This is a genomic window from Mesorhizobium sp. WSM4935 (assembly GCF_029625735.1).
GTDB lineage: Bacteria > Pseudomonadota > Alphaproteobacteria > Rhizobiales > Rhizobiaceae > Mesorhizobium.
Map to the genome: position 1 here is coordinate 1 of NZ_JARTVR010000005.1, position 56,828 is coordinate 56,828.

The window sequence follows — 56,828 nt, forward strand, 5'->3', positions numbered from 1 at the left end:
CGCGCAATGCGCGCGACACACTGCCCGCCATTTCGCTCGACCGGCACATCCTGGCCTGGGCGATCGCTCTCTACGGCGGCGACCAGGTGCCGAGCGGCGAGATCGCCGATGCCGCCAAGATGCTTCCCGGATGGCCAGGTACGGTCGCGCTGCGCAAGAACAGCGAGCGCGCGCTCTATCGCGAGAACCCCCCGCCGCAAGTGGTGGTGCAGGCCTTCGGCCGCAGCCAGCCGCTGACGCCGGAGGGCGTCATCATCCTTGCCCGCTCGCAGGTGGCGCTTGGCAACCAGGCGGCGGCGCGCGCGGTGCTGGTGCCGTTCTGGCGCAGCGAAAAGCTGGAAGCCAAGGATGAGAACGCCATTATCAAAGAGTTCGGCACGCTGATTCCGGCGGCCGACCATCGCTACCGCATGGAGCGCATGTTCTATGCCGACCGGCCGTCCTCGGCGCTGCGGGTCGCCGGCCTCGCCGGTGCACAGCCGCTGGCGGATGCCTGGGCGGCCGCCGGCAAGGGCGACAAGAACGCCGCCAAGCTGTTGAAGGCGGTGCCCGCGGCGCAGCGCTCGGCGGGCTATTTCTTCGCCGAGGCGGAATATCTGCGCAAGCAGCAGAAATTCGCCGATGCTGCTGCTGTCGTGATGAAGGCGCCGACGAACCGCGATTCGCTGGTCGACCCCGATGCCTGGTGGGTCGAGCGCCGCGTGCTGTCGCGCGAGCTGGTCGACCAAGGCGATATGAAGACCGCCTACAAAATCGTCTCCATGCATGCGGCCGAAAGCCCGGCCAATGCCGCCGAGGCCGAGTTCCACGCTGGCTGGTATGCGCTGCGCGGCCTCAACGACCCGGCGACGGCGGCCAAACATTTTTCGCGCATCGCCGAGCTCGCGCAGGGACCGGTGTCGCTGTCGCGCGCCTATTATTGGCTCGGCCGCGCGGCGGAAGTCGGCGGCCCAGGCAGCGCCAAGGACTATTTCACACGCGCGGCCAGCTACGGCACGACCTTCTACGGCCAGCTCGCGGGCGAGCGCGTGGGCTTGAGGACGCTCAACATCGCCTATCCGAAACCGAGTGCGGCCGACCGCCAGAGCTTCGACGGCCGCGAGGCGGTGAACGCGATCAAGCGGCTGCAGGAGGCGGGCTATGACCGCTACGCCGAAACGCTCTACCGCGACCTTGCCGGGCAACTGACCAGCCCGGGCGAACTGGCGCTGCTTGCGCTGCTGGCCGAAAAGCAGGGGAACCATTTCATGGCGCTGAAGGTCGGCAAGATCGCCGCGCAGCGCGGCATCGATGTCGGCGCGCTGTCGCACCCGCTGGGTGTCATTCCCGATTCGGCCAATGTTTCGGGGTCCGGCAAGGCGCTTGCCTATGCCATCGCCCGCCAGGAAAGCGAGTTCAACGTCAGCGCCGTCTCCAGCGCCGGCGCGCGCGGCCTGCTGCAACTGATGCCGGGCACCGCCAAGCAGTTGGCGAAGAAGGCCGGCATGACCTTCTCGCAGGCGCGGCTGACCACCGACGCCGGCTACAACGCGACGCTGGGCTCGGCCTTTCTCGGCGAGCAGCTCGACCGCTTCAGCGGCTCCTATGTGCTGACCTTCGCCGGCTACAATGCCGGCCCGAACCGCGCCGCCCAATGGGTGGCAAAATACGGCGACCCGCGCGGTAAGGACGTGGACGCGGTCGTCGATTGGATCGAGCGGATTCCCTACACGGAAACAAGAAGTTACGTGCAACGCGTGATGGAAAATTACGAGGTCTACAAAATGCGTATTTCGGGGAAATACGACATCGTGGGGGACCTTGTGAACGGACGGAGCTGAGCGCTTTTCTTGCTCCCCTTGTGGAAGAAGGTGCCCGAGCGAAGCTCGGTCGGATGAGAGGTGTTCCAGCGGAGTGAGACGCTGGTTTTCCCTGGAGCACCCCTCATCCGTCGCCTTCGGCGACACCTTCTCCCACAAGGGGAGAAGGAAGAACTCGCCATTTGACGATCCCTGCCCTCGCCTGTAGCTGTCGGCCACCCCCAAGCGAGGAGCAGTATTCCGATGGCGAGCGACGAAGGCTTTTCCGACTTTTTCTACGCCGCACCTGACGGTCTGAAGCTCCATGCCCGGATCTATGGCGAGGGCAACAGCGGCTGGCCGGTCGTCTGCCTGCCTGGCGTCACCCGCAATGCCCGCGACTTCCATAAACTGGCCCTCTACCTTTCAAGCAAGACGAAGAGCCGGCGCAAGATCATCGCCTTCGACTATCGCGGCCGCGGACAATCCGACCACGATTCCGATATCGGCCACTATAATGTCGGGGTCGAAGCCGGCGATGTACTTGCCGGACTGTCTGCGCTCGGCATTGAGCAGGCCGCCTTCATCGGCACCTCGCGCGGCGGCCTGATCATCCATGTGCTCGGGGCATTGAAGCCGGCCGCACTGAAAGCCATCGTGCTGAACGACATCGGCCCGGTGATCGAAGCGGAGGGCCTCGCCCATATCCGCTCCTATCTCGACCGCGCGCCGAAAGCGAAGACATTCACCGAGGCGATGGATGCTCAGCGCCGTGTGCATGGCGCCGACTTTCCGGCACTCACCGACGCCGACTGGGCGCGGATGGTCCGGGCGATCTGCCGCCAGACGGAGGCCGGCTGGGTGCCGGATTTCGATCCGGCCCTGATCGACACGCTGGCCGGCATCGACTTCGGCAAGCCGCTGCCGCACCTGTGGCCGCAGTTCGACGCTCTTACCCCCATCCCGCTGCTTGCCATTCGCGGCGCAAACTCGAAACTGCTTTCCACGGCGACGCTCAAAGAGATGCAGGAGCGGCATCCTGGTATGCAATCGATCACCGCCGAAGGCCAGGGCCACGCGCCTTTCCTCGAAATCGGCGATTTGCCGGAAAAGATCGCCGCGTTTCTCGATCGAGAAGAAAATCAACTCAAACAAAAGTAAAAGCCCGAGACTATATCGGCCTCGGGCTTGGTGCTGAAGTATAGAATTTTGCCCGCCGAGGGACGGTCCGACCGGCCTATTCGCCTTTCGAGCGCTTGCGGGATGCCTTGACCGGTTCCGACCCTTTTGCTTTCCGAGACGATGGGGCGGAGGCCGGCGTGGTGAGGGGCGACGCGAACACGGAGTTCTCGACGGACCGAGGCGAGGCTTCATCGCCGCGCGGCTTCTCCAGAACGACGACACAGCCATCGAGATCGTTGGTGGCAAGATGCGCGTAACGCATGGTCATCGACAGTGTCTGGTGGCCCAGCCACATCTGGACGCGCCTGATGTCGATCCCGCCCTGGACGAGACGTGACGCGCAAGTGTGACGCAGGATATGGGGCACCACCTGCTCGTCGGCGCCGAGACCGACTTCCGTCTTCGCTTCGTTCCAGATCGCGCGGTACTGCGCCTGGGTCAACATGGCGAACGGGCCTTTCGGCCGGCGCCCTTCCGTGCTCGGCGGCAGCTTGATGACTTCCTTGACGCGTTCGGTCATCGGAATGGTGCGGCTGCGGCCGGATTTGGTGATCCAGAAGGAGACCCGGTGCTCCTGGATGTCATTCCAGATCAGGCCGAGCGCCTCGCCGAGACGGCAGCCGGTATCGACCAGGAAGACTGAAAGCCGGTAGGCATCTTCGCTGCGGCTCCTGATCGCCGCGAACAGCCTTGCCTCTTCGTCCCTTTCGAGGAAACGAATCCGTCCCGCCCGCTCCTTCTGGCGGCGGAACTCTGGCAGGCTGTGGATATCTCCCATCTTATGCGCCTTACGCAGCAATTTGCTGAGGGCAGCCATCTTGCGATTGATGGTTGCATTGCTGTTGCCGCGCTGGCGCAACGTACCGATAAGATTGTCCAGGGTGTTCTGGTCAAAGGTGCTGAAACGCTCTCCGAGCAGGATCTCGTCTATTTCACCGATGAACGAGCTGACATTGTATTTATGCCGCCCGTCGTCCCAGAGTATATCTCGATAAGCTGCGAAAAGCTCCCCGATCCTGTACGACTTTACTTCTCTGATCTTGTTGTAGGTGTATCGAAAGTTCGAATTCTGAGAAGAAAATACCGCAAAATGACCAGAGGCCTCGGCCTCTTGAACCGCTTCGTTCGACATTTCTAGCCACACCCCCTGTGGTTAAGGGGTTCAGCCCTAACCGCTCGGGAGCATCCTTTCAAGAGTTTTGATCACGCAGTTGTGATTCCATCCACCAAGAGGCGGATCCCACGAAACCATCCTACGGGATCATCAGCTTACCGTTTCACCCCCATCCTTTCGTTAGCGTTGACCCATCGCGAAACAATTCGGCCCGGGCATGGAAACGCCCGGGCCGGATTTCAACTGTATCGAACCAGCCCTTAGAAGTCGCGCTGGAAGCGGAGCATGCCGCCCCAGCTGTTTTCCTTGTCGGCACCGGTCCAGTTGGAGACGGTGTCCGAACCGACATGCAGGTAGTCGACTTCGGCCGTGACCGTGAAGCCAGGAACCAAGGTGTAGGCGACGTTAGCTGCAGCGCCGAAGTTCTTGCCCTCGTCGTAGGACAACTGAGCGTTGAAGCTGGCCTTCTCGTTGAACTTGTAAGTACCGCCGCCCCACACAGCCCAGTTGCCGCTCCACTGCTTGTAGAAGCCGCGGCCGCCACCAGGACGAACCCAGGTCGGGTCCGACAGATTGTCATCCGAGCCATAGCCGCCCATGATGAAGAGCGAAAGCGCGTCGTTGACATTCACGTCCAAACGCACCTTGCCGGCCACTTCTTCGTAGGCGCTTTCGTAGGCCACGACGCCGGTGATCGCGCCCCAACCCTGGGTCCACTTCACGCCGCCGACGACGTTCGGAACGTAGCTGTCGATCGAGTAGTAGCCCGAGCCTTCTTCCAACGAAACCACGGCCGAGAAGCCGTTGCCGGCATCGAAGTAGTACTGCACGACGTTGGTGTCGAAGCCGCCGTACGGAACCAGCGTATCCTGGATGACGTTGCCGGCGTAGCCGATGAACGTATCGAAGGCCGATTCGTCCTTACCGACGCGGAGACCACCGAGCTGGATCCAGGCGAAGTTCAGCGACACGCCTTTGCCGAAGGCACCATTGTCAACGATAGCGCCATTCGTGTTGCCGAAGTTGAAGCGGGTTTCGGTATAGGTCTTCAACGTGCCGAGCTCGGTTTCCTGGCCAGTCCAGGTCTTCAGCGTGAAGCGGGCGTTCTTGTAATAGGTATGGTTCGCATCGCCGTCCTCACGGTCAGCGGTGATCGCACCGTCGAACGAACCAATGTCACCCACGCCGATATCGTAGCGCACATAGCCGCCGATGCGCAGGCAGGTCTCGGTGCCCGGGATGTAGAAGTAGCCGGCGCCGTAGACGTCGCAGATCTTGACGTATTCGGCCGGTTCCGGCTCGGCGACGGTCACCGCGTCGGCGGCGCGAGCACCGGAAACTGCGATCAGGGCCGCAGCTGAGCCGAGAAGAAGGCTCTTGATGTTCATTTTCTGACCTCCAGTCAAAAGTTAAAAAACGGGTCTGGGTATTTTTTGCTGAAGGACAGCGTTCCCTGCCCCATCCCCACTACCGAAAAAGATGCGCACCGCGCCGCTCCTTCGAAGCTGACATTACCCATGAGCCGGCGCCGTTCAACCACGATCGTATCGGCGCAAGCGCTGTCCGGGCGCTATCCCCGGGGGTTGTTGCACAAATGACACGATTTGGCCTCACTCAGAAAGCTCTCGTTAACCATCGAGACCCTCGAGGCCCTGAATCCGGGCGAATCCGGCGCTGGGTCGACCGAATTGCGGCACGCGCGCTGAGTCGACCGCCAGCCAATTGCCGCAGAATCGCCACTTGTGGGCACGCGAGCTGCGGAGCCTGCCGATTTTTCGCCGATTATGGCGCCGGCTTGTTGATTGTGCCGGCGCTTTTCTTTATCCAGCGCGCGACGGAGAGGTGGCCGAGTGGTCGAAGGCGCTCCCCTGCTAAGGGAGTAGAGGTCAAAAGCTTCTCGTGGGTTCGAATCCCATCCTCTCCGCCACCCTACCCCCTGCGGGCTTCGGGGTGGCAGGCCACCCGAAGCCGCATTTCGGCGTAGGAGTGTCGCCCGAAGCTACGAAGTAGCGTAGGGGGACTATGTGGTATGTCTATTTCCTGCAGCTTCACAATGGCGATATTTATGTCGGATCGACAAATGATCTTCGACGTCGGTTCGAATCGCGCCAATCGGGACAGGTGACTTCGACCAAGGCCTATTTGCCTGTCGCCTTGAAGGCCTATATCGCGGTTGAAACCGAGACCAACGCTCGGCAACTCGAGCGTTATTTCAAGACCGGATCTGGCAAAGCGTTCGCCAACAAACGGTTTTGGCGGACAGAGTCTTGCTGGCCGATCTAAGGCTTAACTTTATGGAATGAAAGGGAAAGCGGCTCAACTGGCTGGCTTTTCTCCGACCTCCTCGTTCGATTCTGACTGGAGGTCAGAAAATGAACATCAAGAGCCTTCTTCTCGGCTCAGCTGCGGCCCTGATCGCAGTTTCCGGTGCTCGCGCCGCCGACGCGGTGACCGTCGCCGAGCCGGAACCGGCCGAATACGTCAAGATCTGCGACGTCTACGGCGCCGGCTACTTCTACATCCCGGGCACCGAGACCTGCCTGCGCATCGGCGGCTATGTGCGCTATGACGCCGCCGGCGGCGACCTCGGTTCGTTCGACGGTGCTCGCACGAGCGATGTTGTAACTGGTAAGGATCAGGGCACCTGGCTGAAGAACACCCGCTTCACGCTGAAGACCTGGACCGGTCAGGAAACCGAACTCGGCACGTTGAAGACCTACACCGAAATGCGCATGAATTTCGGCAACCGAAACGCTGACTTGGTGTACAACGAAGCCGGCAATAAATCCTTCGACATCCACTTCGCCTGGATTCAGCTCGGCGGTCTGCGCGTCGGTCTCGACGAATCGGCATTCGACACTTTCGTCGGCTATGCCGGCAACGTGATCCAGGATACGCTGGTTCCGTACGGCGGCTTCCAGACCAACGAGATCCAATACTACTTCGACGCCGGCAATGGCTTCTCGGCAGTGGTTTCGCTGGAAGAGGGTTCGGGCAGGTATGATGGGGCTATCGGAACGATTGACAGCTATGTCCCGCACGTCGTCGGCGGCGTAAAGTGGACGCAGGGCTGGGGCGACATCGTCGGCGTCGTTGCCTATGACAGCAACTACGAAAACGTGTCGGGCAAGGTTCGCCTTGATGTGAACGTGACCAATGAACTGTCGTTGTTCGGCATGTTCGGTTACGGCAGCGACGGTAAGCTTGGCGATGTTGGACTCGATCGCTCCTTCTACAAGCCATGGGGCGGCCACTGGGCTTTCTGGGCCGGCGGCACTTACAAGTTCAGCGACAAGGCTTCGTTCAATCTCCAGGTGTCGGGCGATCAGTTCAAGAACTACGGCCTGTCGGCTAACGTTGCATACACCGTCGTTCCCGGCCTCACGATCACGCCCGAAGTCAATTTCCTCCACGATGGCAGATTCGGTGATGCGGATAACTCCAACTGGACCGGCGCCACGAAGAAGAACAGCTGGGGTGGTATCATCCGCTTCCAGCGCGACTTCTAGGACCAGGTATTTTTGGGGCGACCAAGAAAACCCGGCGGGCAACCGCCGGGTTTTTTCGCCGGAACCGACATCTCAAACGCGTGCCGCCTCGGCTAAGTCGCCTTTCCGCAAACGGCTTGGTGATTCGTGTCTGATTGCTTTCAGGCAGCTCCGGCCGAAACCGTATCGCGGACTTACCGCATCCCGCGCATGCATTCGGATGCAACACAGTTGTGGCGCTCGGTTAGAGCGCGATTTTACGAAGATGTATCCGGGTTCAGGTTAGGCGCGGCCGATAGCTGTTTGCAGCAACCGGCGCGATGGCAGCACCCGTACAGGTTCATGAAAGACAGAGCCAGCTACCCACTTTCAAAGCGTCGGTTCCTGCCGCACTGCCATGCCAATACTGCGGCTCTGCTGAAGATCAGGTGTCGGCGAGGTCGCCCAAGGCCTCAATCAAAGGCTGGATCTCATTTTCGTAGTTCTTCCAGCGCTTCACGGACGATTTGTAGATCGGCTGACGAACCTGCCAGCGGCTGGGGGTGGTGACCGCGCCTTCCCTGTCGAAGAAACGAAGGCATGCATCATCCCATGGCAGCCTGAGATAATCTATGAGCCGGCGCGACTGTGCCTCCTGGTCCTCCACAAGCGTCTCATAGCGATTCTCGAAGATGCGGCCCGGGAAAACCTCGTTCCAGTGACGCATCAACCGATCGTATTCGCGATAGTAGAGGCCTAGCGCCTGCAGGTCCGTATTGTAGCTGTGCGCTGAGCTGAACGGCAGGACATAGCACGATACGCAGTTATCAATGGCATCGCGGCGACAGTGAATGATGCGCGCCTTGGGAAAGAGCAGGGTGAGGAGGCCGATCAATTCGAAATTATGCGGCATCTTGTCGACGATGCGCTGCGCCCTCGGGGCGCGCTCCCGCAGATAGGAAAGGTGTTCTTCGGCCAAAGTCTTCGACAAGCCCTCGGTGATCGTCATGATCGGCTTGTTGAAATCCGAGACGGAGGGTTGCAGGCCGATTGCATTCGCAACCCGTCTCAGCTTGCTAAGCTCTCCGGCGCCATGAACCTCGGGATGGCTGGCGCAGATTTGTTCGGTAAGCGTGGTGCCCGAGCGCGGCATGCCCACCACGAACACAGGCGCTTCGGAAGGATTGCCGTAACCAAACCTTGCGGCAAACAACTCCGGCGTGAAGGTTTGAATCGTCAGATCTATGAAACGACGATACTGATCGATGTTGAATTTGTAACCTTCCGCTTGCTTCGCTTTCTTGAAATGGCCGAAGGCTTCCGCATAGCGCTTGAGGTCGTTTTCCACCTTACCGGCGGCGTAGTTGAGACTCGCTCTGGCCTCCGGCTTAAGCCCCGGACTGTTCAGCTCGCGAAGGATCGCCTGAAGTTCGGCGGGCTCCTCGGTGAACTTTTGGGTTTGCACAAGGTCGTAGTAGGCGGCCGCCGCATCGATGCGACGTTCGATCGCCTCTCTGAGATAGGAAGCGGCCTCATCCATGCGCCCGAGGCCAGTGAGCGCGGCCGCTATTCCGATCCGCGCCTTGGGATGGTCGCGATTGATCTTCAGCGCCTTCTCATACAGGGGCAAAGCCAAATCAGGTTTGTCGAACTGTGTGTAGACGCGCCCCAAGGCACAAAGCGCCTCGACGAGATCCGGCTGCACTTCCAATGCATACTGAATATGGTTGATCGCCGCCGAATATTCGCTCAGCTTGCCATAGGCCTCGCCGAGGCTGAGATGGTAATAAGGATTCTTAGGCTCCTCAGCGATTGCACGTCCGAAATAGCGCAGAGCCGCCTCGTCGTCGTAGCCCAGACAAACGGTGCCCATAATGTATAGGGCCAGCGGATGGTTTGGCCTTCGAGCCAGCACTTGGAGGCATAGATCCTGCGCTTCATCCAGTCGTTTGGCTTGCTGATGCTCATAAGCTTTCATCAGCAACGCGTCGTCGGCCTGCGCGCGGGCAAGCGAATTTGCCTGCTGGAGGCTCGGCTGTGGCGGGCCTGCCTGAGGCCATCTGGTTTTCGGCATAGCGCCGGATTTGAGGTGCTTGGACCAGGCAGGCGGCAGACGATTTTTCATGGCGTCTGCTAGCAAAATGCAGCGACGGAATCCAGTCCACGCGCTCTGTGTATCGACGGCGGCTTGCAGCCATCCTCCGCCCACGCTAGCAAGAAGCCCCTTTTCTCACGCGAGCCTGTGCCATGCTTCGTCGTCCTTCCCTCACGCCGATCATCGGCGCGCTTCCAACCACGGTGCCGTTCGTCGGACCGGAGGCGCAGGAGCGCGAGCGCGGGCGGCCGTTCCGGGCCCGCATCGGCGCCAATGAAAGCAGTTTCGGGCCCTCGCCGCGCGTCATCGCCCGGATGGAAAGCGTCGCGCGCGACCAGTGGATGTATTGCGATCCCGACAATTACGAACTGAAGGTTGCAGCGGCCGCGCATCACGGCGTGGCCGTTGAAAACGTGGTCGTCGGCGAAGGCATCGACGGCCTGCTCGGCCTGGTGGCGCGCATGTATGTCAGCCCCGGCGACGCGGTGGTCACCTCGCTCGGCGCTTATCCCACCTTCAATTTCCACATTGCCGGCGTCGGTGGCCGCCTGGTGACGGTCCCCTATGCCGACGATAAGGAGGACCTGGACGGGCTTCTCGCCAAGGTCATCAGCGAAAAGGCGCCGCTGGTCTATCTCTCCAACCCCGACAATCCGATGGGAAGCTGGTGGGAAGCGCCGGATGTCGTCCGCTTCATCGAAGCGCTGCCGGAAACCACCATGCTGGTGCTCGACGAGGCCTATGGCGAGTTGGGACCGGCCTCGGCGCTGCCGGCGATCGATGTCGCGCGGCCGAACGTCATCCGCATGCGCACCTTCTCCAAGGCTTACGGACTGGCCGGCATACGCTGCGGCTATGCGGTCGCGGAAGCGGAGGTGATCCGCGATTTCGAGAAGATCCGCAACCATTACGGCGTCAGCCGCATGGCGCAGATCGCCGGTCTCGAGGCGCTTGCCGATCAGGACTATCTGCGTTCGGTGGTGGCGCGCGTGGCGGCAGGCCGCGAGCGCATCTCGGACATCGCCAGGCAGAACGATCTCAAGCCGTTGCCGTCGGCGACCAATTTCGTCACCATCGACTGCGGCCGTGACGGCGCCTTCGCGCTGAAGGTGATGCAGAACCTCTTGTCGCGCGATGTGTTCATCCGCAAGCCGATGGCGCCAAGGCTCGACCGCTGCATTAGGGTCAGCGTCGGACTTGACCATGAGCTCGACATCTTCGCCGAGGAACTGCCAGGCGCCCTTGCGGCGGCGCGGGGGAACTGACCGAACTTCGGTTGCATGCTTGCGGCTGCCAGCAGGCGCGCCAAGTCGGTTGCATTTGACCTTTCGTGCTCCAGATTGTTGGGGAAGATTTTGGAGCGGACGATGCAAGGTGAGCAAAGAGCCGTTCGGGCGCGCGTTTCCGGTACCGTGCAAGGTGTGAGCTACCGCGTCTGGACGCGCGGCGAAGCCATGCGTCTCGGGCTGACGGGTTGGGTGCGCAACGAACAGGACGGCTCGGTCACCGCGCTGATTTCCGGCCCCGATGGCGCCGTCACGGCGATGATCGAACGCCTGTGGCAAGGGCCGCGGGGCGCGATGGTCTCGAAGGTCGAGATCGAGGAAGCGGCCGACAACGCGCCCACGGATTTCCGGATCCTCTAGTCTCATCTCGCTTCCGCAAACCAGAGTGGATGATCATATAATGCACCTTGAATTAATTGAACGTTCGTTTTATTAACGCCCATCGGAGGTGAACATGGCGCGCACAACAGGTTCCGACGGGGAAAAGACCGAGGCGGCCGTCCGCGAGGCGGCGGTCAACCTGATCGCGCGGCTGGGCTACGAGGCGATGTCGATGCGGCAACTGGCGGCGGAGGTCGGCGTGCAGGCGGCAGCGCTCTATCGCTACTTCCCGACCAAAGAGGACCTCCTGTTCACGCTGATGCGTGAGCATATGGAAGGCCTGACCGAGGCCTGGAGCGCAGCGCGGCCGGCCAACCCCGATCCGGTAAGCCAGCTCGCCGCCTATGTCGAAAACCATATCGCTTTCCACATCGAACGGCGTCACGCCACCCATGTCTCCAACATGGAATTGCGCAGCCTGTCGCATGAAAGGCTGACGCAGATCCTCAAGATGCGCACGGCCTACGAAAAGGAATTGCGCAAGATCCTGCGCGACGGCGCTGAAGCCGGTGCTTTCGAGATCGACGATACAGGCCTGACCGCCATGGCACTGATCCAGATGATGACCGGCGTCATCGTCTGGTTCCGTCCGGGCGAACGGCTGTCGATCGCTGAAGTCACGGCATCATATCTTTCGATGACAATGCGCCTGGTCGGCGCGACAATCAGCCATGGCACCGCGCGTCCTTTCGGCCGCGCCGGAGACGCCGTGGCACTCTGATACGGGCATGATCCCCGCGAAGGCCGGGGCATGCGCAGGGAGGAACGGCATGTACACGAACACGCTCAGCTTCGGACTCGATCCCGACATCGAGGCGCTGCGCGATACGGTGCGGCGCTTCGCCCAGGACAGGATCGCGCCGATCGCGGCCGAGATCGACCGCTCCAACGAGTTCCCCGCGCATCTGTGGGCCGAGCTCGGCGCGCTCGGCCTGCTCGGCATCACCGCCGACCCCGATTTCGGCGGCAGCGGCATGAACTATCTCGCGCATGTCGTGGCCATGGAGGAGATTTCGCGCGCGTCGGCCTCGGTCGGCCTCTCCTACGGCGCGCATTCCAATCTCTGCGTCAACCAGATCAACCGCTGGGCAACGCCGGCGCAGAAGGAGAAGTATCTGCCCGCCCTTTGCTCGGGCGAAACCGTCGGCGCGCTGGCGATGTCGGAACCGGGCGCCGGCTCGGACGTGGTGTCTCTCAGGCTGCGCGCCGAAAAGCGCAACGACCGCTATGTGCTCAACGGCTCGAAAATGTGGATCACCAACGGCCCGGACGCCGGAACGATGGTGGTCTACGCCAAGACCGATCCGGAGCGCCATTCGCACGGCATCACCGCTTTCATCGTCGAGAAGACGATGGCCGGCTTTTCGGTCGCGCAGAAGCTCGACAAGCTCGGCATGCGCGGCTCCAACACCGGCGAGCTCGTCTTCGAAAATGTCGAGGTGCCCTTCGAAAACGTGCTGCATGAGGAAGGACGCGGCGTCGAGGTGCTGATGTCGGGGCTCGACTATGAGCGCGCGGTGCTTTCGGGCGGGCCGATCGGGCTGATGGCGGCCTGCCTCGACGTCGCCGTGCCTTACGTGCATGAGCGCAAGCAGTTCGGCCACCCGATCGGTACGTTCCAGCTGGTGCAGGGCAAGCTCGCCGACATGTATACCACGATGAACGCCGCGCGGGCTTACGTTTATGCTGTGGCGGCCGCCTGCGACCGCGGCGAGACCACACGCAAGGACGCCGCCGGCTGCGTGCTCTTCGCGGCCGAGAAGGCGACGCAGATGGCGCTCGACGCGATCCAGCTTCTCGGCGGCAACGGCTATATCAACGACTATCCGGCGGGACGGCTGTTGCGCGATGCCAAGCTCTACGAGATCGGCGCCGGCACCAGCGAGATCCGCCGCTGGCTGATCGGCCGGGAGATCATGGCGGAGGGGTTGTGATGTCCCTCTCCGCCATCTCAGCCGAATGCCTTGGGCAGCTCGTCGGTCGGCTTGGCGACGATCTGATGCGCGTCGCGCCACAGGACCTCGCGTTGACGCGCCGACGTGATCGGGCGCACCGGCAATCCGCCCTCTTCGATCAGCCAGGCGCAATAACGCGCACGACTGATCGCTTCCCTGGCGTCCGGATGGAACCAGCAGATGCCCCAGATCGAATTCCGGCGCTTGAAATGCCGGCCAACCCGGCCTGGAATGGGCAGATGCCGGTTGAACCAGTCGAACTGATCGTTCAGCTCGTTATGGATCCAGTCCGGACATCCGATCCGGTACAGGTACCAGGACGCATGAAAAAAGCCGGTCTCCACCCGGCTGTTCGGATGGATCAGCGGCGTTACAAACCGCAAATACATGATGACACCCACAGCGCCTGCGGGCGCCGTGTTCCTCTTGCTCAGATTCGGGACGTGGAAGACCGCCCTTCGGCGGCGTCAGGCCATGGCCGAAGGGAGACATCTGGTGAAACGCATGTCCATGCTTTCCATCGTCGCCTCCTGAGGGTGTCATACGTAAAAAAGATGCCGCGCCTAGCACGCAGCATCCGGGCGCGGGCTGTTACACTGGTTCCGCTACGGCATCAAGAGGCGTGAGGAACAAATTGGCCACACTGCAAACCCAGATCTCCCCCTCCTCCGACACATTCCGCGCCAATGCCGAGCGCATGCGGGCGCTGGTCGCCGACATCGCCGAGAAGGCAGCCGGCATCGAGCGCGGCGGCTCCGATGAGGCGCGCGAACGCCACGTCTCGCGTGGCAAGCTTTTGCCGCGCGAACGGCTGGCGCAGTTGCTCGACGCCGGCTCGCCCTTCCTCGAGGTCGGCCAGTTCGCGGCCTGGTCGATGTATGGCGAGGACATTCCCGCGGCCGGCATCATCACCGGCGTCGGACGGGTCGAGGGGACCGAGGTGATGGTCGTCGTCAACGACGCGACGGTGAAGGGCGGCACCTATTATCCGCTGACGGTGAAGAAGCATCTCAGGGCGCAGGAGATCGCGCTGCAGAACAATCTGCCCTGTGTTTACCTCGTCGACAGCGGCGGCGCCAATCTGCCCAACCAGGACGAGGTCTTCCCCGACCGCGAACATTTCGGCCGCATCTTCTACAACCAGGCCAACATGTCGGCGGCCGGCATCCCGCAGATCGCCTGCGTGATGGGGTCCTGCACGGCGGGCGGCGCCTATGTGCCGGCGATGTCGGACGAAACGATCATGGTCCGCAACCAGGCGACCATCTTCCTCGGCGGCCCGCCGCTGGTGAAGGCCGCAACCGGCGAGGATGTCAGCGCCGAGGAGCTCGGCGGCGCCGATGTCCACACCAGGCTTTCCGGCGTCGCCGACCACTACGCCATGGATGACGAGCATGCACTGGCCATTTGCCGGCGCATCATCCGGAACCTGAATCGGAACAAATCCCTAAGCCTGAATCTGCAGAAGCCGATTCAATCGCTTTACGATCCGAGCGAACTCTACGGCATCGTGCCGACGGATCTGCGCCAGCCTTATGATGTGCGCGAGGTGATAGCGCGTCTCGTCGACGGTTCGGAGTTCGACGAGTTCAAGCAGAATTACGGCACGACTCTGGTCACCGGCTTCGCGCATCTGCACGGCATGCCGGTCGGCATCCTCGGCAACAACGGCGTGCTCTTCTCGGAGAGCGCGCTGAAAGGCGCGCATTTCATCGAGCTTTGCTGCCAGCGCGGCATTCCGCTGGTCTTTTTGCAAAACATCACCGGCTTCATGGTCGGGCGAAAGTACGAGGCTGGCGGCATCGCCAAGGACGGTGCCAAGCTGGTGATGGCGGTTGCCACCGCAACGGTGCCGAAGCTCACGGTGATCATCGGCGGCTCCTTCGGCGCCGGCAATTACGGCATGTGTGGCCGCGCCTACTCACCCCGCTTCCTGTGGATGTGGCCGAACGCTCGCATCTCGGTGATGGGGGGCGAGCAGGCCGCGACGGTGCTCGCCATGGTCAAGCGCGAAGGCATCGAGCGCAAGGGCGGCGAATGGAGCGCCGAGGAGGAAGCCAAATTCAGGAAGCCGATCCTGATGAAATACGAGCATGAGGGTCATCCGCTCTATTCCTCGGCAAGGCTTTGGGACGACGGCATCATCGATCCGGCCAAAACGCGCGAGGTGCTGGCGCTCAGCCTCTCGGCGGCGCTCAATGCCGGCATCGAGGAGACGAAGTTCGGCGTGTTCAGGATGTAACGATGAGCACTCTCGACGACAGAATCCGCATCCACACTGGCGACATCACCAAGCTCGCGGTCGACGCGATCGTCAACGCAGCGAATTCTTCGCTGCTGGGTGGTGGCGGCGTCGACGGCGCCATCCATCGCGCGGCTGGGCCGGAGCTGGTTGCCGAATGCCGCATGCTTCGTGGCTGCAAGACCGGCGATGCCAAGCTGACCATGGGCTATCGGCTGCCGGCGCGCTATGTCATCCACACGGTCGGTCCGGTCTGGCACGGCGGCGGCAAGGGCGAGGCGGAGATGCTCGCCTCCTGCTACCGGCGCTCGCTCGAAATCGCCAACGCGCATGGCTGTCGCACGATCGCCTTTCCCGCGATCTCAACTGGCATCTACCGCTTTCCCAAGGACGAAGCGACCAGTATCGCCGTGGCAACCACAGCCGACTTCCTGAGGCATAACACGGTGCCGGAGGTGGTTACCTTCTGCTGCTTCGACGACCAGACAGCGGAGCTTTACCGGCGCACCGTTGCTGGCGCCTGGGAGCGCTGAACTTATGCGCCAAAGGATCCTTCAATACAGGCAAATGCGAATTCCCCGACGCCCGCTGGTGCAGAAAGAAAATATTCGCTATTCCTCATCTTGCACTGGGCAAATGGGGTTGGGTGAAAATGATCTTGAAACATTTCCGCAAGCTGATTATTTCGATACTTTCAGGATTTCTAATATTTGTCGCACCAGCCGCAGAGGCGGCAGAATCACTGGCGGGCAAGATCGGAGACAAACGGTTTGCTCCAAATTTGTCGCTGGATCCAAAGGAAGCCTGCTACAAAGCCTATCTTGGCTACATCGCGGCGGGCGGGCATTCGGCCTATGCGACAACTTTCTACTCGCGCGTCGTCGATCTTTACATAATCTGTGGAGCAAAACTCAATGCGCCGACCCAGAAGGCGGCGGAAGAGATCGCCTTGCGCAACTGCCAGTACGGCCTGAGAAAGTGGAAGGTCAAAACCGCGAGCGGCGGCTGCGCCATCGCCGCTTCGAAATAGGCCGGCGCCTGCAGGACTGGCGCCGCCCGACGCAAAACCGGGAGGCTCCATGTTCGGCAAGATTCTGATCGCCAATCGCGGCGAGATCGCCTGCCGCGTGATCCGAACCGCCCGCAAGCTCGGCGTGCGCAGCGTGGCCGTCTATTCCGATGCCGATGCCCGCGCCCTGCATGTCGAGATGGCCGACGAAGCGGTGCATATCGGCCCCTCGCCCGTCGGCGAAAGTTATCTGCGCGGCGACAGGATCGTGGCCGCGGCACTCGCCATCGGCGCCGAGGCCATCCATCCCGGCTACGGCTTCCTGTCGGAAAACCCCGATTTCGTCGACCAAGTGACGGCGGCAGGCCTCGTCTTCATCGGTCCGTCCGCCGCCTCCATCCGCGCCATGGGATTGAAGGACGCCGCCAAACGGCTGATGGAGAAGGCCGGCGTGCCGGTGGTGCCCGGCTATCACGGAGAAGCGCAGGAAATCGTGCTGCTCGCATCCAAGGCGCGCGAGATCGGCTATCCTGTTCTGATCAAGGCACGCGCCGGCGGCGGCGGCAAGGGCATGCGGCGCGTCGACGATCCTGACGATTTCTCCGAAGCGCTGTCAGGCGCCCGGCGCGAAGCGAAAGCGGCGTTCGGCGACGATCGTGTGCTCGTCGAAAAATATGTCGACAAGCCGCGCCATATCGAAGTGCAGGTGTTCGGCGACAATTTCGGCAATGCGGTGCATCTTTTCGAACGCGACTGCTCGGCGCAGCGTCGCCACCAGAAGGTGATCGAGGAGGCGCCAGCCCCCGGAATGACGCCTGCGCTGCGCAAGGCGATGACGGAGGCGGCCGTGAAGGCCGCCAAGGCGATCCATTATTCGGGCGCCGGCACGATCGAGTTCATCGTCGATGCTTCCGAAGGCCTGAAGGCCGACCGCTTCTGGTTCATGGAGATGAACACGCGGCTGCAGGTCGAGCACCCCGTCACAGAGATGGTCACCGGCGTCGATCTCGTCGAATGGCAGCTGCGCGTCGCGTCCGGCGAAGAACTGCCGAAAACACAAGGCGAGATCGCGCTTGCCGGCCACGCTTTCGAGGCGCGCCTCTATGCCGAGGACGCCACGAAAGGCTTCCTCCCGGCGACTGGCACGCTGCATCATCTCAAATTCCCCGACGCGGTGCCGGAAAATACCGCGATTCGCATCGAGACCGGCGTGCGCGCCGGGGATGCGATCTCGCCTTTCTACGATCCGATGATCGCCAAGCTGGTCGTGCACGGCAAGGACCGGGCAACGGCGCTCAATGGCCTGCGCGACATGCTGGCGCGGACGGAAGTGGCCGGCTCGACCGTCAACACCGCCTTCCTGGCGGCGCTTGCTGCCGACGCCGATTTCGCGGCGGGCGATGTCGACACCGGGCTGATTGGCCGTCATCAGGAGGCGCTTACCGCCATACCCGCGCCGAGCGACGAGACGATCGCCGCAGCGGCTCTGGCCGCGACGGATGCTGGCGCGCGGGGCCTAGCCGCCGATCCATGGTCTACCCTTTCGGGCTACGCGCATTTCCACACGCTCGCGCGCCGCATCCGGCTGCGCCATGGCGAGGAAAACATCCTGGCCAGGGTTTCGGCGCGGCCGGACGGCCGCTTCCAGGTGGCGCTGGAGGCGCCGCACGACGCGGTGAACACGCATGATCTGAGGACCATGCCGCACACCGCTCGCTGGCCAGGCCATGTCACCGTCTTCGAAGGCGCGGTGAGTTATACGTTTGCGGTTCCCGATCCGCTGGCCGAGGCCGACGAGGCCGGAGCCGCCTCGGGCAGCCTGCGCGCCCCGATGCCGGGGCTGGTGAAGCTGGTGCGCGCCGGGGCAGGCGATGCCGTGATCAAGGGCCAGCCGCTTCTGATCCTTGAGGCGATGAAGATGGAGCACACGATCGCCGCCCCGCATGACGGGGTGATCGCCGAGATCGCGGCCGAGGGCGCACAGGTCAGCGACGGCACGGTGCTGGTGCGGTTTGTCGAGGACCGTCAAGTCTAAAATAAAATGGCCGGGACAAGCCCGGCCATTTCGCCTGCACACAGAACCGGCTTACGGCTTGATCGGCGCGTATTTGCCGTCGTGCCACTGGTTGATGTCGTAGCTGGCGTTCTTCAGGTCGCCCTTCTCGTCGAAGATGACATCGCCAACGACGGTGCTGATCGGCTTGCCGTCCTTGAGCGCCTCGGCGACCTTGGCCGGATCGTCGGTGCCGGCGCGCTTGACGCCTTCGGCCACGGCCTGGATCACGGCATAGGAGAACAGCGTGAAGCCTTCAGGCGTGAAGCCGCCGGCCTTGATCTTGGCGACCGCGTCCTTCGCTTCGGGCTTGGCCTGCGGGTCCGATGGGAAGACGAACATGGTGCCTTCGCCGGCCGGGCCGGCGACCTGCCAGAATTCCGGCGAGGCGATCGAGTCCGGCATGATCAGCTGGAACTTGACGTTCTGCTCGGCCGACTGACGCAGGATGAGGCCCGCTTCCGGATGGTAGCCGCCGAAATAGACGACGTCGGCCTTGAGTTCCTTCAGCTTGGTGACGAGAGCCGAATAGTCCTTCTCGCCGGCATTGATGCCTTCATAGTCGACCTCCTTGAGGCCGCCCGCATTCATCGTCGCCTTCACGGCATCGGCGACGCCTTGGCCATAGGCGCTCTTGTCGTGCAGGATGACGACGTTCTTGCCGGCATATTTCTTGGCGATCCACGGGCCGATGAAGGCGCCCTGGGCGTCGTCACGCGTATAAAGGCGCATGATGGTCGGCCAGCCGGCCTTGGCGGCGGCATCGGTCAGCACCGGGTTGGACGAGGCCGGGGTCATCATCAGCGTGCCGGCTTCCGCATAGACGGCGGAGGCCGGGATGCTCGAGCCCGAGCAGGCATGACCATCGACGAACTTGACGCCATTGGCGACGATGCGGTTGGCGACCGACACCGCCTGCTTCGGATCGCACTGGTCGTCCTCGATGTCGAGCTTGATCTGCGAGCCGTTGACGCCGCCGGCGGCATTGATTGCGTCGGCGGCAGCCTGCGCGCCCTGCTTGAACTGGTCACCGATGGTGGCGAGCTGGCCGGTCATCGGGCCGACCACCGAAATGGTGATGTCGTCGGCGAAGGCGACCGGGGCGCTCATCATCAGGCCAAATGCGGCCGCGCTCAAAATACCCAATTTTTTCATGACTTTAAGAACTCCTCCACTTGCGCATGGCCGTCCGGCCGCGCTTCTTCACAGAGCCGGGACAATTTCACCCTTCGCTGAAACTGTCGAGAGGACAATTCGGAAGGTTTTGGTTCATTTCGGCCGGGATTGCTTGGGCCACGCGTCCGCGTGATTACCTCGCGTAATGGAAAAACCGCGCCGGCCTTGTTTCGGCCGGTCGCGGCTTTTGCAGTCGAGCTCCCCAGACGCCCCGGCGCCTGAAACCCGCTCGCTTCCCTGTTTCTAGTGGACCATGATCTGATCCGAAAACCGGACTCCACTTTTCACTGCGTGGACCTTCGGTTCGGGATCATGGTCGGCGCGGCTTGAGGTTCTTTGACCTGCCGCGTTCTTTGGTCTTATCAATCGGCCGTCTTATCGCGGCCTTGTCCGCTGAAGGCTTTCGGGCGCTACACCCGCAGGATCAGTGCATCGTCATCCATTCGCGCGCTTCGCGCAGCGCCTTGGCGATCTCGGGCTTCGACATCGAGGCCGACAGTTCCGAGCGCAACTCGGCGGCACGGGCCGAGCCCTTGATCGCAGCGATGTTGAACCATTTGTGGGCGGAAACGACATCGATCTCGCAGTCGCGGCCGGTCGCATACATCATGCCCAGTTCGAAAAGAATGTCGGCCTGGGCAGTTGCCCCCATGGCGCCGAAACCGTCTTCAAGCATTTCAAAGCGTGCCATTTCAATCCCCTGTCTGGCTCCCGAGAGCTGCCTCCTTTTTCCCTTAGTATCCCTCGGGGCGGGCCGCTCTTTCGATGCTTTCGAGGATGACGGCTGGCCTTGAATCCGTCGTTAAATGGCTTGCTTAATTTGAGGAAAACAAAGCTAAAACAAGAGGTAAACGCGGAAATTCGTTAAGCATGGGAATCCAGCGTTTCGGCCATTTTGCATCAAATTCGATGAAAATTGCCGCGCTGGGAATCAAGACTTCGCTAACCACGGAAACCGAAGCGTTTTTCCGTTCGCGTTTATTTTCAGCCGTCGGCGTGGCCAAAATGCTTGCAACCTTCCGTCGCGGCACCGCTTTCGTTTTGGCCGTAGCTGGATTAGCTTTACCTTTGCGTAAGGGGCAGCAAGGCGGTCCGCTGCGGCCCCTAGGGAGAGGAGGACAAGATGTTTCGAAAGATGAGCCTGGTCCTGGCGGCCACCTTGATCATGGCGGGCGCCGCCTGGGCCGACCCGATCGAGGGCAGTTGGAAGACGCAATCGGGCGAGACGGCGACGATCGACGGCGGCGGCTCGTTCTCCATCACGCTCAAGACCGGCAAATATGCCGGCAAGACGATCGGCTCGCTGAAGGCGACCGGCGACAACAAATATGCCGGCAGCATCACCGACCCGGCGAACGACAAGACCTATTCCGGCAAGGCGACCCTTACAGGCACAACGCTCAAGATGAGCGGTTGCGTGCTCGGCGGCCTGATCTGCAAGAGCCAGACCTGGCACAAGCTCTGATCGCCAATTCCAGACCATCCGAAGCGGGGCCGAACGGCCCCGTTTTCTTTTGCAGCGGCAGCGCTCCACCGGACCTGCACCGGCACAGGCCAAACCTCGTCAATCAATTTGAACCGCAGATGAATACCGGTCTCAGAACCGGTTCAGAGGCATTCCGGCACTCTCTCCCGCACTGAAGGAGAGAGAAATGCTTGCCCGTCGCTTCGCCATCGTGTGCCTGCTGATGAGCCTGTTCGGCATGTTCTTCGCCATCTTGGTGGCCGAGAGCGGTCGCTCGACCCGCTTGTGGGAGCGGCCCGTGGCTTCGTTCCCGGCTCCGTGAACCTAGTGACGCGCCGAAACGACAAAGCTGAAAATCGACCAAGTTGAAAATCGGGACACCACCAAAATGAACCGCATTGCCGCCACCGCAACGAAGATCCTCAGGCTGCTGCCGCGGGCGACGCTCATCCTGATGCTGCTTGCCGCCCCGGTGCTGGCGGTGCCGATGATGCGGGCCGACACCGGCCACACGATCGAGGCGCCGGCACACAGGAACACCAGCGTGGGCTTTGTGCTGCTGATCAGCCTGCAGCGCGGATAACGCCATCGAAGAAAAACGGCCCTTGCGTCGGCTTGACGCCGCCCTCCCCCCTCCCAACCGCTCTTCCAAATCTCTATATTGGGCCATGGAAAAGCGAATCTACCCTCAAGCCATCGAATCGGTCGTCATGCCGGAGCCTTTCGGCAGGCAGGATTTCCATGACGCCAAAAAGGCCGTCGCGGCGCTGCAGGCGCTCTACGACCGCAACACCAAATTCCTGCGCGATTCCTTCGGGGCCCTTGCCGCGGGCGGTGACGAGAGCAAGCGCTACCGGGCCTTCTATCCGCAGATCGGCGTCACCACGACCTCGTTCACGCAGATCGACTCGCGCCAGGCCTACGGCCATATGCCGACGCCCGGGCATTTCGCCACCACCATCACCCAGCCGCAACTGTTCGAGAACTATCTCATCGAGCAGCTACGGCTCATCATGCGCAATCACGGCGTACAGGTGACGGTGTCGGAGTCGACCACGCCGATCCCGCTACATTTCGCCTTCCTGGAAGGCACCTATGTCGACGGCGCGGCCGCCGAGCGCATCAAGCGGCCGATCCGCGACCTGTTCGACGTGCCGGATCTCGACGGAACCGACGACCAGATCGCCAACGGCACCTTCGAGGTGGCGTTCGGCGAGCCGAGGCCGCTGGCGCCGTTCACCGCACAGCGTATCGATTATTCGCTGCACCGCATGACGCATTACACGGCGACCAGCCCTCAGCATTTCCAGAATTTCGTGCTGTTCACCAATTACCAGTTCTACATCGACGAATTCGTCGCGCGGGCTCGCGAACTGATGGAGAGTGGCGGAGGCGGCTACAATGAATTCGTCGAGCCGGGCAATGTCGTGACCAAGGCGGGAGCCGGCTCGCCGAGCGAAGGCACGCCGCCGCAGCGCCTGCCGCAGATGCCGGCCTACCACCTGAAGAAGCCCGGCCACGGCGGCATAACCATGGTCAATATCGGCGTCGGGCCTTCCAACGCCAAGACGATCACCGACCACATCGCGGTGCTGAGGCCGCATGCCTGGGTCATGCTCGGCCATTGCGCGGGCCTGCGCAACACGCAGGCACTTGGCGACTATGTGCTGGCGCATGCCTATGTGCGCGAGGACCATGTGCTGGACGACGACCTGCCCGTCTGGGTGCCGATCCCGCCGCTGGCCGAGATCCAGGTGGCGCTGCAGGAAGCCGTCGCCGAAGTCACCGGCCTTTCCGGCTACGACCTCAAGCGCATCATGCGCACGGGCACCGTCGCCACCATCGACAACCGCAACTGGGAGCTGCGCGACCAGCGCGGACCGGTGCAGAGGCTGTCGCAGTCGCGCGCCATCGCGCTCGACATGGAATCGGCCACCATCGCCGCCAACGGTTTCCGCTTCCGCGTGCCTTACGGAACACTGCTGTGCGTCTCAGACAAGCCGCTGCACGGCGAGTTGAAGCTGCCCGGCATGGCGACCGAGTTCTACAAGCGCCAGGTGGCGCAGCATCTCACCATCGGCATCAGGGCGATGGAGAAGCTCGCCGAAATGCCGATGGAGCGGCTGCATTCGCGCAAGCTCAGAAGTTTTTCGGAAACGGCGTTCCAGTAGCTGTTTGATTTGACGCAATTCCGGACGGAAAACCGCTGCGCACTTTTCCTGGAATTGCTCGAAGGCGCCGGCCAGCTACCGGCGAGGCAATCCGTCGTCTTGCTTGAGCCGCAATTTGGCCGATAAGCAATCAGAACGGATTGCCGGGGCGACAAGATGACTACGGGCGGCGCGCGCTTGAGCATGATGGCTCAGCTGACATTCCTGGCGATGATGGCATGTTCGGCCGCGCTGCTGGCCGGGTTCTTCGGCGCACTGCATCCGGCCTTCGATTCCTTCTCGCATTTCCGCATGCACCTGAGCCTGCTTGCGGTCTTGCTCGCGCTGGCGCTGCTTGCCGGTCCCTACCGGCTGCAGGCCGTCGCAGCGCTGGTCTTCGCCATCGCCTGCTTCGCCACGACGACGAGCGCGCTGCCCAGATTGTCGACGCAGCAGGCGGTCGCGAAGCCGGCCGACCGGATCGTCTACAGCCTGCTGCAGATGAACCTGCGCTTCAGCAATCCAACGCCGAAGAAGGTGCTGTCGCTGATCGGCCGGACCAATCCGGACGTCGTCACGCTCGACGAAGTGTCGGGGATGTGGGCGAAGGAGCTCGGTTACATTGCCGGCGCCTATCCCTATCGCATCCTGTGCGACTATCCCAACGGCATATTCGGCGTCGCGCTGCTGTCGCGCCGTCCCTTCGCCGCCGGCACCGCGCCGCGTTGCGAGCCGCGCGGCGCGATGGCGACTGCCACGATCGATTTCAACAGCATTCCGGTCGACGTCGCCGCGATCCATCTGAGCTGGCCCTGGCCGAAGGAGCAGAACTGGCAGATCGGCGAACTGGCGGAACCGCTGGCCGGGCTTGGCGAGACCGCCATCATGGCCGGCGATTGCAATGCCGTGCCGTGGAGCGCCGCGGTGCGACGGGTGGCGCGACTCAGCGGCATGACGCTGATGCCGTCGGCCGGCCCGACCTGGATTCACCGCACGCTGCCCGATTTCCTGCGCCGCTATGCGGGCCTGCCGATCGATCAGGTGTTCAGCAAGGGCGGGGTGACGATCCTGTCGTCGGCCCGGTTGGAGGATGCCGGCTCCGACCATCTGCCAGTGCTGGTCGAATTCACGTTGCCGCCCGCCAGCAACGCGCCCGAGGACGAGCATAGGTCGGCGCTGGCGGCGAATGAGGTGCCCGACAAGCGCCGAGGCTGATCGCCCCATTGGCTTGAGCGACCGGGCTGGAGCTTCAGTTCTTCCCCACCAGAGCATTGACGAGGTGCTCGACATGGCCGCCGTCGCGATGCTCACGCGCGTCGAAAGCGTTCTGCCTAGCCTCGTAGTCGGCATAGATCGTGTTAATGCGACGCCTGGCTTCCCAGCGAAGACCGGTGCAGAACCAGTTGTCCTGCCGCTCAAGCCCGGCAAGCGCGGTGTCCGTCGCGCGCATCATCTGCTTGGCGATGCGGCCATGGGTGTGCTCATGCTGGCGCACGCCGGCCATGAAACGGTCCCAGCGCTTGCGCAAGGCCGGGCCGGACGCCGAAATGCGGCGCGGAAAGGTGTAAGTGAGGTCGATCCTGCCGTTGGCCCCGCGCAGCCGGCAAATGCCGTTGTCGCGCGTCACGTCGAGGTCCCAATGCACGGTGTAGCCGGTTTCGGCGATGGCGCGCGTCGCATGCCCGTGCCGCGGTCCCAGGCCATCCATCGCCTCGACCAGTTCCGCGCCGGTCCTGCCGGCAACGTCATAGGTGCGCACATGAACCGTCAGCCTAGTGCCGGCGGAGGCAGTCCCGCAAAAAAGCACGCCGGCAGCAGCTAAAATCGCCAGGCTGGTCCGCTGCATATGCGCCTCCTTGTTCAGAGGCGAAGCAGACCATACTCGACGCCGCGGTTCAACGGCCTTGACGGCCCAGATGCGCTGGTGGACCGGGCCTTCGCCGGCTTTGTTGGAGCGGCGGTCGAGACGGCCCGGTCGGAGCGGATCACATGCCCTGGTAGACCGGGCCTTCGCCGCCTTGGGGCGGCACCCAGTTGATGTTCTGGTTCGGATCCTTGATGTCGCAAGTCTTGCAGTGCACGCAGTTCTGCGCGTTGATGACGAAGCGCACGTCCTTGGCCGACGGATCGGCGGCGGCGTTGCCGTCCTTGTCCACCCATTCATAGACGCCCGCCGGGCAATAGCGGGTCGAAGGACCGGCGAAGACGTCGTGCTCCGAACGCTGCTGCAGCGCCATGTCGCCGACGATCAGATGCACCGGCTCGTTCTCCTCATGGTTGGTGTTGGAGAGGAACACCGAGGAGAGACGGTCGAAGGTCAAGACGCCGTCCGGCTTCGGATAGGCGATCTTGCTGTGCTTCGCCGCGGGCTCGAGCGCCGCATAGTCCGCCTTGCCGTGCTTCAGCGTGCCAAAAGGCGAGAAGCCGAACAGCGTGTTCAGCCACATATCCAGCCCGCCGATGCCGACGCCGACGATGGTGCCGAAGCGCGACCAAAGCGGCTTGACGTTGCGCACTTTCTTCAGGTCCTTGCCGATGTCGCTGCCGCGCCAGGCTCCTTCGTAGGATGCAAGCTCGTCATTGGCGCGGCCGCCGGCGATCGCCTTGGCCACATGCTCGGCCGCCAGCATGCCGGATAGCACCGCATTGTGCGAACCCTTGATGCGCGGCACGTTGACGAAGCCGGCCGCGCAGCCCATCAGCACGCCGCCGGGGAAGGACAGCTTCGGCACGGACTGCCAGCCGCCCTCGGTGATGGCGCGAGCGCCATAGCCGATGCGCTTGGCGCCCTCGAAGGTGCCGGCGATCGCCGGATGCGTCTTGAAGCGCTGGAACTCCTCGAAGGGCGAGAGATAAGGGTTCTTGTAGTTCAGGTGGACGACGAAGCCGACCGCCACCTGGTTGTCCTCTAGATGGTAGAGGAAGGAGCCGCCGCCGGTCTTCATGTCGAGCGGCCAGCCGAACGAATGCTGCACCAGGCCGGGCTTGTGGTTCTCGGGCTTGACCTGCCAGAGTTCCTTGAGGCCGATGCCATATTTGCCGGGTTCGCGGCCTTCGGAAAGCTTGTATTTGGCGATGAGCTGCTTCGCGAGCGAGCCGCGCGCGCCCTCACCGATCAGCACATATTTGCCCATCAGCGCCATGCCGGGCGCGTAAGCGGGGCCGTGCGTGCCGTCCTTCTCGACACCCATATCGCCAGTGATGACGCCGGTGACGGCGCCGGCATCGTTGTAGACGAGGCTGGCCGCGGCGAAACCCGGATAGATCTCGACCCCCAGCGCCTCGGCCTTGGTCGCCAGCCAGCGGCAGACATTGCCGAGCGAGACGATGTAGTTGCCGTGGTTGTTCATCAGCGGCGGCATCAGGAAGTTGGGCAGGCGGAACGAACCGGCCGGGCCAAGCACCAGGAAATGGTCCGCCGTGACCGGTGTCTTGAACGGATGATCGCCCTCCTCGCGCCAGCCGGGCAGCAGCCGGTCGATGCCGATCGGATCAACGACGGCGCCCGACAGGATATGCGCGCCGACCTCGCCGCCCTTTTCCAGCACAACCACGGAGAGGTCCGGGTTGAGCTGCTTCAGACGGATAGCCGCGGCAAGGCCGGCAGGACCCGCGCCGACGATCACCACGTCGAATTCCATGCTCTCGCGTTCGATATCGCTCATCGACCCCTCTATGGCTTGCCGCATTCTCGCATTGTGCTGGCTCATGCGCTGCATAGCGCATCAATTCGCGACGCGAAACCGGCGCGGACGTGACAACGCCGATTTCGACAAAAAGTCGCGGTTTGCTAACGAAAAGGCAGCAGCGCAGGCCATGGCCAAGCATAGGCCAGCGCCAATTGGTTGGCAGGCCAGGCGGCGCCGGGATGTTTTTAATTGTTCGACGGCTTGGTTATCGGCAATACTTCGCGGCATGCGCAGTCCAGAGCCAGCCGGCTTTCCCTCGAAGCGCTTACTCTTCACGCCAGGCGCCGCCTGGCGCGCGGTTCTTCCGCTCCTCTTTTTGACCATGCCGGCTGGGGCGGATCCGGTGAAGGTTTGGACAACCGGCGCCTATTCCTTCTCCGACGAGCTGGGCGGCTTTCGCATCACCGGTGCCTCCGGCATCGGCACCAAGGAAGACCCGCTGATCATCAAGGAGGAACTGAATTCGGCGACGCCGGTGACGCTGACCATCCGCGCGATCAAGCCGATCGAGCCGTTCGGCAAGGCCGGCGAGGTCGCCAACGGCGTGATGTATATGCGCATCGACGTGCTCAACAACAGCGCCCAGGCCTGGGTGGAGTTCCAGTTCGAGCTGCAGGAAATCCTCGACCAGCCGAGCGTGTTCGGCGACGGCCTGTCCTTCGACCAGCGCAACAAGACGCCCGACAACATCTGGTCGAGCAACTTCGCCGATTTCGACCGCCGGTTCGAACCCTATGACCGGCTGCTTTTCCGCAACGGCAAGATCGACCCGCTGAAGACGGCAACCTTCGATTTCCTGATCACCGACTACACGCCGCGCTGGACATTCTACATCGTGCAGGATCCGCGCATACCGACCGGGTGAAGCATATCGATATTCAGGTGATGCCGGCCTGCAAATGGCGGTTTCCTGCGCTTCCGGTGCTCACGTACTTTAAATACGCTCCGCTCCGGTTCTCGGAACTCGCCATTTTCTCGGCTCGGCCTGACCTGAATCTCGACATGCTTCAATGCAGGCGAGTGTGGCTTAATCTTGCAAATCGACGCCGCGCGGACGATGGTGGCGCCATGACTGCCGCTTCCCCCAGCACACCAGCCGAGATTGCCGAACTGCTCGCCTTCTACGCCAGCGCCGGCGTCGACGACGCGCTTGAGGACGCGCCGATCAACCGGTTTGCCGAAGCGGCGGCGAAGTCGGCCGAGCGCAGGCCTGCCGAGCGGGCGCCAGCCGCGCCGCGCCGCGAAGCCAGGCCCGAAGGCCGAACGGCGCCGGAGCAGGCTCCGGAACGGGTTGAGAACCCGCCGGCGCCCCTATCCGGCCTCGACGCCAGCACTATTCCGGACGCGCCCGCCCGGGTACGCGCGGCCGCGGCCGTTCCCGACGAGGCACAGGCGGCTGCGGCCCGGCAGCTCGCGGCAAGCGCTTCGACGCTCGATGAACTGCGCCAGCACATGGCCGCGTTCGACGGCTGCAATCTCAAATTCACCGCCAAGAACCTGGTCTTCGCCGACGGCAATCCCAACGCCGACCTGATGCTGGTCGGCGAAGCGCCGGGCCGCGACGAGGACCTCGAAGGCCTGCCCTTCGTCGGCCGCTCCGGCCGGCTGCTCGACCGCATGCTGGCGGCGATCGGCCTTGACCGCAACTCGGCCTATATCGCCAACGTCATTCCGTGGCGGCCGCCAGGCAACCGCACGCCGACGCCGCACGAGACCGAAATCTGCCGTCCGTTCATCGAAAGGCAGATCGAGCTCGTCAATCCCAAGGTGCTGGTCAATCTCGGCGGGCCGTCGGCCAAGACGCTGCTCAACACGACCGAGGGCATCCTGCGGCTGCGCGGCAACTGGCGTGTGCACACGACGGCATCGGGCATAGCCATTCCGGCGATGCCGACGCTGCATCCGGCTTATCTGCTCAGGACGCCGGCGCACAAGAAGCTGGCATGGCGGGATTTCCTCGAGGTGAAGGCGAAACTGAGGGCGTTGGAGTAAAGCGTCTTCCCCTTCTTCCTTGTGGGAGAAGGGGGAGCCATAACCTCCTAGGTAATTGAGATCCCTCCCTGCCCGCCCTACTCCTCCCCCATGACCACATCCGACATTTCCGCCGGCAGCCTGATCCGCGAGTGGCGCACGCGGCGGCGCATGAGCCAGCTCGATCTCGCCATGGAAGCCGATATCTCGCAGCGGCATCTCTCCTTCGTCGAGAGCGGCCGCGCGCAGCCGTCGCGCGACATGGTGCTGCATCTGGCCGAGCAGCTGTCGATCCCGCTCAGGCAGCGCAACCAGCTTCTGCTCGCGGCAGGCTTCGCGCCGAGCTTCAGCGAAAAGCCGCTGACCGACGCCACGCTCGCGCCGGCGATGGCCGCGGTCGAAACCGTTCTCAAGGGCCACGAGCCCTTCCCGGCGCTGGCGGTCGACCGGCACTGGAACCTCGTTTCCGCCAATGGGGCGATGGCCCCGTTCCTTGCCGATATTTCCGAGCCGTCCCTGCTCCAGCCGCCGGTTAATGTTCTGCGGCTCAGCCTGCATCCGGGCGGCGTGGCGCCACGGATCGTCAACCTGGCGGAGTGGCGCGCGCATCTGTTGGAGCGGCTGAAGCACCAGAACGACGCCACCGGCGACCCTGTGCTGATCGAGCTCGAACGCGAGCTGCGCACCTATCCGGCCGGCCTGAAGAGCGGCCGGCCGGCGCCGGTCGAGCCGAGCGGCATCGTCCATCCGCTCAGGCTCGCGCATGGCGATACCGTGCTATCCTTCATCAGCACCATCACCGTGTTCGGCACACCTCTCGACGTCACACTGTCGGAGCTGGCGATCGAATCCTTCTTCCCGGCCGACGAGCAGACCCGGGCGGTGCTGGTACAGCTGGCGAAGGAACGGGCGACCGCTCCGTAACCTCATCCCTGTGGCGGCGTCGCCCTTCGCGTCCGCGTGCGCTCCAGGCCGAGCTGCCGTTCGCGCCAGATGATGAAGATGCCGGCGCCCACCACGATCACGCCGCCGATCAGCGTGTTGAGCGAAGTCACGTCGCCGAAAACGAAATAGCCGACCACTACACCAAGGATCATCGAGGTGTATTCGAAGGGCGCCACGACCGATGCTTCGGCGTGGCGGTAGGCCGCCGTCATCAGGATCTGGCCGAGCCCGCCGCAGAAGCCGGCGACGACGAGCAGCGCCGCCTGCATCGGCGTCAACGCCTGCCAGCCGAAGGGTAGCGTGAAGAGCGACAATACCGAAGCCGTCGAGGAGAACCACAGCACGATAGTCGCCGTCTTCTCCGTCTGGACCAGATTGCGCACCAGAAGCATGGCGACGGCCGAGATCGCGGCGGCGATCAGCGCGGCCATGACGCCCAGCACCTCCTGGTCGTTGAGGCCTTGAGCGGAATTGAGCAGCGTGAGTTCCGGCCAGGAGATGATCAATACGCCGGCAAGGCCGACCGCGACCGCGCTCCAGCGATAGACGCGGATCGTCTCGCCGAGGAAGACCGAGGAGAACATCACGACCAGCAGCGGCTGTGCGTAGTTCAGCGTGATCGCTTCCGGCAGCGGCAGCCTGGTCAGCGCGAAGAAGCCGAGCCCCATGGCGCCGACACCGACCAGACCGCGCGCGATATGGTTGAACGGCCGCTTGGTCGTGAAGGCTGTGGCGAGCTCGCCCTTGAAGGCCAGGAAGGCGATGATCGGGAAGATGGCGAAGAAGGAGCGGAAGAAGACGATCTGCCCGGCGGGCACGTCGCCGGCCGCCTTGATGCAGGTCTGCATGCCGACGAAAACCGTCACCGAGACGATTTTCAGCGTGATGCCGCGCAGCGTGTTGTGGCCGACGGCATGATCGACGGTCATCTTGCCTCGTAAGGGTGGTCGGAAAAGGGAGCCGCAAATGGGCCTTTGCGCAGTTTTGTCGAGTGGCCATTTCGTGTAAAGAGCGCGCACCTCAAAATTCTTGGACCAGCCAAGCTGGCCTCCGCCCGAAATCGTCAGGAAAAGCCTAAGGAATGCGCACCGACACCGGCCAAGTCTTCAAGCTCGAGGACTATCGCCCCAGCGACTATCTCATCCCGAGGACCAGCCTCGACTTCCGCCTGTCGCCGGACGCCACCCGCGTCATCGCGCTGCTCACCATCGAACGCCGCGAGGGCGTCACCACCTCGGCGCCGCTGGTGCTCGACGGCGACGGGTTGACGCTGCTCGGCGTGGCGATAGACGGACAAGCGCTGCCGGCCGGTGATTACGAGGCGACGCCGGACCGGCTGACGATCCTGAAGCCGCCGGCGGCGCAGCGCTTCGAGCTTCGCCTGGAGACGGAGATCGCACCCTCGCGCAACGAGGCGCTCATGGGCCTCTACCGCTCCAACAACGTCTATTGCACGCAATGCGAGGCCGAGGGCTTTCGCCGCATCACCTATTTCCTCGACCGGCCCGATGTCCTGTCGGTCTATACCGTGCGCATCGAAGCCCCGCACAACGAGGCGCCGCTGCTGCTTTCCAACGGCAATCCCGTCGAACGCGGCGCGCTCGCCAATGGCAGGCATTACGCGGTCTGGCACGACCCCTTCCCCAAACCCTCCTACCTCTTCGCTCTGGTGGCGGGCGCGCTCGGCAAAGTGGCGGACAGCTTCACCACAATGTCCGGCCGGGAGGTCGAGCTCGGCATCTATGTGGAGCCAGGCAAGGAGCGGCTTGCCGGCTACGCGATGGACGCGCTGAAACGCTCGATGAAATGGGACGAGGACGTCTTCGGCCGCGAATACGACCTCGACGTCTTCAACATCGTCGCCGTGTCGGACTTCAACATGGGCGCTATGGAGAACAAGGGCCTCAACGTCTTCAACGACAAATATGTGCTGGCCGACGAGGAGACCGCGACGGATGCCGACTTCGCCAATATCGAGGCGATCATCGCGCATGAATATTTCCACAATTGGACAGGCAACAGAATCACTTGCCGCGACTGGTTCCAGCTCTGCCTGAAGGAAGGGCTGACGGTTTACCGCGACCATGAATTCTCCGCCGACCAGCGCTCGCGGGCAGTGAAGCGCATCGCCGAAGTGCGTACGTTGCGCGCGCACCAATTCCCGGAAGACCAAGGGCCGCTGGCGCACCCGGTCAGGCCGCGCCGCTATCGCGAGATCAACAATTTCTACACGGCGACCGTCTACGAGAAGGGTTCGGAAGTGGTGCGCATGATCCGCACCATCCTCGGGCCGGAGACCTTCCGCGCCGGCATGGACCTCTATTTCGAGAGGCATGACGGCCAGGCCGCGACGATCGAGGACTTCTTGAAAGTCTTCGAGGACGTCTCGGGCCGGGACCTCGCGCAATTCGCGCTCTGGTACCATCAGGCCGGCACGCCGAACCTGACGGTGAGTTCGACGCATAATGCGGCTGCCAAGGAATTCACGCTGGAGATCGAACAGTCGGTGCCACCGACGCCGTCGGAAAGCCGCAAGCGGCTGATGCATATTCCCCTTGCATTCGGGCTTGTCGGCGCCGGCGGCAAGCCCGTCGCTTGGGACAGCGTCGAGGGCGCGGCGGTGGATAACGGCGTCATCCATATCCGCAAGCGCCGGCACACGGTCCGCTTCTCCGGCGTTTCGGAACGGCCTTCGGTGTCGCTCAACCGCGGCTTCTCGGCGCCGATCACGCTTTCGGTGCAGCAGAAACCGGAAGACCAGTTCTTCCTCGCGGCACATGACAGCGACGCCTTCTCGCGCTGGCAGGCGTTCAACACGCTTTTGACCGACGCGCTGATCGCGGCCTTCCGCCAGGTGCTTGGCGGCAAGCAGCCGGTCTTTGCGGCGCGGCTGGCCGAGCTTGCCGGCAGGATCGCCGGCGACGAGGCCCTGGAACCGGCATACCGGGCGCTGGCGCTGGCGCTGCCCGGCGAAGCCGACATCGCCCGCGACATCGGCAAGGGCATCGATCCCGACGCCATTTTCGCTGCGCGCGAGGCGCTGGCGCGGGCGATCGCCGAAACAAACAGCGACGCCTTTTCGGCGCTCTATGACAGCCTTGCAGACAAGGGTCCGTTCAGCCCGGACGCGGCGAGCGCCGGACGCAGGGCTCTGCGCAACATCCTGCTCGATTACCTTTCGCTCCTACCGGGCGGCGCAGGCCTCGCCGCGCGGCACTTCAATGCCGCCACGAACATGACCGACCGCGCGGCGGCGCTGGCCGTGCTGGCGCATCGCCATTCAGGCACGGCCGAGGCCGAAGAGGCGCTGGCCGCCTTCGAGGCGCGCTATCGCGGTGATGCGCTGGTGCTCGACAAATGGTTCCAGATCCAGGCGGGAGTGCCCGGCGCGAAGACCGTCGACAAGGTGCGTGCGCTCATGCGGCACCCCGCCTTCTCGATCACCAATCCGAACCGGGTGCGATCGCTGATCGGCACCTTCTCCAGCGCCAACCAGACCGGCTTCCACCGCCCCGACGGTGAAGGCTATCGCCTGTTCGCCGAGACGGTGCTGGAGGTGGAGAAACGCAACCCGCAGGTGGCAGCGCGACTGGCGACGGCGCTCAGGTCCTGGCGCTCGCTAGAGCCCGGACGCCAGGCCAAAGCCAAGCAGGCGCTGCTCGAGATGGCCAAGGCCGAGAACCTGTCGGCGGATCTGCGCGATATCGTGGAGCGGACACTGGCGTAGCGCCTCTCCTTCAGCCCTTGTGGGAGGAGGGAAAGCGCAAATTTCAATCAACTTTTAATCTTTTTCGCCCGCGCCTCTGGACAAGGCGAATCGGCTTTGATTCTTTAATGGCGATTCGGGCGTGCGGCGTATCCGGGTCATCCAGTATACGGCAGATCGGGGAGTGCCATTTATGGCCAAGGCGGACGCGTGGGGCGCGCCCGGAGGGAAGGCTTTTGCGCGTCGCAAGGCAAGGGACGATGGACTTGCCGGCAATACACGCCTGATCGCCGAACCTGCCTATCAGCGGCTCTTGGCTGCCGAGCCCTTTCTTCGCCGTTCGATCCCGGCTCTGATCATCATCTTCCTGATCATCATCGCCGCGCTGCGTTTCCTGTCGCTGATGAACGAGCATGACGAGATCGAGCGCGACGCCAAGGCCGTGCTGGCACTGGGCGCGGGCCAGATGGCGCAGGCCATCACCGCCGATCCCAGCGCTGCGGGTGCCAACGCCATAAGCCTCCTCGAAAGCACCAGTCGCCAGGGCGCCATGAGCCGCGCCCATGTGCTCGCCATCACCGACGCCAACTTCAAGGTCATCGCCGTCTCGCCGCTGTCGACGGGCTGGCAGGGCCGCACGCTGGACAGTCTGGTCCTGGGCGGCCAGCCGCTGTTCATGTTCGGCGACCGCGCCGGCGTCATGGATGTCTCGATCGCCGGACAGGACTGGTTTGCCGCCGTCAGCCTCGGCCGCGATCGCAAACACGCGGCCGCCGTGCTGGTGCCGCAGGAAGCGATGTTCGAAAGCTGGCGCAAGTCGATGTCGCTCAACGTCACGCTCTTCGTGCTGACGGCGGGCGTGCTGATTGTCATCCTCTACGCCTATTTCGGCCAGGCGGCGCGCGCCCAGGCCGCGGACCGCATCTATCTGGAGGCGCATCAGCGCATCGACATGGCGCTGGTTCGCGGCCGCTGCGGGCTGTGGGACTGGGACATGGTGCGCGGCAAGATGTACTGGTCGCGCTCGATGTACGACATGCTGGGCTATGAGCCCTGCGACACGATGCTTTCCTTCGGCGAGGTCGACGAGATCATCCACCCGGACGACGGCGACCTGTTCGAGCTCGCCAACCGCATCGTCGAGCGCGAGATCGATCATATCGACCAGGTCTTCCGCATGCGCCATGCCGACGGACAGTGGGTGTGGATGCGGGCCCGCGCCCAGGTGATCGATCCGGAGGCGCCTGAAATCCAGCTGATCGGGATTGCCGTTGACGTTACCGAGCAGCGGCACCTGGCGCTGCGTTCGGAAGCGGCGGACATGCGGCTCAGGACCGCGATCGAGAACATCAATGAATCCTTCGTGCTGTGGGATGCCGCCGAGCGGCTGATCATGTGCAATTCGAAGTTCCAGAAGGACAACGGGCTGTCGGACCGCGACGTCGTGCCCGGCATTCTCCGCGACACGGTGGAGGAGCGGATGCTGGCCTTCGCCTCGGAGCGCAGGCTCGCCAACGCCAACGGGCCGCAGGGCGGCGTCAGCTTCGAACGCCAGCTCGCGGACGGCCGCTGGCTGCAGGTCAACGAGCTCAGGACCCGCGACGGCGGCATCGTCTCGGTCGGCTCCGACATCACCCAGATCAAGCTGCATCAGGAGAAGCTGGTCGACAGCGAGCGCCGGCTGATGGCGACGATTCACGACCTCAGCCTCGCCCGCCGCGCCGAGGAAGAACGCGCCAGCGAACTGGTCGAGCTCAACCGCAAATACATGAAGGAAACCGAGCGCGCCGAGGCGGCCAATCGGGCAAAATCCGAATTCCTCGCCAACATGTCGCACGAGCTGCGCACGCCGCTCAACGCCATCATCGGCTTCTCCGAATTGATGCAGCAGGGTCTGTTCGGGCCGCTCGGCTCGGAGCGCTACGAGGAATACGCGTCCGACATCAACGGCAGCGGCAAATATCTGCTCGGCGTGATCAACGACATACTCGACATGTCGAAGATCGAAGCCGGTCAGTTCTCGCTCGACCGCGAGGAGATCGACCTTTGCCCGCTGATCAAGGAGACGGTGCGGGTTATCTCGCTGCAGGCGGCGGAAAAGTCGATCAACGTCGAGACGCGCATCGCCGACGCGATGCGAGTCTACGCCGACCGCCGCGCCATCAAGCAAATCGCCATCAACCTTCTTTCCAACGCGGTGAAGTTCACCGGACAGGGCGGCAAGATCACGGTCCGGGCGCGCAACACCTCAGGCGCGCTGCTGCTCACCATCGAGGACAATGGCTGCGGCATCCCCAAGCAGGCGTTGAGCAAGCTCGGCCGACCCTTCGAGCAGGTGCAGAACCAGTTTTCCAAGAACCACACCGGCTCGGGCCTAGGGCTTGCCATCTCGCGCTCGCTGGCCGAATTGCAGGGCGGCGCGCTGAAGATCCGCTCGACCGAAGGCGTCGGCACCATCGTATCGGTGCGCATCCCACTGAAGAAGGCGCCGCCGGCGGTGAAAGCGGCAGCCTGACGGACGGCACCAACACCGGTTACTTTCGTAGGGCCGCGCCCGCGCGAAGCAGGAGCTCAAAGTCCTTCCGAACCTTCCGCGACGTCTCCTTGAGATGCGCCTCCAACACACCGAAATCCGGCAGGTCGGTGACAGCAAGAAGCAGGTCCGAAAGGCCTGGCGGAATATCGTCGCGCTGGAACTCGCCAGTGAGGCAAAGCCTGATTATCTGTGTCAGCGCCAGATAGAGCCTATACGCTTCGCTAAGCTCATCGCGGACATCGCCGCCCGCGAACCCGGGAGCTAGCCGCGCCAGAATGTCAGCGGTCGCCGTCACCCGGCGGCCGGGCTCGACATTGCCGGTGATGGCCGCGACCTGGGCGATGAATTCGAGATCGATGAGCCCTCCCGGGATCAGCTTGATGTCCCAGAGGTCGAGCGGCTGCTTCTCCTTTTCGATCAGCGCCCGCATGTCCAAGGCTTCGGCTTTCACCTTGGCGGCATCGCGCGGCTGCGCCAGCACCGCCGCCACTTCCCTATCGAGCTCGGCGCAGAGTTCGGCATCGCCGCCGATGGCGCGGGCCCGTGCCAGCGCCATATGTTCCCACGTCCAGGCGTCCTGGCGCTGATATTTCTTGAACGCGTCGATATGGGTGGCGACCGGGCCCTTGTTGCCCGACGGGCGCAGGCGCAGGTCCAGCTCGTAGAGCACGCCTTCGGCGGTCGGCGCCGAGACGGCCGCGATCAGGCGCTGCGTCATGCGGGTATAGTAGTGCGAAGGCGCCAGCGGCTTCTCGCCGTCGGAATCCTCGGCATCTGAATGATCGTAGAGCAGGATGAGATCGACATCCGAGCCAGCGGTGAGCTCCCGGCTGCCGAGCTTGCCCATGCCGAGGAGCGCCACCCTGCCGCCGGCAATACTGCCATGGCGCAGCGCGAATTCGGCGATCACGGCGTTGAGCGCCGCCTCGATTGTGAGGTCGGCCAGATCGGAGAAGGCGCGCCCCGCCCGCGCCGGATCGATAGAGCCGGCAAGCAGGCGCACGCCGATCAGGAATTTCTGCTCGGAGGCGAAGATGCGAAGGCGATCCAGCACATCCTCATAGGCGCGGTCGCCCTCGAGGAAAGCGGCAAGGCGGGCCGAAAGATAGGCGCGGTCAGGCAATTCGGTGAGCAATGCCGGGTCGAGCAGGCCGTCGAAGACATGCGGGCGGCGTGTGATGATGGCCGCGAGCCGGGGGGCCGCACCCATGATCGTCGCCATCAGCTTGAGCAGCGCCGGGTTGGATTGCAAAAGCGAGAAGAGCTGAATGCCAGCCGGCAGGCCGGCCAGGAACTCGTCGAAGCGCATCAGCGCCTCGTCTGCGCGCCGCGTCTGGCCGAAGGCTTTGAGCAGCGCCGGCGTCAATTCCGTCAGCCGCTCGCGCGCTTCGGCCGACTGCGTGACGCGATACCGGCCGAAATGCCAGCCGCGGATGACGCGGCAGATGTCGCTCGGCCGCTGGAAGCCCAGGCGACGCAGCGTCTGCAGCGTGTCGGGATCGTCGACATCTCCGGTGAAGACCAGATTGCCGACGCCGGCCGAGAGCTCGGGAGCGGTCTCGAACAGCGCCGCATAGTGGCGCTCGACCTGCTGCAGCGAAGCGCGGAAGGCCTGCGTGAATTCCGCCTCGCCGGCCAACCCCAGCATCAGCGCGATGCGTTTCAGCTCCTCGTCTTCATCAGGCAGGACATGCGTCTGTTCGTCCGCCACCATCTGGATGGCGTGCTCGACGCGGCGCAGGAACCAGTATTGGCGGGTGAGCGAATCGCGCGCGTCGGCGGTGATCCAGCCACGCGCGGCGAGCGCTGCGAGCATCGGCACCGTCTCGCGCCCGCGCAGTTCAGGGAAGCGGCCGCCGGCTATGAGCTGCTGGGTCTGGACGAAGAATTCGATCTCGCGAATGCCGCCGCGGCCGAGCTTGACGTTATGGCCCTTCACGGCGATCTCGCCATGGCCCTTGTGGGCATGGATCTGGCGCTTGATTGAATGGACGTCGGCGATCGCGGCATAGTCCATGTATTTGCGCCAGACATAGGGCTGCAATTCCTTGAGAAAGGCGGCACCGGCGGCGAGATCGCCGGCAACCGGCCGCGCCTTGATCATGGCCGCTCGCTCCCAGTTCTGGCCGCGCGCCTCGTAATAACGAAGCGCCGCCTCGACGGGGATCGCCAGCGGCGTCGAGCCGGGATCCGGCCGGAGCCTCAGATCGGTGCGGAAGACATAGCCGTGCTCGGTGCGGTCCTGCAGGACGCGCACGAGCCGACGGGTGAGCCTGGAGAACAGCTCGGTCGCATCGAGCGGGTCGGTGATGGCCGGCGCCTCCGGATCGAAGAAGACGACCAGGTCGATGTCGGAGGAAAAATTCAGCTCATGCGCGCCGAGCTTGCCCATGCCGAGCAGGACCCAGCCCGAATCCCTGGCAGGTTCCGCCGGATTCGGCAGCTTGAGCTTGCCTTGCCGGTGCGCGTCGAGCAGCAGGAAATCGACGGCGGCGCATGTGCAGGCATCCGCGAGATCGCTGAGGCGGCGCACCGTCACCGAGGTCTCAGCCTCGCCTGAAAGATCGGCGAGCGCGATCAGGAAATGCGCTTCGGTCTTCCATTGCCTGAGTGCCATCATCAGGCTCGATTCCGAGGCATCATCCGCCCTGGCCGCGCCGCCGATCGCTTCGCCGATGGCGCCGAGCCGCCCTTGGATCGTTCGGTCGAACAGCGTGTCGAGAATTGCCGGCCGGCGGCGCGCGACGTCGCGCAAGAAGGGCGAGAGGTCGAAGACGGCCGCCAGCAGGTCCTGCAGCGGCCCCTCGCCCGCCAGGAGCGCGGCGAGGCGGGAAAGGCCCTCCTCCTCGGCGACATCGGCGATTTCCGACAGTTCACGCCGGGCATGCTCCGCATCCAGAGGGCGGAGCGCCAGTGTCGGGCTAAGCCGAAACTCGGATTCGATTTTCTTGTTCGCCATTTATCCGTGCCATCAATGTGTCTCCCGCAACGGGAAACTCATGACCACGGACAATCCGGGATCGGCAGGTAAAAGATCAAGCCTTCCGTTGTGAAAAGTCATGATTGCCTTGGCTAGGCTGAGGCCGAGGCCCGAGCCTGGTTGCGAGCGGCTCTTTTCCAGGCGCACGAAGCGCTCGGTGGCGCGGGCGCGGTCGGCGTCGTCGGGGATGCCGTGGCCATTGTCGGTGACTGTGAGCTTGATCTCGCTTCCGGCGCGCTCCAGCGCCACCCGCACCTTCGGCGCTTCGACAGCGCCGGTCGAGTATTTGATGGCGTTGTCGACGACGTTGGACAGCGCCTGGCCGATCAGCTCGCGGTTGCCGTTGATCGTCAGGGCCTCGGGCGCGGTCGTTTCCAGCGCGACGCCCGCTTCCTCCGCCACCGGCTCGTAGAGCTCGACGACATCGCTCACCGTGGCGGCGAGATCGACGGGGCCGGTCTGTTCCGAGGAATAGCCGGCCTCAAGACGCGAGATCATCAGGATGGCGTTGAACGTCTTGATGAGTTGGTCGGACTCCGCGATCGTGCCTTCCAGCGCCTGACGGTAATCCTCGGTCCTGTGCCGGCCGGCGAGTGTCGCCTCGGCGCGGTTGCGCAACCTGGTCAGCGGCGTCTTCAGATCATGGGCGATGTTGTCGGAGACCTGCTTCAGCCCCTCGTTCAGCATGGCGATCCTGGCCAGCATCGAATTGAGGTTTTCCGACAGACGGTCGAATTCGTCGCCGGCGCCGGTGACCGGCAGCCGTCCGCTGAGGTCGCCGCCCATGATGCGGCGGCTTGCGTCCGAGACGCTGTCGATGCGCTTCAGTGCGGCGCGCCCGACAAAGAACCAGATCAGGATGCCGCCCAGGCCCATCATGCCGAGCGCCAGGGTCAGCGAGCGGCTGATGACGGCGCGGAAGCGCTCGGGCTCGCCGAGGTCGCGGCCGACCAGCATGATCATCTGGTTGGGCAGCCTCAGCACCAGCGCGATGGCGTTGTGGCCCTTCTCCCCTGTCGACTGGGGAGGGTTGCTGTTGTCGCCGGTCTGGGGTGTGGGCTGGTCGGTAGCACCACTGCGCAACCGGTCGAGCTCACCCTCGCCGAAGCGCTGGTAGGAAAAGGGCTCCGTCGTCCAGCCCTCGGTCTCTATCACCCCCGGCTCCAGGCTCTGCACATTGCCGGTCAGGATCTGGCCGTTGGCATCGGCGATCAGATAGAGATTGGCGCCGGGCTGGCGCGAACGGGCTTCGACCACGCGCACCAGCACCGGCAGGCCGCCGCGCTGATAGGCGCGGGCCAAGCCCAGCACCTCGTCGTTGATGGTCTCCTGCGTCTGCGCTGTCAGCATGCGCGCGGACAGCGATGTCATATAGAGGACGAGCAGCACCGCGCAGAGCGCGAAAAGCAGAAGATAAAGCGCCGAGAGCCGGGCCGCCGTCGTCTTCATGATGGCCGGCAGGGATAGAGCCATAACGGGTTCTAACCGCCCTTCAGCATGTAGCCGGCGCCGCGGATCGTGTGCAGGATCGGCTTGTCGAAGCCTTTTTCGATCTTGCCGCGCAGGCGCGAGACGTGGACGTCGATGACATTGGTCTGCGGATCGAAATGATAGTCCCAGACATTTTCCAGAAGCATGGTGCGCGTCACCACCTGGCCGGCATGGCGCATCAAATATTCGAGCAGGCGGAACTCGCGCGGCTGCAGCGTGATCTCCCGTCCGGCGCGCTTGACCGAATGCGACAGCCGGTCGAGCTCGAGATCGCCGACGCGGTAGACGGTCTCGGATTCGCGCGCGCTGGCGCGGCGGTTCAGCACCTCGACGCGGGCAAGCAATTCGGAAAATGCATAGGGCTTGGTGAGATAATCGTCGCCGCCGGCGCGCAGGCCCGTGACGCGGTCGTCGACCTCGCCCAGCGCCGAAAGGATCAGCACCGGCGTGGTGTTGCCGCGCGAACGAAGGGCGGCGATCACCGACAGGCCGTCGCGGCGCGGCATCAGGCGGTCGATCACCATCACGTCATAGTCGCCGGAATCCGCGAGTGCGAAGCCGGTCTCGCCGTCGCCAGCGACATGGGCTGTGTGGCCCGCTTCGGCAAAGGCTTTCTGCAAGTAGTCCGCCGCCTCGCGATCGTCTTCCATGACGAGAATCTTCATGAAGCCGTTATACGCGATTTCACTGGAAGTTTGAGGGGCAGTCATTTCTTCTGGCCTTGCATTCATTAGTCGCATGTCTTCTTCCCAAAACCGGCGACCACTTTTGGGCGACATGCGATAAAGCGGCAGCGGGTGATGGGAAACCCGCTGCCGCCAGGAGCGAAACACGGTGACTGACTTACGTGCTCGGCCCCATGTTTTCCCGGCGGCGGCTCGGGGGTGTTGATACCGCCGCAGGGAAAATCTGAACGTCTTCTAGTGGCGCATGATCCTTTCCGAAAACCCATGAGGTTTTCGGGGTCATGCGCGGTACCTCAGCCCTTGCCGACCGGCAGCGCGACGAAGCGGTTGCTATCGTCGCGGGTGATCTGCATCAGCACCGCCTTGCGGCCGGCCTTGGCGGCATCGGTCATCGCCTTGGAGACGTCGTCGGTTGTGTTCACCTCGTTCGAATTGATCGAGGTGATGACGTCGCCGGGCTGGATGCCGCGGTCGGCCGCGTCGCTGTCGGGATCGACGTCGGTGACCACGAGGCCCTTGCCTTTTTCGGCCTTGGTGACAGTCAGGCCGAGATCGGCAAGCGTGTCGGGCTTGGCTGCGGGCGCCGACTGCTTGCTGTTGTCGTCGTTCGAGGCCTGCTTGTCGCTCGCGGGCAGCGTACCGAGATCGACCTTGACCGTCTCGTCCTTGCCGTTGCGCCAGACCGTGACGTCGACCGATTTGCCCGGCGCGAACGCACCGATCATGCGGGCGAGCTCCTTCGGCGAGGCGACATCCTTGCCGTCGACCTGGGTGATGACGTCACCGGCGACAATGCCTGCCTTCTTGCCCGGCCCGCCATCCTGAGCGCTCGACACCAGCGCGCCCTTGTCGGACTTCAGGCCGAGCGACTCGGCGATGTCCTTGGTGACCGGCTGGATCTCGACGCCGAGCCAGCCGCGCTGGACCGAGCCGTTCTTCATCAGGTCCTCGACGACCTGCTTGGCCGTCGAGGCCGGGATGTCGAAGGCGATGCCGACGCTGCCGCCCGACGGCGAGAAGATGGCGGTGTTGATGCCGATCACCTGGCCGTTGAGGTTGAAGGTCGGACCGCCCGAATTGCCGCGGTTGACCGAAGCGTCGATCTGAATGAAGTCGTCATAGGGACCGGCGCCGATGTCACGGCCGCGGGCCGAGACGATGCCTGCGGTGACGGTGCCGCCAAGGCCGAAGGGATTGCCGACGGCAACCACCCAGTCGCCGATGCGGACCTTGGAATCGTCGGCGAAGTCGACATAGGTGAACTTGTTGCCGCCGCCATCAACCTTCAGCACGGCAAGATCGGTGCGCGGATCCGTGCCGATCAGCTTGGCGTCGAGTTCCTTGCCGTCATTGGTGACGACACTGAAGTCCGAGCCTTCCGAAACAACATGGTTGTTGGTGACGAGATAGCCATCCTCGGAGATGAAGAAGCCCGACCCTTGAGCGATCGGACGCGGCTCGCCATTGCCGTGGTTGCGGTGGTTGAAGCGGCGCATGCCGAACTGGCCGCCCTGGTCACCGAAGCCGCGGAATTCCTTGAAGAAGCGGCGCAGCTGGGGATTGTCGGGCAGATTGTCGAAGCCATTCTGATCGTCGGAGCCGTCATCGGCCGTCGGCTGGATCTTGGCCTTGACCTTGACGCTGACGACCGCCGGCGAGACGTGCTCGACGACATCGGCGAAACTCGGCATCTGCGGGGCTTCGACGCGCACGGCATCGGCCAGCACGGGGGCGGTGCCGGTTGCAAGCATGCCCGCGCCGACCGTGCCGACGACGGCCAGGGAAGCGACGGCGGCCATCAGGCGCTTTCGGGTGCGGAAATATGAATTGGGGGCAATATTCATGGGGTCTCGTTTCCTCTTTCGAAGGGATGCGCTCAGGCGAAGCATCCTCGGGCAAAAGGATTAGAGAGCCGCACATTACGGCGCCATTTCCGGTACATGAAAGTTTTGTAATGTTGGCCGAGTTCGCCCTTCCGGGGCCAAGCAGGAGCGAAGCGACATGCGCAGTCCATAAAATGACGACCACGGAAGCGGTCGAAGCCATTCACCACGGTCCGCGATGGCGTTCAGTCGCGCAGCATCTTGTCCAGTGCCGCCTGCTCGTCGGCCGAAAGCGTGGTCGATGCCGGGCGGCGCGTGCGGGCGCTGAGCACGATGAAGAGGCCGCCGGCCAGAAGCAGAAGCACAGGCGTGCCCCACAAAAGCGCGTTGCGCAGGCTGAAGCGCGGCTTGAGCAGGACGAACTCGCCATAGCGCGAGACGATATAGTCCATCACCTGCTGGTCGGTGTCGCCGGCCACCAGCCGCTGGCGCACGAGGATGCGCAGGTCGCGGGCGAGATCGGCGTCGGATTCGTCAATCGACTGGTTCTGGCAGACCATGCAGCGCAGGCCTTCCGAAAGCGCGCGCGCCCTCGCCTCCAACGCGGGGTCCTGCAGCACTTCATCAGGCTTCACCGCCTGTGCCGTGCCGGCGAAGGACAGCGCCAGCAGCAGGACCAGCGAGGCGAGTGAAAATCTCGACCTCATGTCGGGTTCGCCAAGGCCGCCGCCGGCTTGCGCCGCTTTGCCGGCGCGCCGACGCGCAGGCGGCGATCGAGCAGCGACATGGCGGCGCCCGCCATCATCACCAGACCGCCGCCCCAAATCAGCGTCACCAGCGGCTTCCACCAGAGCCGCACGACGACGGAGCCGTCCTTGTTCTCGTCACCGAGCGACAGATAGAGCTGGCTCAAGCCAAGCGTCCTGATGCCGGACTCCGTCGTCACCGTCTGGCGCACCGGATAGAAACGTTTGGCCGAGGTAATCTCGCCATCGGGATTACCGCCGGCGCCCATCAGCAGGAAGCGGCCGCGATCCTCGGTGAAGTTCGGCCCCTTCTGTGGGGTGAGTCCCCCGAAGCGAAGCGTGTGGCCGGAGAGCTCCACGGTTTCGCCGGGACGCAGGGTGAGGATTTTCTCGGTGCCGAAGCAGAGCGTGCCGACGATGCCGAGCAAGGTCAGGCCGAGGCCGAGATGCGCAAGCGCCGTGCCGAAGACCGAGCGCGGCAGCCCGGCTAAGCGGCGAAGCATGACGGCCGGCGCCACGGAGCCGGCGCCGGATTTGACGGCAAGGTCGGTCAGCGCGCCGGCGACCAGCCAGACGGCAAGGCCGACGCCAAGGGCGGCGAACACGGAGGCACCGTCGATGAACAGGCCGGTGACCAGCATCGCGGCGATCGCCAAGGCGAAAGCCGCCATCAGCCGCTGCGAGGCGGCAATGACGTCGCCGCGCTTCCAGGCGAGCAGCGGGCCGAACGGCACGATGGCAAGCAGCGGCAGCATCAGCGGACCGAAGGTCAGGTCGAAGAAGGGCGCGCCGACCGAGATCTTGCCGCCCGTCAGCGCTTCGAGCGCCAGCGGGTAGAGCGTGCCGACAAGCACCGTTGCCGTGGCGGTGGTGAGGAACAGGTTGTTCAGCACCAGCGCGCCCTCGCGCGAGATCGGATGGAACAGGCCGCCCGCCGTCAACTGCGAGGCACGTAGCGCAAACGACGTCAGCGAGCCGCCGATGAACAAAGTCAGGATGCACAGGATGAAGACGCCGCGCGTCGGATCGGTGGCGAAGGCGTGCACCGAGGTTAGCACCCCGGAACGCACCAGGAAGGTGCCGAGCAGCGACAGCGAGAATGTGAGGATAGCCAGGAGCAGCGTCCAGATCTTCAGCGCAGAGCGCTTCTCCATGACGATGGCCGAATGAAGCAGCGCGGTGCCGGCAAGCCACGGCATAAAGGAGGCGTTCTCGACCGGATCCCAGAACCAGAAGCCGCCCCAGCCGAGCTCGTAATAGGCCCAGTAGGAACCCATGGCGATGCCGCCGGTCAAAAACATCCAGGCGACCAGCGTCCAGGGCCGCACCCAGCGCGCCCAGGAGGCGTCGATGCGACCCTCAATCAGCGCCGCGACCGAGAAGGAGAAGCAGATCGAGAAGCCGACATAGCCGAGATAAAGCATCGGCGGGTGGATCGCGAGGCCGAGATCCTGCAGGATCGGGTTGAGGTCGCGGCCCTCGATCGGCGCCGGATTGAGGCGGATGAACGGATTGGATGTCGCCAGGATGAACAGGAAGAAAGCGGCGCCGATCATGCCCTGCACGGCCAGCACATTGGCCTTGAGCGTCGCCGGCAAATTGTTGCCGAAGACCGAGACCAGCGCGCCGAAGAAGGTCAGGATCAGCACCCAGAGCAGCATCGAGCCTTCATGGTTTCCCCAGGTGCCGGTGATCTTGTAGATCATCGGCTGCAGCGAGTGGGAGTTCTCCCACACGCTCGCCACCGAGAAGTCCGAGCCGGCATAGGCGCTCGCGAGGGCCGCGAAGGAGAGCGCGGTCAACGCGAAGCCGGTAACCGTGACCGGACCGCCGACCGCCATCAGCCGCTGGTTGCCGATGCGGGCGCCGACCAGCGGCACCAGCATCTGCACCAGCGAGAGCGCGAAGGCGAGCACAAGCGCGAAATGTCCGGTCTCGACCATCAGTTCGTGCTTTCCTGCCAAACGCCTTTGGCCTTCAGGCCGTCGGCGACTTCCTTGGGCATGTAACGCTCGTCATGCTTGGCCAAGACGCTGTCGGCGACGAAGACGCCATCCGGGCCGAAAGCGCCCTCGGTGATGACGCCTTGCTCCTCGCGAAAGAGGTCCGGCAGTATGCCGGTATAGGTGACCTTGACCGATTTCTGCTTGTCGGTGACCGAGAAAGCGACGGTTGCGCCCTGCCCGCGCACGATGGTGCCCTTCTCGACGAGACCGCCGAGCCGGATGCGCTGGCCGGGGGGCACGCTCGCCGTGGCGAGATCGGCGGGCATGTAGAAATAGGAGGCCTTCTGTCCCAGCGCATAAAAGGTGAGCCCCGCAGCGGCACCGAGGAAAGCCAGCCCCGCCAGGATCACCGACATACGCTTCTGCTTGCGCGTCATTGCTTTACTCCGTCGCCGTCACGCCGAGCGAGGCGGCGAAGGCGGTGAATTTCTTGGCCTGTTCACTGTCGGCGCCGAAAGCGGCGACAGCGCGGCCGAGCGCGTCGCGCGCCTTTTCGGCCTTGCCAAGCACGACATAGGAACGGATGAGCCGCATCCATCCTTCCTCGTCCCGAGGGTTCTGCTTCAATTTGTCGTCGAGTCCGGCGACCATGGTCTCGATCATCGCCTGCCGGTCCTGCGGCGACATCTGTTGCGCGGCTTCCACCTGCTGCGCGTCCGGGCCGGCGGCCGGCGTGGCATCGGCGACAGCGGGGCCGCTCGCTTCGCCAAGCGCCTGCTGGACGGCGCTGCGCCAAGGCGAATCCGGCGCGAGCTGGCCGAGCATCTTTTCCCAGGCGGCGACAGCCTCGGCCTTCCTGCCTTCCTGTGCCAGGCCGACCGCCAGGTAGAAATTCGCCTTGGCGTTGGCCGGGTCGAGCCTCAGGGCCGCTTCGAAAGCATTTTGGGCGTCCGCCGAAACGATGCCGCCGGCAGCGCTGGCGATCGCCTCGCCAAGGCCCGACTGGCGCACGGCGCTGTCGCCGTCGAGGCGGATGGCGTTGCGGTAGGCGGTCACGGCGTCGGGAAAGCGCTGCAGCCGAAGATAGATCGGCGCCAGCACGTCCCAACCCTTGCCGTCGGACGGATTGGCGGCGAGATGAGCTTCGGCGCGGGCGACCAGCTCGTCGACCGAGGAGTCTGCCGGATTCTTGGCCAGACGTTCGGCCAGTGGCTGCGAAGGCAGATCGGGAGAGCCGAGCATGCCGTAAAGCCCCCAGCTCAGCAGCGGAACCGCAAGCACGGCCATGCTGGCGACCCATTTCGCACTGCGCGCAGGCTTGGGCGTTGCCGCGCCCGGCTGCATAGCCGCGCCCAGACGCAGGATGCGCCGGCCGATCTCGGCACGCGCCTCCTCGGCCTCCCCCGGCTGGATCAAGCCGCGCGCCATGTCGCGGTCGAGCTCGGAAAGCTGGTCGCGATAGACTTCGAGATCGTGATCGCCGGCCGGCGACGCGTCCTTGATGCCGCCGGTAAGCGGCAACAGCACCGCCAGGCTGGCACCCAGCGTGAGGATTGCGGCTATGACCCAGAACAGCATGCCTATTCCAATAACGGCAGAGCCCTGCCCTGCCAACACGACCATCGTGCGACGCTTTGACGGCGGGCGCGCCGCTCGGCCTTGATCGAGGTCAAGCTAAGCGAATAATTAGGCGCGCCCGACTTGTCTTCTAGGTCAGCGGCGTCCAGCTGCCGTCGGCGTTGCGGCAGGCAGTGCCGCGCGCGGTGACGCCCGCGCCGCCGGTATAGACGGTGTGGGTGTACTGGCGGCAATCCTGCGAGCCGACCCGGTAAGGCTGGGCGGCGACGACCTCGCCATAATGCGAGGAGTTGTCGCTCTTCCACGTCACCTTCTGGCCGCTGGTGTTGTATTCCAGCGCCTTGTACTCCGCTTCCAGGCCCTTGCGCTTTTCGGCATCGCTGAGGCCCGAACCGATGGATCCGCCGATAAGCCCGCCATTCATGGCCGAAACGATGCTGGTCGAGACCTTGCCGCCGGCAGGCGGTGTGGAAGCAGGCGTGACAGGAGAGATCGGACCACCCCTGCCGAGCGTCGTGCAGCCGGAAACGGCGAGCAGGGCGGAAACGAGCGCGACGCGAATCTTCATGCCGACAACCGGTTCTTTTCAGCGGGATGGAACTGGATGGACTGGGGGCGCGCCATCAGGAGGTTTTCATCGCCATAGTATTGATATTTGTCGGAAATTTGGCCGTTGGCGGCCGCGCGCAAATCGATAAGGAACATCACTGAAGGCTCCGCAATCTCACCACCACCCGCAAGCCGCCCATGCCGGACCGTTCCAGCGCCAGCGAGCCTCCATACTCGTTGATGAGGTCGGCGACAATGGCAAGGCCAAGCCCTGTTCCCGGCTTCGTCTCGTCCAGTCTCTTGCCACGCTTCAATACCTCTCGCGCGCTGTCCTCGGGAATGCCCGGGCCGTCATCCTCTATAACGATTTCAAACAGGTTGCCGCTTCCCGAGATAGTGGCGACCGTCACGGCGACGGCGGTCTTTGCCCATTTCATCCCATTGTCGAGCAGATTGCCGAGCAGCTCCTCGAGATCCTCGCGCTCGCCGGCAAAGACGATCTCGTCCAGCGGCAGGGACAACTGCAGCCTCGTTTGCGGGTTGAGCTTGCGCAGCACGCGCACCATGCGCTCGACCAGCGGCACAACCGGCGTGCGGAAGACGACGCTGTCGCGCTGCGCGGCGACGCGCGCGCGCTGCAGATAGTGATCGACCTGTTTCTGCATGGAGGCCACCTGCTCGGCGATCAACTGGCCCTTGGTCCCGCCGAGGGCTCGGCCCTCATTGATCAGCACGGCCAAAGGCGTCTTCAGCGAATGGGCAAGGTTGCCGACCTGGGTGCGCGAGCGCTCGACGATACGCCGGTTGTTCTCGATCAGCGCGTTGGTCTCATTGGCCAGCGGCTCGATCTCGGCCGGGAAGCTGCCATCGAGCTTCTGTGCGGTGCCTTCGCGCACCATGGCCAGCGCATTGCGGACCCGGCGCAAGGGCTGGAGACCCAAGAGAATGGCGATGGCGTTGATGGCGATCATGCCGACGCCGAACAGCGAGAGATAGGTGAGCAGGCGGCGCTGGAAGCTTGCGATCTCCTGCTCCAACTCGCTGTGGTTGCCCATGACGCGGAAGCGGGCCGCGCGGTTCTTGGCGTCGAGAACGAACTCGCTCTCGAACACTTCAAGCTGCTCGCCCTTGATGCCTTCCATCGAGTAGCTGCGCTGGAAATTCGAGTTGAACGGGACCTCCGCGACGCTCGGCGACAGGAGCGAGGTCGTCATCGAGGAGGAATGGATTTCGCCATGCACGCCTTCGGAGGCGGGCTCCACCGACCAGTACCAGCCGGAATTCGGCTCGGAAAAGCGCAAGTCGCCGAGGTCGGGCGAGCCGGTCAGCGCGCCGTTGTCGGAAATGCCGACGGAGCCGATCAGGTTGAACAGATGCGCGGAAAGCAGGCTGTCGAAGCCGCGTTCGCTGGCCTGGCGGTAAAGTGTGGTGATAAGGGTGAAGATGACGACCAGCGTCAGGATCGCCCAGATTGTCGAAAAGGCGATGACGCGAAAGGTCAATGAGCGCGGCCAGAGCCGCAGCCTTGAAAGCCACGTTCTCATCGTTGGCTTCAGCGGTTCCGCGTCACGCCTCCGGCTCACGCATGCGATAGCCCATGCCACGCACGGTTTCGATCATGTCGATGCCCATCTTCTTGCGAAGCCTGCCGACAAACACCTCGATGGTGTTGGAATCGCGGTCGAAATCCTGGTCGTAGAGATGCTCGACCAATTCGGTGCGCGACACCACCTCGCCCATATGATGCATCAGATAGGCGAGCAGCCTGAACTCGTGCGAGGTGAGCTTCAGCGGCACGCCGTTCACGTCGGCCTTGGAGGCCTTGGTGTCCAGCCGCAGCGGCCCGCAGGTGAGCTCGGACGAGGCATGGCCCGCCGCCCGGCGGATCAGCGCCCGCACCCGGGCCAGCACCTCCTCGATATGGAACGGCTTTGTCACATAGTCATCGGCGCCGGCGTCGATGCCGGCCACCTTGTCGCTCCAGCGGTCGCGCGCGGTGAGGATCAGCACCGGCATCTTGCGCCCGCCGCGGCGCCAGCGCTCGACGACACTGATGCCGTCCATCTGCGGCAGGCCGATGTCGAGGACGACGGCATCGTAAGGCTCGGTGTCGCCGAGGAAATGCCCCTCCTCGCCGTCATAGGCACGGTCGACCACATAGCCGGCATCGACCAGCGCATCGGCCAGCTGCCGGTTGAGATCCTTGTCATCCTCGACGACGAGCACGCGCATGGGTTGAAGCCTGTTGTTGAATAGACGTATAGGCCGATTCCGCCAGCCAGGGAAACGAGAAGGTCAGTCCATCGGGACGACGATTTCCGAGCGGCGCGGACGCTGTCCATCTTTGCCGGGAACGAGCACCACGATGACGCAAACCTGCTGGCCGCCCCGCGTCGCCTGCGAGGCCTTGGCCAACGTGCCGCCGTTCTGCGCGGCGACTTGCTGGCCGATGGCGTAGCAGTCGTTGGCCGCAAGCACGACCGGCTGATCGACCGACGGGTCGATGACCGGCATTGCCGTCGTCTGCGACGCAAAGAGGCTGGTTGCGGCAAGCGTCAGCACTGCTTTGCGGAGGTGAGAGCCAAGATTTTTCATGATCACGGTTCTAACGCATATGGGCTGAACGTGAAATGAACGGTGAACGATCGAATATTCATGCCCGCCACCCCCCCTGCGCGCGCCGATGCCCAGGCTCCCTCAAGCCGGCTTTGAATTCATAGCCGGAAAAACAGTCGATCCGCTACGCTTTTTGGCCCGCCGATTCCGCGCCTTGTGCTAACTGGTGTAGAAACGCCGGACGGCCATGGAGGATGCGATGACGCGCGAGGATATTGCCGATCTTTACCGGGGCTACATCGCCTGCCTGAATGACCAGGATTGGGACAATCTCGGCCGCTTCGTCGGCGAGGAGGTGCAGTATAATGGCGAGACGATCGGGCTTTCGGGCTATCGCCGCATGCTGGAGGGCGATTTCGAGGCGATTCCCGACCTGCGCTTCAACATCGAGCTTCTGATCTCGGAGCCGCCGCGCGTGGCGGCGCGCCTGCATTTCGACTGCCGCCCCAAGGGTGTGCTGTTCGGATTGCCGGTCCACGGCAAGCGCGTCAGCTTTGCCGAAAACGTCTTCTACGAATTTCACGACAGCCGCATAAGGGAGGTCTGGTCGGTCATCGACAAGGCGGCCATCCAGGCGCAGCTCTGAGGCCCGTAGCCTCTCAGAGGGCTTCCTGCGTCAAGGCGCGGAAGCGCAGCAATCCATGATGGACCGTAAGGTCCTCGTCATAACGCGCCTCGGCGAATTCCAGCGACAGGCGCGTCTGGCCGCGCGGACCGATGGAAAGTGCCGCGCGATCGAGGCGCGCCTTGATGCTGTCCATGATGAGCCGCGTCTCGGCTTCTCCTTGAGCCTTCGACCAGATGTGCAAAGTGATCAGCTGGTCATTGTCGTTGTCGGCTCCGGTCTCGAGATCGAAGGCGCTGGTGCGGCCGTAGGTGACGTGCGGATAGGCGGCCTTGGCGTCGGCGCGCTCGAGCAGGCCGGCGCCGCCGAGCAGCGCCGACAGCGACGCATCGGTCTTCAGCCTCAGGAACAAAGCCTGCATCAAATCGCCAGGCGCCGTCATCTACCGTCCATCGCCAACACATGTCTCCGCACCGCGGCCAACCTCGGCAACGTAGCCGCGCTCGCGATCGGATGCCAGACCGCGAATCGGTTTGACTATAGCGTGGAGGGCGAAGGTCTCGAATCTATTACATTTTCGTCAAATCACGAGACCGGTGCTGCGCCGCCTTCCTCGGTGCGCTTGGCAATGAACTCGTCGAGCACGCCGGCGGCAGCGGCAGCGGAGGCCGGCGGCTGGAAGTCGGAAAGAATCCGCTTCCAGATGCCGGTCGCGCGCTCCGTTGCCGTCTTCGAACCGGATTGCGTCCAGTTGCCGAAATTCGACCAGTCGGCGACCAGCGGCTCGTAGAAAGCGGTGCGGTAGCGCGCCATTGTGTGCGCGGCCGAGAAGAAATGGCCGCCGGGCTGAACTTCGGCGATGGCCTCGAAGCCGATGGCGTCGGCGTCGCCCGGCGTCGTGGCGCAAAGTTCGGCGACCGTCTGCAGCGCCTCGATGTCGGTGATCAGCTTTTCCAGGGAGACGCTGAGACCACCTTCCAGCCAGCCAGCGGCGTGGATGCAGACGGTGGCGCCGGCAAGCACGGAGCCCCAGAGCGCGAACTGCGTCTCGTGCGCTGCCTGCGCATCGGAGACGTTGGCGGCGCTGCCGCCGCCGGAGCGCCAAGGCAGGCCGGTGTAGCGGGCGAGTTGCCCAGCCCCAAGCGTCGCCTTGATGTGTTCCGGCGTGCCGAAGGCCGGCGCGCCGGACTTCATGTCGACATTGGAGGAGAAGGAGCCATAGACCACCGGCGCGCCGGGCCGCACGATCTGGGCCAGCGTCAAACCGGCAAGCGCCTCGGCATGCTGCAAGGTCAGCGCGCCGGCCACCGTGATCGGCGCCATCGCGCCCGCCAGGCAGAAGGGCGTGATGACCAGAACCTGACCGGCCTTGGCGAAGTCGATGATGCCCTGCGCCATCGGGATATCCAGCTGACGCGGCGAGTTGGTGTTGATGACGGTGTAGCAATGGGCACCGTTGCGGAATTCTTCGTGCGATAGGCCGCGCGCCAGGCGGATCATCTCGAAGCTGTCTTCGACCTGAGGCGTGCCGCGGGCGAAGATGAAGGGGAATTTGTCCGAGAGCGTCAGTTGCGCCCGGTTGACGGCATAGTGGCGGAAGCGGTTGTCGATATCCTGCGGCTCGACGCAGGGCCCAAGCATGTGCAGCACGTCGAAATGCTGGATCAGCTTGGTGAATTCCTCGAAGGCGGCGAGCGTTCCCGGCCGGCGGCCGCGCTCGAGATCGGTGACGTTGGGCGCGCCGGAGCCGGCCAGGAAGGCCATCGAGCCGAGCTCGAGCGTGAGATCGCGCGAGCGGTCGCCGGCGAGTGCCGGAATGGAGCGCGGAGCCGAGGCAAGTGCTGCCTCGACCATGTCGGGGCCGATCCTGACCATCTGGATGTCTTCGTCGACCAACGCGCCGGCCTTGGCGTAGATGGCGCGGGCCTCGGGCAGCAGCACTTTGATGCCGAGCTCCTCCAGCACGCGCAGCGCGGTAGCGTGGATGGCCGCGACCTGGTCGTCGGAAAAGATCGGCTGCGGCAGGAAGGGGTTCTTCAGCGACCGGTAGTTCGGATGCCGGCTCGACTCGCTGCCCGCCTCGCCAGTGCGCCCCCGCCGGCGCTCGCGCCTTAGATCCCGTGCGGCCTCATCGATCATGGCGGTTCCTCCTCATTGCCGCATTGCCTTGCCTTCAGCGTCGTAGGGCGATGCCGCGATGACGCGCGCCGGCCGTTCGACCCCGACAATGTGTACGGAAAGTTCGGTGCCCTCCCCGGCGAAATCGTCATCGAGCAACGCCAGGGCGACGCTCTGGCCGATGCTGTAGCCATAGCCGCCGGAGGTGACGAAGCCGACTCGTCGGCCTTCGTGCCAGACCGGTTCGAAGCCGCTGGCATCGGCATCGACAGCGTCCACCTCCAGCGTCACGATCCGCCGCGAGACGCCGTCCTCGCGCTCTTTCAGCGCCGCCTCGCGGCCGATGAAATCGCTCTTGTCGAAAGCGATGAAGCGGTCAAGCCCGGTCTGGCCGGGCGTGTAGCCTTGCGTGAATTCGCGCGACCAGATGCCGAAACTCTTTTCCAGCCTGAGCGAATTCAGCGCGTAATAGCCGATCTCGGCGAGGCCGAGGTCTTCGCCGGCGGCAAGCAGCGTCTCGCGCAGGGCCGAATGCAGGGTGGCCGGGCAGTTGATCTCGAAACCGAGCTCGCCGGCAATGGATAGCCTTGCCACCCGCGCACGCACCATGCCGATGTCGAACTCGCCGCACGCCATGAACGGCAAGGCTGCCGCGGAGACGTCCTGATGCGTGGTGCGTTCGACGATCCGGCGCGCGTTCGGACCGGTGACGAGGAAACCGGACGTGGCGTCCGAGATGTCGGTGACGGAGACGCCTTCGGCGATATGCGCCTCGAACCAGCGCATGTGGAATTCGCGCAAATAGTAAGAACCCATGATCCAGTATTCGCCGCCGCCCCAGTTCAGCACGGTGAGATCGCCCTTCAGCCGGCCGTCGGAGCCAAGCATCGGCGCCAGCTTCGCGCGGCCGGGCTTCGGCAGCCGGCAGGCGAGCAGCCGGTCGAGCCAGGCCTCTGCGCCGGGGCCTGACACGGCATAGCGCGAGAAGGCCGTGGTATCGACGAGGCCGGCAGCACGACGGACCTGCAGCACCTCGTCGCCGACGATCTCGAAAGCGTTGGAGCGCTTCAGCGTCGTCTCCTCCCGGAACCCCATCGGCGCGAAATAGGCCGGGATCTCCAGGCCCCAGGACGCCGTCCATTCGGCTCCGGCGGCGCTCATTCCGTCATAGGCGCCTGGGCGCTTCAGCGGCCGGCCTGCAGGCAGGCGCTCGTTGGGGAAGGTCATGACGAAGCGGCGGGCGTAGAACTGGCCGGTCGTCTGCCTGAGATACTCCCGGTTGGCTGCGAAGGCGCCGTAGCGGGCGATGTCCATGCCGAAGATGTCGGCTTCCGGCTCGCCGTAAATCATCCACTCGGCCAGCGACTTGCCGACGCCCCCGCCCTGGCTGAAGCCGGCCATGACGCCGCAGGCGACCCAGTAGTTTCTCAACCCCCTGACCGGGCCGACCAGCGGATTGCCGTCCGGCGTGAAGGTGAAGGCGCCGTTGACCCATTTGCGGACACCGGCGTTAGCCAGGCAGGGAAAGCGCTCATAGGCCTTGGCAAGCTCGGGACTGATGCGATCGATATCCTCCGGGATCAGCTCGATGCCGTAATCCCAAGGCGCGCCGTCCATGTTCCAGTGTTTCGGGTTCTGCTCGTAAACGCCGAGCAGCACGCCCTTCCGCTCCTGCCGCAGATAGGAGAAGCCGTCGAGATCGACGGCCAGGCCGAGTTCCTTGTCGAGCGCCGCTACCTCGGGGATATCCTCGGTGACGAAATAATGATGCTCCATCGGCGTGACCGGCAGGTCGACGCCGGCCATCAGCCCGACCTGCTTGGCCCAGAGGCCGCCGGCATTGACGACATGCTCGGCGACGATCGTGCCTTTTTCAGTGACGACGTCCCAGCCGCCGTCGGCACGCTGCTTCAATTCGACGACGCGGTTGCGCAGGATGACGTCCGCACCGCGCTTCTTCGCGGAGCCGGCATAGGCGTGCGTGGTGCCATAGGGGTCGAGATGGCCCTCGTTGGAATCATAAAGGCCGCCGAGCACGCCATTCACATCGACGATCGGGCAGATCTCCTTGATTTCCTCGGGCGTCACCAGCCGAGCCGTCTCGATGCCGACCGACTGGAACACCGCCCAGGCCGATTTCAGCCATTCCCAACGCTGCGGGTCGCTCGCCATGTTGACGCCGCCGGTCATGTTCAGCCCGGCATTCTGGCCGGACTCGGCCTCGATCTCGCGATAGAGCTTGATCGTGTAGTCCTGCAGCGCCGCCACATTGGGATCGGCGTTGAGCGCGTGGAACCCGGCCGCCGCATGCCAGGTTGAGCCGGCCGTCAGCTCGGCGCGCTCGATCAGCGCGACATCGCTCCAGCCAAATCGCGTCAAGTGATAGAGCACCGAGGCGCCGACCACGCCTCCTCCGATGACCACTGCCCGATAATGCGATTTCACGAGCCTCTCCCTCTCGTTGGAGGCCCTTACGATATACACTCTGGACATTTGTGTCTAGACACTTCTGTCCAGAGCTTGCGCGCCGCCGTGCGCCGTGCCACTTGTTCGGCCATGACCATGACCGCTCCCGAGCCGGCGCCCGGCAATATCAAGGTGACCCGCGCGGACTGGATCAACCTTGCGCTGGAAACGCTGATTTCCGACGGCATCGAGAGCGTGCGGGTGCTGACTTTGGGACAGAAGCTCGGCGTCTCGCGCTCGAGCTTCTACTGGTATTTCGAAAGCCGGCAGGACCTGCTCGACCAGCTGCTCAAGCATTGGCACGAGACCAACACCACCGCGATCGTCGAGCGTGCCCGCCGGCCGGCGGACACCATCATCATGGGTGTGATGAACGTCTTCGAATGCTGGGCCGACGAGCGCCTGTTCGACCCGCGGCTCGACTTCGCTGTCCGCGAGTGGGCAAGGCGCTCGGACGATGTGCGGCGCATGATCGATCGGGCCGACGAGGAGCGGCTGCTTGCCATACGCGACATGTACCGCCGGCACGGCTATGAGAGCGAGGATGCCTTCATCCGCGCCCGCGTCCTCTATTACATGCAGATCGGCTATTACGTGCTCGACCTCAAGGAGCCGGTAGAGGCGCGCGTCAGCCATCTTGCCGCCTATCTGCGCTCCTTCACCGGCCAGGAGCCGACCGAGGCGGATGTGGCGCATTTCATGCGCTTCATCGCGGCGCGGTGATACCGATCGGTCGTTAACGGCCCGCGTATTTCCAATCAACAAAGCTTGTGCTGTGGCTTCGCTGCCCTTGTGGGCGGTGATAAAATGATTGAATAGTTTGACAGGGGCGCCACCCTGAAACTGCCCGCATGCTGTTTTCGGGCGAAAGCGCATTGGGCGGAAGTCTGGAATGGGAAGTCCTTCGAAACCACGCAAGAGAAGAGGCCGGATCGCCTCGGCGGCTCTTGCTGTCGACGCCTGGCTCGACTCCTCGCTCTATGAAATCAGCTTCAAAGCGCGCGAATTCTGGGAAGCGGCGACCATCTTTTCCCGCCGTTTCCGCGTGCGCGGCTGGCGCCGCA

General features: G+C 63.8%; 51 protein-coding genes and 1 tRNA gene (1 of these 52 running past the window's edge). 26 read left to right on the forward strand and 26 right to left on the reverse strand.

Annotation, left to right across the window (positions count from 1 at the left end):
• Both P9273_RS14695 and P9273_RS14700 read left to right on the forward strand, forming a co-directional pair.
• Positions 1-1,820, forward strand: a 1,820-nt coding sequence (locus P9273_RS14695) for a lytic transglycosylase domain-containing protein (RefSeq protein WP_278049542.1), incomplete at its 5' end; no start/stop codon positions are given.
• A 222-nt stretch (positions 1,821-2,042) separates the two neighbouring features.
• Positions 2,043-2,939, forward strand: coding sequence for an alpha/beta fold hydrolase (locus P9273_RS14700; RefSeq protein ID WP_278049544.1), 897 nt, complete (start codon positions 2,043-2,045; stop codon positions 2,937-2,939).
• A 76-nt stretch (positions 2,940-3,015) separates the two neighbouring features.
• Here the strand turns inward: P9273_RS14700 and P9273_RS14705 are convergent, their stop codons facing one another.
• Entirely contained in the window at positions 3,016-4,092 is a 1,077-nt protein-coding gene (locus tag P9273_RS14705; protein ID WP_278049545.1) for a tyrosine-type recombinase/integrase, read from the reverse strand.
• 242 nt (positions 4,093-4,334) lie between these two features.
• Positions 4,335-5,462, reverse strand: a complete 1,128-nt coding sequence (locus P9273_RS14710; RefSeq protein ID WP_278049546.1) for a porin — start codon at positions 5,460-5,462, stop codon at positions 4,335-4,337.
• Positions 5,463-5,910: 448 nt separating this feature from the next.
• Here P9273_RS14710 and P9273_RS14715 point away from each other — a divergent pair.
• From P9273_RS14715 to P9273_RS14725, 3 genes are all read left to right on the forward strand, one after another.
• Positions 5,911-6,001, forward strand: a tRNA-Ser gene (locus P9273_RS14715).
• A gap of 95 nt (positions 6,002-6,096) precedes the next feature.
• Positions 6,097-6,357: a GIY-YIG nuclease family protein gene (locus P9273_RS14720; RefSeq protein ID WP_278049547.1), complete on the forward strand. Its 261-nt coding sequence runs from the start codon at positions 6,097-6,099 to the stop codon at positions 6,355-6,357.
• Between the two features lie 89 nt (positions 6,358-6,446).
• Positions 6,447-7,583, forward strand: coding sequence for a porin (locus P9273_RS14725; protein WP_278049548.1), 1,137 nt, complete (start codon positions 6,447-6,449; stop codon positions 7,581-7,583).
• A 403-nt stretch (positions 7,584-7,986) separates the two neighbouring features.
• Here P9273_RS14725 and P9273_RS14730 read toward each other — a convergent pair whose 3' ends face one another.
• Positions 7,987-9,666, reverse strand: coding sequence for a tetratricopeptide repeat-containing sulfotransferase family protein (locus tag P9273_RS14730; protein ID WP_278049549.1), 1,680 nt, complete (start codon positions 9,664-9,666; stop codon positions 7,987-7,989).
• A 122-nt stretch (positions 9,667-9,788) separates the two neighbouring features.
• Between P9273_RS14730 and P9273_RS14735 the strand changes: the two genes are divergently transcribed.
• From P9273_RS14735 to P9273_RS14750, 4 genes are all read left to right on the forward strand, one after another.
• Positions 9,789-10,901 carry a pyridoxal phosphate-dependent aminotransferase gene (locus P9273_RS14735; protein WP_278049550.1) on the forward strand — a complete coding sequence of 371 codons (1,113 nt, stop codon included), beginning with the start codon at positions 9,789-9,791 and terminating at the stop codon, positions 10,899-10,901.
• A 102-nt stretch (positions 10,902-11,003) separates the two neighbouring features.
• Positions 11,004-11,282 carry an acylphosphatase gene (locus tag P9273_RS14740; protein ID WP_278049551.1) on the forward strand — a complete coding sequence of 93 codons (279 nt, stop codon included), beginning with the start codon at positions 11,004-11,006 and terminating at the stop codon, positions 11,280-11,282.
• 94 nt (positions 11,283-11,376) lie between these two features.
• The gene (locus tag P9273_RS14745; protein ID WP_278049552.1) at positions 11,377-12,024 is read left to right on the forward strand and encodes a TetR/AcrR family transcriptional regulator; all 648 of its coding nucleotides are present in this window, start codon (positions 11,377-11,379) and stop codon (positions 12,022-12,024) included.
• 49 nt (positions 12,025-12,073) lie between these two features.
• Positions 12,074-13,237, forward strand: a complete 1,164-nt coding sequence (locus P9273_RS14750; protein WP_278049553.1) for an isovaleryl-CoA dehydrogenase — start codon at positions 12,074-12,076, stop codon at positions 13,235-13,237.
• A gap of 17 nt (positions 13,238-13,254) precedes the next feature.
• Here P9273_RS14750 and P9273_RS14755 read toward each other — a convergent pair whose 3' ends face one another.
• Positions 13,255-13,659 (reverse strand): hypothetical protein, encoded by a 405-nt coding sequence (locus P9273_RS14755; RefSeq protein ID WP_278049554.1) that lies wholly within the window; start codon positions 13,657-13,659, stop codon positions 13,255-13,257.
• 233 nt (positions 13,660-13,892) lie between these two features.
• Here P9273_RS14755 and P9273_RS14760 point away from each other — a divergent pair, with 233 nt between their 5' ends.
• The 4 genes from P9273_RS14760 to P9273_RS14775 all read left to right on the forward strand — a co-directional run bounded on the left by P9273_RS14760 (position 13,893) and on the right by P9273_RS14775 (position 18,544).
• Entirely contained in the window at positions 13,893-15,500 is a 1,608-nt protein-coding gene (locus P9273_RS14760) for a carboxyl transferase domain-containing protein (protein WP_278049555.1), read from the forward strand.
• 2 nt (positions 15,501-15,502) lie between these two features.
• The gene (locus tag P9273_RS14765) at positions 15,503-16,033 is read left to right on the forward strand and encodes an O-acetyl-ADP-ribose deacetylase (RefSeq protein WP_278049556.1); all 531 of its coding nucleotides are present in this window, start codon (positions 15,503-15,505) and stop codon (positions 16,031-16,033) included.
• Between the two features lie 119 nt (positions 16,034-16,152).
• A complete protein-coding gene (locus tag P9273_RS14770; RefSeq protein ID WP_278049557.1) occupies positions 16,153-16,530 on the forward strand; it encodes a hypothetical protein in 378 nt (125 codons plus the stop codon).
• 49 nt (positions 16,531-16,579) lie between these two features.
• On the forward strand, positions 16,580-18,544 hold the full coding sequence (locus P9273_RS14775) for an acetyl/propionyl/methylcrotonyl-CoA carboxylase subunit alpha (protein ID WP_278049558.1): 1,965 nt from the start codon (positions 16,580-16,582) through the stop codon (positions 18,542-18,544).
• Between the two features lie 51 nt (positions 18,545-18,595).
• On the opposite strand, the gene P9273_RS14780 is transcribed toward P9273_RS14775, so the two are convergent.
• The 3 genes from P9273_RS14780 to P9273_RS14790 all read right to left on the reverse strand — a co-directional run bounded on the left by P9273_RS14780 (position 18,596) and on the right by P9273_RS14790 (position 20,742).
• Entirely contained in the window at positions 18,596-19,717 is a 1,122-nt protein-coding gene (locus P9273_RS14780) for an ABC transporter substrate-binding protein (protein WP_041002142.1), read from the reverse strand.
• A 445-nt stretch (positions 19,718-20,162) separates the two neighbouring features.
• Entirely contained in the window at positions 20,163-20,429 is a 267-nt protein-coding gene (locus tag P9273_RS14785) for an SEL1-like repeat protein (RefSeq protein ID WP_041002144.1), read from the reverse strand.
• 124 nt (positions 20,430-20,553) lie between these two features.
• Positions 20,554-20,742, reverse strand: a complete 189-nt coding sequence (locus tag P9273_RS14790; protein ID WP_278049559.1) for a hypothetical protein — start codon at positions 20,740-20,742, stop codon at positions 20,554-20,556.
• 119 nt (positions 20,743-20,861) lie between these two features.
• Here P9273_RS14790 and P9273_RS14795 point away from each other — a divergent pair, with 119 nt between their 5' ends.
• The 5 genes from P9273_RS14795 to P9273_RS14815 all read left to right on the forward strand — a co-directional run bounded on the left by P9273_RS14795 (position 20,862) and on the right by P9273_RS14815 (position 24,568).
• Positions 20,862-21,203, forward strand: coding sequence for a DUF2147 domain-containing protein (locus P9273_RS14795; RefSeq protein ID WP_041002146.1), 342 nt, complete (start codon positions 20,862-20,864; stop codon positions 21,201-21,203).
• A gap of 187 nt (positions 21,204-21,390) precedes the next feature.
• Positions 21,391-21,525 (forward strand): hypothetical protein, encoded by a 135-nt coding sequence (locus P9273_RS14800; RefSeq protein WP_278049560.1) that lies wholly within the window; start codon positions 21,391-21,393, stop codon positions 21,523-21,525.
• Between the two features lie 66 nt (positions 21,526-21,591).
• Positions 21,592-21,786 (forward strand): hypothetical protein, encoded by a 195-nt coding sequence (locus P9273_RS14805; protein WP_278049561.1) that lies wholly within the window; start codon positions 21,592-21,594, stop codon positions 21,784-21,786.
• Positions 21,787-21,913: 127 nt separating this feature from the next.
• On the forward strand, positions 21,914-23,374 hold the full coding sequence (locus tag P9273_RS14810) for an AMP nucleosidase (RefSeq protein ID WP_278049562.1): 1,461 nt from the start codon (positions 21,914-21,916) through the stop codon (positions 23,372-23,374).
• A gap of 183 nt (positions 23,375-23,557) precedes the next feature.
• Positions 23,558-24,568 carry an endonuclease/exonuclease/phosphatase family protein gene (locus P9273_RS14815; protein ID WP_278049772.1) on the forward strand — a complete coding sequence of 337 codons (1,011 nt, stop codon included), beginning with the start codon at positions 23,558-23,560 and terminating at the stop codon, positions 24,566-24,568.
• Positions 24,569-24,602: 34 nt separating this feature from the next.
• Here P9273_RS14815 and P9273_RS14820 read toward each other — a convergent pair whose 3' ends face one another.
• Positions 24,603-25,199, reverse strand: a complete 597-nt coding sequence (locus P9273_RS14820) for a DUF922 domain-containing protein (RefSeq protein ID WP_278049563.1) — start codon at positions 25,197-25,199, stop codon at positions 24,603-24,605.
• 139 nt (positions 25,200-25,338) lie between these two features.
• The gene (locus tag P9273_RS14825) at positions 25,339-27,042 is read right to left on the reverse strand and encodes an electron transfer flavoprotein-ubiquinone oxidoreductase (RefSeq protein WP_278049564.1); all 1,704 of its coding nucleotides are present in this window, start codon (positions 27,040-27,042) and stop codon (positions 25,339-25,341) included.
• A gap of 226 nt (positions 27,043-27,268) precedes the next feature.
• Between P9273_RS14825 and P9273_RS14830 the strand changes: the two genes are divergently transcribed.
• The 3 genes from P9273_RS14830 (at position 27,269) to P9273_RS14840 (ending at position 29,937) form a co-directional block, all read left to right on the forward strand.
• Positions 27,269-27,907, forward strand: coding sequence for a hypothetical protein (locus P9273_RS14830; RefSeq protein ID WP_278049565.1), 639 nt, complete (start codon positions 27,269-27,271; stop codon positions 27,905-27,907).
• Between the two features lie 203 nt (positions 27,908-28,110).
• On the forward strand, positions 28,111-29,034 hold the full coding sequence (locus tag P9273_RS14835) for a uracil-DNA glycosylase (protein ID WP_278049566.1): 924 nt from the start codon (positions 28,111-28,113) through the stop codon (positions 29,032-29,034).
• 90 nt (positions 29,035-29,124) lie between these two features.
• On the forward strand, positions 29,125-29,937 hold the full coding sequence (locus P9273_RS14840; protein WP_278049567.1) for a helix-turn-helix domain-containing protein: 813 nt from the start codon (positions 29,125-29,127) through the stop codon (positions 29,935-29,937).
• A 2-nt stretch (positions 29,938-29,939) separates the two neighbouring features.
• Here P9273_RS14840 and P9273_RS14845 read toward each other — a convergent pair whose 3' ends face one another.
• Positions 29,940-30,887 carry a DMT family transporter gene (locus P9273_RS14845; protein ID WP_278049568.1) on the reverse strand — a complete coding sequence of 316 codons (948 nt, stop codon included), beginning with the start codon at positions 30,885-30,887 and terminating at the stop codon, positions 29,940-29,942.
• A gap of 152 nt (positions 30,888-31,039) precedes the next feature.
• Here P9273_RS14845 and pepN point away from each other — a divergent pair, with 152 nt between their 5' ends.
• Positions 31,040-33,685 (forward strand): aminopeptidase N, encoded by a 2,646-nt coding sequence (gene pepN / locus P9273_RS14850; RefSeq protein ID WP_278049569.1) that lies wholly within the window; start codon positions 31,040-31,042, stop codon positions 33,683-33,685.
• Positions 33,686-33,857: 172 nt separating this feature from the next.
• Complete coding sequence (locus P9273_RS14855) at positions 33,858-36,179, forward strand: PAS domain-containing sensor histidine kinase (protein ID WP_278049570.1); 2,322 nt, start codon at positions 33,858-33,860, stop codon at positions 36,177-36,179.
• Positions 36,180-36,198: 19 nt separating this feature from the next.
• Here the strand turns inward: P9273_RS14855 and P9273_RS14860 are convergent, their stop codons facing one another.
• The 13 genes from P9273_RS14860 to P9273_RS14920 form a co-directional block, all read right to left on the reverse strand.
• Positions 36,199-39,159, reverse strand: a complete 2,961-nt coding sequence (locus P9273_RS14860) for a bifunctional [glutamine synthetase] adenylyltransferase/[glutamine synthetase]-adenylyl-L-tyrosine phosphorylase (protein WP_278049571.1) — start codon at positions 39,157-39,159, stop codon at positions 36,199-36,201.
• 12 nt (positions 39,160-39,171) lie between these two features.
• Positions 39,172-40,653 carry a sensor histidine kinase gene (locus P9273_RS14865; RefSeq protein ID WP_278049572.1) on the reverse strand — a complete coding sequence of 494 codons (1,482 nt, stop codon included), beginning with the start codon at positions 40,651-40,653 and terminating at the stop codon, positions 39,172-39,174.
• Positions 40,654-40,661: 8 nt separating this feature from the next.
• Entirely contained in the window at positions 40,662-41,336 is a 675-nt protein-coding gene (locus tag P9273_RS14870; RefSeq protein WP_278049573.1) for a response regulator transcription factor, read from the reverse strand.
• Between the two features lie 314 nt (positions 41,337-41,650).
• Complete coding sequence (locus P9273_RS14875) at positions 41,651-43,201, reverse strand: Do family serine endopeptidase (RefSeq protein WP_278049574.1); 1,551 nt, start codon at positions 43,199-43,201, stop codon at positions 41,651-41,653.
• A gap of 224 nt (positions 43,202-43,425) precedes the next feature.
• A complete protein-coding gene (locus tag P9273_RS14880) occupies positions 43,426-43,887 on the reverse strand; it encodes a cytochrome c-type biogenesis protein (RefSeq protein ID WP_278049575.1) in 462 nt (153 codons plus the stop codon).
• Positions 43,884-45,869 carry a heme lyase CcmF/NrfE family subunit gene (locus tag P9273_RS14885; RefSeq protein WP_278049576.1) on the reverse strand — a complete coding sequence of 662 codons (1,986 nt, stop codon included), beginning with the start codon at positions 45,867-45,869 and terminating at the stop codon, positions 43,884-43,886. Before P9273_RS14885 ends, P9273_RS14880 begins: the two co-directional genes overlap by 4 nt.
• Complete coding sequence (ccmE, locus tag P9273_RS14890; RefSeq protein ID WP_278049577.1) at positions 45,869-46,309, reverse strand: cytochrome c maturation protein CcmE; 441 nt, start codon at positions 46,307-46,309, stop codon at positions 45,869-45,871. The genes P9273_RS14885 and ccmE overlap by 1 nt, the downstream gene beginning before the upstream one ends.
• 4 nt (positions 46,310-46,313) lie before the next feature.
• A complete protein-coding gene (ccmI, locus tag P9273_RS14895; RefSeq protein ID WP_278049578.1) occupies positions 46,314-47,450 on the reverse strand; it encodes a c-type cytochrome biogenesis protein CcmI in 1,137 nt (378 codons plus the stop codon).
• A 130-nt stretch (positions 47,451-47,580) separates the two neighbouring features.
• Positions 47,581-48,018: a hypothetical protein gene (locus P9273_RS14900; RefSeq protein ID WP_278049579.1), complete on the reverse strand. Its 438-nt coding sequence runs from the start codon at positions 48,016-48,018 to the stop codon at positions 47,581-47,583.
• Entirely contained in the window at positions 48,015-48,155 is a 141-nt protein-coding gene (locus P9273_RS14905; protein ID WP_278049580.1) for a hypothetical protein, read from the reverse strand. Before P9273_RS14905 ends, P9273_RS14900 begins: the two co-directional genes overlap by 4 nt.
• Positions 48,155-49,543, reverse strand: coding sequence for an ATP-binding protein (locus tag P9273_RS14910; RefSeq protein WP_278049581.1), 1,389 nt, complete (start codon positions 49,541-49,543; stop codon positions 48,155-48,157). The genes P9273_RS14905 and P9273_RS14910 overlap by 1 nt, the downstream gene beginning before the upstream one ends.
• A 22-nt stretch (positions 49,544-49,565) precedes the next feature.
• The gene (locus P9273_RS14915; RefSeq protein ID WP_041002188.1) at positions 49,566-50,231 is read right to left on the reverse strand and encodes a response regulator transcription factor; all 666 of its coding nucleotides are present in this window, start codon (positions 50,229-50,231) and stop codon (positions 49,566-49,568) included.
• Positions 50,232-50,294: 63 nt separating this feature from the next.
• Positions 50,295-50,594, reverse strand: a complete 300-nt coding sequence (locus P9273_RS14920; RefSeq protein WP_041002190.1) for a hypothetical protein — start codon at positions 50,592-50,594, stop codon at positions 50,295-50,297.
• A 220-nt stretch (positions 50,595-50,814) separates the two neighbouring features.
• On the opposite strand from P9273_RS14920, the gene P9273_RS14925 reads away from it, so the two are divergent.
• Positions 50,815-51,201 (forward strand): ester cyclase, encoded by a 387-nt coding sequence (locus P9273_RS14925; protein WP_278049582.1) that lies wholly within the window; start codon positions 50,815-50,817, stop codon positions 51,199-51,201.
• Positions 51,202-51,214: 13 nt separating this feature from the next.
• Here the strand turns inward: P9273_RS14925 and P9273_RS14930 are convergent, their stop codons facing one another.
• The 3 genes from P9273_RS14930 to P9273_RS14940 all read right to left on the reverse strand — a co-directional run bounded on the left by P9273_RS14930 (position 51,215) and on the right by P9273_RS14940 (position 55,743).
• Positions 51,215-51,622 (reverse strand): DUF3168 domain-containing protein, encoded by a 408-nt coding sequence (locus P9273_RS14930; RefSeq protein WP_278049583.1) that lies wholly within the window; start codon positions 51,620-51,622, stop codon positions 51,215-51,217.
• Positions 51,623-51,765: 143 nt separating this feature from the next.
• The gene (locus P9273_RS14935; RefSeq protein WP_278049584.1) at positions 51,766-53,319 is read right to left on the reverse strand and encodes a trimethylamine methyltransferase family protein; all 1,554 of its coding nucleotides are present in this window, start codon (positions 53,317-53,319) and stop codon (positions 51,766-51,768) included.
• A gap of 12 nt (positions 53,320-53,331) precedes the next feature.
• Entirely contained in the window at positions 53,332-55,743 is a 2,412-nt protein-coding gene (locus P9273_RS14940) for a GcvT family protein (RefSeq protein ID WP_278049585.1), read from the reverse strand.
• A gap of 111 nt (positions 55,744-55,854) precedes the next feature.
• Between P9273_RS14940 and P9273_RS14945 the strand changes: the two genes are divergently transcribed.
• Positions 55,855-56,487, forward strand: a complete 633-nt coding sequence (locus tag P9273_RS14945) for a TetR/AcrR family transcriptional regulator (RefSeq protein ID WP_278049586.1) — start codon at positions 55,855-55,857, stop codon at positions 56,485-56,487.
• Positions 56,488-56,656: 169 nt separating this feature from the next.
• Positions 56,657-56,828: the 5' end (the start) of a transglycosylase domain-containing protein gene (locus P9273_RS14950; protein WP_278049587.1), read on the forward strand. Its footprint extends 1,985 nt past the window's final position; the window shows 172 of its 2,157 coding nt (coding positions 1-172); the start codon lies at positions 56,657-56,659; the stop codon falls past the right edge of the window.

Excerpts from the sequence above, each read along its gene's own strand:
- P9273_RS14740 (WP_278049551.1), top strand. The coding sequence starts at position 11,004 with ATGCAAGGTGAGCAAAGAGCCGTTCGGGCGCGCGTTTCCGGTACCGTG.
- P9273_RS14825 (WP_278049564.1), bottom strand. The coding sequence starts at position 27,042 with ATGCGGCAAGCCATAGAGGGGTCGATGAGCGATATCGAACGCGAGAGC.
- P9273_RS14885 (WP_278049576.1), bottom strand. The coding sequence starts at position 45,869 with ATGGTCGAGACCGGACATTTCGCGCTTGTGCTCGCCTTCGCGCTCTCG.
- P9273_RS14925 (WP_278049582.1), top strand. The coding sequence starts at position 50,815 with ATGACGCGCGAGGATATTGCCGATCTTTACCGGGGCTACATCGCCTGC.
- P9273_RS14800 (WP_278049560.1), top strand. The coding sequence starts at position 21,391 with ATGCTTGCCCGTCGCTTCGCCATCGTGTGCCTGCTGATGAGCCTGTTC.
- P9273_RS14900 (WP_278049579.1), bottom strand. The coding sequence starts at position 48,018 with ATGAAGATTCGCGTCGCGCTCGTTTCCGCCCTGCTCGCCGTTTCCGGC.
- P9273_RS14930 (WP_278049583.1), bottom strand. The coding sequence starts at position 51,622 with ATGACGGCGCCTGGCGATTTGATGCAGGCTTTGTTCCTGAGGCTGAAG.
- P9273_RS14860 (WP_278049571.1), bottom strand. The coding sequence starts at position 39,159 with ATGGCGAACAAGAAAATCGAATCCGAGTTTCGGCTTAGCCCGACACTG.
- ccmI (WP_278049578.1), bottom strand. The coding sequence starts at position 47,450 with ATGCTGTTCTGGGTCATAGCCGCAATCCTCACGCTGGGTGCCAGCCTG.
- P9273_RS14855 (WP_278049570.1), top strand. The coding sequence starts at position 33,858 with ATGGCCAAGGCGGACGCGTGGGGCGCGCCCGGAGGGAAGGCTTTTGCG.
- P9273_RS14945 (WP_278049586.1), top strand. The coding sequence starts at position 55,855 with ATGACCATGACCGCTCCCGAGCCGGCGCCCGGCAATATCAAGGTGACC.
- P9273_RS14920 (WP_041002190.1), bottom strand. The coding sequence starts at position 50,594 with ATGAAAAATCTTGGCTCTCACCTCCGCAAAGCAGTGCTGACGCTTGCC.
- P9273_RS14840 (WP_278049567.1), top strand. The coding sequence starts at position 29,125 with ATGACCACATCCGACATTTCCGCCGGCAGCCTGATCCGCGAGTGGCGC.
- P9273_RS14710 (WP_278049546.1), bottom strand. The coding sequence starts at position 5,462 with ATGAACATCAAGAGCCTTCTTCTCGGCTCAGCTGCGGCCCTGATCGCA.
- P9273_RS14880 (WP_278049575.1), bottom strand. The coding sequence starts at position 43,887 with ATGAGGTCGAGATTTTCACTCGCCTCGCTGGTCCTGCTGCTGGCGCTG.
- P9273_RS14870 (WP_278049573.1), bottom strand. The coding sequence starts at position 41,336 with ATGAAGATTCTCGTCATGGAAGACGATCGCGAGGCGGCGGACTACTTG.
- P9273_RS14820 (WP_278049563.1), bottom strand. The coding sequence starts at position 25,199 with ATGCAGCGGACCAGCCTGGCGATTTTAGCTGCTGCCGGCGTGCTTTTT.
- P9273_RS14705 (WP_278049545.1), bottom strand. The coding sequence starts at position 4,092 with ATGTCGAACGAAGCGGTTCAAGAGGCCGAGGCCTCTGGTCATTTTGCG.
- P9273_RS14770 (WP_278049557.1), top strand. The coding sequence starts at position 16,153 with ATGATCTTGAAACATTTCCGCAAGCTGATTATTTCGATACTTTCAGGA.
- P9273_RS14915 (WP_041002188.1), bottom strand. The coding sequence starts at position 50,231 with ATGCGCGTGCTCGTCGTCGAGGATGACAAGGATCTCAACCGGCAGCTG.
- P9273_RS14845 (WP_278049568.1), bottom strand. The coding sequence starts at position 30,887 with ATGACCGTCGATCATGCCGTCGGCCACAACACGCTGCGCGGCATCACG.
- P9273_RS14865 (WP_278049572.1), bottom strand. The coding sequence starts at position 40,653 with ATGGCTCTATCCCTGCCGGCCATCATGAAGACGACGGCGGCCCGGCTC.
- P9273_RS14810 (WP_278049562.1), top strand. The coding sequence starts at position 21,914 with ATGCCGGAGCCTTTCGGCAGGCAGGATTTCCATGACGCCAAAAAGGCC.
- P9273_RS14875 (WP_278049574.1), bottom strand. The coding sequence starts at position 43,201 with ATGAATATTGCCCCCAATTCATATTTCCGCACCCGAAAGCGCCTGATG.
- P9273_RS14905 (WP_278049580.1), bottom strand. The coding sequence starts at position 48,155 with ATGTTCCTTATCGATTTGCGCGCGGCCGCCAACGGCCAAATTTCCGAC.
- pepN (WP_278049569.1), top strand. The coding sequence starts at position 31,040 with ATGCGCACCGACACCGGCCAAGTCTTCAAGCTCGAGGACTATCGCCCC.
- P9273_RS14730 (WP_278049549.1), bottom strand. The coding sequence starts at position 9,666 with ATGAAAAATCGTCTGCCGCCTGCCTGGTCCAAGCACCTCAAATCCGGC.
- P9273_RS14720 (WP_278049547.1), top strand. The coding sequence starts at position 6,097 with ATGTGGTATGTCTATTTCCTGCAGCTTCACAATGGCGATATTTATGTC.
- P9273_RS14910 (WP_278049581.1), bottom strand. The coding sequence starts at position 49,543 with ATGAGAACGTGGCTTTCAAGGCTGCGGCTCTGGCCGCGCTCATTGACC.
- P9273_RS14835 (WP_278049566.1), top strand. The coding sequence starts at position 28,111 with ATGACTGCCGCTTCCCCCAGCACACCAGCCGAGATTGCCGAACTGCTC.
- P9273_RS14700 (WP_278049544.1), top strand. The coding sequence starts at position 2,043 with ATGGCGAGCGACGAAGGCTTTTCCGACTTTTTCTACGCCGCACCTGAC.
- P9273_RS14750 (WP_278049553.1), top strand. The coding sequence starts at position 12,074 with ATGTACACGAACACGCTCAGCTTCGGACTCGATCCCGACATCGAGGCG.
- P9273_RS14805 (WP_278049561.1), top strand. The coding sequence starts at position 21,592 with ATGAACCGCATTGCCGCCACCGCAACGAAGATCCTCAGGCTGCTGCCG.
- ccmE (WP_278049577.1), bottom strand. The coding sequence starts at position 46,309 with ATGACGCGCAAGCAGAAGCGTATGTCGGTGATCCTGGCGGGGCTGGCT.
- P9273_RS14745 (WP_278049552.1), top strand. The coding sequence starts at position 11,377 with ATGGCGCGCACAACAGGTTCCGACGGGGAAAAGACCGAGGCGGCCGTC.
- P9273_RS14765 (WP_278049556.1), top strand. The coding sequence starts at position 15,503 with ATGAGCACTCTCGACGACAGAATCCGCATCCACACTGGCGACATCACC.
- P9273_RS14830 (WP_278049565.1), top strand. The coding sequence starts at position 27,269 with ATGCGCAGTCCAGAGCCAGCCGGCTTTCCCTCGAAGCGCTTACTCTTC.
- P9273_RS14785 (WP_041002144.1), bottom strand. The coding sequence starts at position 20,429 with ATGGCACGCTTTGAAATGCTTGAAGACGGTTTCGGCGCCATGGGGGCA.
- P9273_RS14815 (WP_278049772.1), top strand. The coding sequence starts at position 23,558 with ATGATGGCTCAGCTGACATTCCTGGCGATGATGGCATGTTCGGCCGCG.
- P9273_RS14735 (WP_278049550.1), top strand. The coding sequence starts at position 9,789 with ATGCTTCGTCGTCCTTCCCTCACGCCGATCATCGGCGCGCTTCCAACC.
- P9273_RS14780 (WP_041002142.1), bottom strand. The coding sequence starts at position 19,717 with ATGAAAAAATTGGGTATTTTGAGCGCGGCCGCATTTGGCCTGATGATG.
- P9273_RS14725 (WP_278049548.1), top strand. The coding sequence starts at position 6,447 with ATGAACATCAAGAGCCTTCTTCTCGGCTCAGCTGCGGCCCTGATCGCA.
- P9273_RS14775 (WP_278049558.1), top strand. The coding sequence starts at position 16,580 with ATGTTCGGCAAGATTCTGATCGCCAATCGCGGCGAGATCGCCTGCCGC.
- P9273_RS14795 (WP_041002146.1), top strand. The coding sequence starts at position 20,862 with ATGTTTCGAAAGATGAGCCTGGTCCTGGCGGCCACCTTGATCATGGCG.
- P9273_RS14935 (WP_278049584.1), bottom strand. The coding sequence starts at position 53,319 with ATGATCGATGAGGCCGCACGGGATCTAAGGCGCGAGCGCCGGCGGGGG.